At 57.8% G+C, this 57,259-nt stretch carries 57 protein-coding genes (2 of these 57 only partly in view); 27 read left to right on the forward strand and 30 right to left on the reverse strand.

What is annotated here, in order from left to right:
* The 7 genes from RA28_RS01775 to RA28_RS01805 form a co-directional block, all read left to right on the forward strand.
* Positions 1 to 997, forward strand: partial view of a MaoC family dehydratase gene (locus RA28_RS01775; RefSeq protein WP_039523096.1) — the 3' portion only. 32 nt of this gene lie to the left of the window's left edge; 997 of the gene's 1,029 nt are visible here — the last part of the coding sequence; its start codon lies off the left edge, out of view; the stop codon is at positions 995 to 997.
* 65 nt (positions 998 to 1,062) lie between these two features.
* Complete coding sequence (locus RA28_RS01780) at positions 1,063 to 1,725, forward strand: DUF1194 domain-containing protein (RefSeq protein WP_039523098.1); 663 nt, start codon at positions 1,063 to 1,065, stop codon at positions 1,723 to 1,725.
* A 216-nt stretch (positions 1,726 to 1,941) separates the two neighbouring features.
* Entirely contained in the window at positions 1,942 to 2,325 is a 384-nt protein-coding gene (gene sdhC, locus RA28_RS01785) for a succinate dehydrogenase, cytochrome b556 subunit (RefSeq protein WP_039525516.1), read from the forward strand.
* Positions 2,326 to 2,336: 11 nt separating this feature from the next.
* Complete coding sequence (sdhD, locus tag RA28_RS01790; protein ID WP_039525518.1) at positions 2,337 to 2,711, forward strand: succinate dehydrogenase, hydrophobic membrane anchor protein; 375 nt, start codon at positions 2,337 to 2,339, stop codon at positions 2,709 to 2,711.
* Positions 2,712 to 2,735: 24 nt separating this feature from the next.
* Entirely contained in the window at positions 2,736 to 4,541 is a 1,806-nt protein-coding gene (gene sdhA, locus RA28_RS01795) for a succinate dehydrogenase flavoprotein subunit (RefSeq protein ID WP_039523100.1), read from the forward strand.
* Between the two features lie 12 nt (positions 4,542 to 4,553).
* Positions 4,554 to 5,333, forward strand: a complete 780-nt coding sequence (locus tag RA28_RS01800) for a succinate dehydrogenase iron-sulfur subunit (RefSeq protein WP_039523103.1) — start codon at positions 4,554 to 4,556, stop codon at positions 5,331 to 5,333.
* A gap of 87 nt (positions 5,334 to 5,420) precedes the next feature.
* The gene (locus RA28_RS01805) at positions 5,421 to 5,669 is read left to right on the forward strand and encodes a hypothetical protein (protein WP_039523104.1); all 249 of its coding nucleotides are present in this window, start codon (positions 5,421 to 5,423) and stop codon (positions 5,667 to 5,669) included.
* Positions 5,670 to 5,990: 321 nt separating this feature from the next.
* On the opposite strand, the gene deoD is transcribed toward RA28_RS01805, so the two are convergent.
* The 3 genes from deoD to RA28_RS01820 form a co-directional block, all read right to left on the reverse strand.
* Positions 5,991 to 6,704 (reverse strand): purine-nucleoside phosphorylase, encoded by a 714-nt coding sequence (gene deoD / locus RA28_RS01810; protein ID WP_039523106.1) that lies wholly within the window; start codon positions 6,702 to 6,704, stop codon positions 5,991 to 5,993.
* Positions 6,705 to 6,720: 16 nt separating this feature from the next.
* Positions 6,721 to 7,038 carry an H-NS histone family protein gene (locus tag RA28_RS01815; protein ID WP_039525521.1) on the reverse strand — a complete coding sequence of 106 codons (318 nt, stop codon included), beginning with the start codon at positions 7,036 to 7,038 and terminating at the stop codon, positions 6,721 to 6,723.
* A 124-nt stretch (positions 7,039 to 7,162) separates the two neighbouring features.
* A complete protein-coding gene (locus RA28_RS01820) occupies positions 7,163 to 9,130 on the reverse strand; it encodes a protein meaA (RefSeq protein ID WP_039523107.1) in 1,968 nt (655 codons plus the stop codon).
* 146 nt (positions 9,131 to 9,276) lie between these two features.
* On the opposite strand from RA28_RS01820, the gene RA28_RS01825 reads away from it, so the two are divergent.
* The 7 genes from RA28_RS01825 to RA28_RS01855 all read left to right on the forward strand — a co-directional run bounded on the left by RA28_RS01825 (position 9,277) and on the right by RA28_RS01855 (position 16,157).
* Positions 9,277 to 10,659, forward strand: a complete 1,383-nt coding sequence (locus RA28_RS01825) for a 1-acyl-sn-glycerol-3-phosphate acyltransferase (RefSeq protein WP_039523108.1) — start codon at positions 9,277 to 9,279, stop codon at positions 10,657 to 10,659.
* Positions 10,660 to 10,769: 110 nt separating this feature from the next.
* The gene (gene ccrA / locus RA28_RS01830; RefSeq protein ID WP_039525524.1) at positions 10,770 to 12,056 is read left to right on the forward strand and encodes a crotonyl-CoA carboxylase/reductase; all 1,287 of its coding nucleotides are present in this window, start codon (positions 10,770 to 10,772) and stop codon (positions 12,054 to 12,056) included.
* A gap of 184 nt (positions 12,057 to 12,240) precedes the next feature.
* Positions 12,241 to 12,459 (forward strand): hypothetical protein, encoded by a 219-nt coding sequence (locus RA28_RS22610; RefSeq protein ID WP_039523109.1) that lies wholly within the window; start codon positions 12,241 to 12,243, stop codon positions 12,457 to 12,459.
* On the forward strand, positions 12,398 to 13,117 hold the full coding sequence (locus tag RA28_RS01840; protein WP_039523110.1) for a helix-turn-helix transcriptional regulator: 720 nt from the start codon (positions 12,398 to 12,400) through the stop codon (positions 13,115 to 13,117). The genes RA28_RS22610 and RA28_RS01840 overlap by 62 nt, the downstream gene beginning before the upstream one ends.
* 83 nt (positions 13,118 to 13,200) lie before the next feature.
* Positions 13,201 to 13,839, forward strand: coding sequence for an acyl-homoserine-lactone synthase (locus RA28_RS01845; RefSeq protein ID WP_039523111.1), 639 nt, complete (start codon positions 13,201 to 13,203; stop codon positions 13,837 to 13,839).
* 60 nt (positions 13,840 to 13,899) lie between these two features.
* Entirely contained in the window at positions 13,900 to 15,432 is a 1,533-nt protein-coding gene (locus RA28_RS01850; protein WP_039523113.1) for an ATP-dependent DNA helicase, read from the forward strand.
* Positions 15,429 to 16,157: an SDR family oxidoreductase gene (locus RA28_RS01855; RefSeq protein ID WP_039523115.1), complete on the forward strand. Its 729-nt coding sequence runs from the start codon at positions 15,429 to 15,431 to the stop codon at positions 16,155 to 16,157. The genes RA28_RS01850 and RA28_RS01855 overlap by 4 nt, the downstream gene beginning before the upstream one ends.
* A gap of 2 nt (positions 16,158 to 16,159) precedes the next feature.
* On the opposite strand, the gene RA28_RS01860 is transcribed toward RA28_RS01855, so the two are convergent.
* From RA28_RS01860 to trpS, 13 genes are all read right to left on the reverse strand, one after another.
* Complete coding sequence (locus RA28_RS01860) at positions 16,160 to 16,924, reverse strand: TIGR02186 family protein (RefSeq protein WP_039523116.1); 765 nt, start codon at positions 16,922 to 16,924, stop codon at positions 16,160 to 16,162.
* Positions 16,925 to 16,926: 2 nt separating this feature from the next.
* Positions 16,927 to 17,844 carry a sulfite exporter TauE/SafE family protein gene (locus RA28_RS01865; protein WP_039523118.1) on the reverse strand — a complete coding sequence of 306 codons (918 nt, stop codon included), beginning with the start codon at positions 17,842 to 17,844 and terminating at the stop codon, positions 16,927 to 16,929.
* Positions 17,845 to 18,105: 261 nt separating this feature from the next.
* Entirely contained in the window at positions 18,106 to 19,116 is a 1,011-nt protein-coding gene (locus RA28_RS01870) for an ABC transporter permease (protein ID WP_039523120.1), read from the reverse strand.
* Positions 19,116 to 20,210, reverse strand: coding sequence for an ABC transporter permease (locus tag RA28_RS01875; RefSeq protein WP_039523122.1), 1,095 nt, complete (start codon positions 20,208 to 20,210; stop codon positions 19,116 to 19,118). The genes RA28_RS01870 and RA28_RS01875 overlap by 1 nt, the downstream gene beginning before the upstream one ends.
* 1 nt (position 20,211) lies before the next feature.
* Positions 20,212 to 21,741: an ABC transporter ATP-binding protein gene (locus RA28_RS01880; RefSeq protein WP_039523124.1), complete on the reverse strand. Its 1,530-nt coding sequence runs from the start codon at positions 21,739 to 21,741 to the stop codon at positions 20,212 to 20,214.
* 89 nt (positions 21,742 to 21,830) lie between these two features.
* Positions 21,831 to 22,829 carry a BMP family lipoprotein gene (locus RA28_RS01885; RefSeq protein ID WP_039523125.1) on the reverse strand — a complete coding sequence of 333 codons (999 nt, stop codon included), beginning with the start codon at positions 22,827 to 22,829 and terminating at the stop codon, positions 21,831 to 21,833.
* A gap of 156 nt (positions 22,830 to 22,985) precedes the next feature.
* Positions 22,986 to 23,384 (reverse strand): GNAT family N-acetyltransferase, encoded by a 399-nt coding sequence (locus RA28_RS01890; protein WP_052261335.1) that lies wholly within the window; start codon positions 23,382 to 23,384, stop codon positions 22,986 to 22,988.
* Positions 23,385 to 23,395: 11 nt separating this feature from the next.
* Positions 23,396 to 23,983 carry a tRNA (adenosine(37)-N6)-threonylcarbamoyltransferase complex dimerization subunit type 1 TsaB gene (gene tsaB / locus RA28_RS01895; RefSeq protein WP_039523127.1) on the reverse strand — a complete coding sequence of 196 codons (588 nt, stop codon included), beginning with the start codon at positions 23,981 to 23,983 and terminating at the stop codon, positions 23,396 to 23,398.
* A complete protein-coding gene (locus RA28_RS01900; RefSeq protein ID WP_039523129.1) occupies positions 23,973 to 24,536 on the reverse strand; it encodes a NifU family protein in 564 nt (187 codons plus the stop codon). The genes tsaB and RA28_RS01900 overlap by 11 nt, the downstream gene beginning before the upstream one ends.
* A 68-nt stretch (positions 24,537 to 24,604) precedes the next feature.
* Positions 24,605 to 25,198, reverse strand: a complete 594-nt coding sequence (locus RA28_RS01905) for a 2-hydroxychromene-2-carboxylate isomerase (protein WP_039523130.1) — start codon at positions 25,196 to 25,198, stop codon at positions 24,605 to 24,607.
* A gap of 10 nt (positions 25,199 to 25,208) precedes the next feature.
* Entirely contained in the window at positions 25,209 to 25,664 is a 456-nt protein-coding gene (locus tag RA28_RS01910; protein WP_039523132.1) for a universal stress protein, read from the reverse strand.
* A 72-nt stretch (positions 25,665 to 25,736) separates the two neighbouring features.
* The gene (locus RA28_RS01915) at positions 25,737 to 26,600 is read right to left on the reverse strand and encodes a branched-chain amino acid aminotransferase (protein ID WP_039523133.1); all 864 of its coding nucleotides are present in this window, start codon (positions 26,598 to 26,600) and stop codon (positions 25,737 to 25,739) included.
* Between the two features lie 69 nt (positions 26,601 to 26,669).
* Positions 26,670 to 27,698, reverse strand: coding sequence for a tryptophan--tRNA ligase (gene trpS / locus RA28_RS01920; protein ID WP_039523134.1), 1,029 nt, complete (start codon positions 27,696 to 27,698; stop codon positions 26,670 to 26,672).
* 85 nt (positions 27,699 to 27,783) lie between these two features.
* Between trpS and RA28_RS01925 the strand changes: the two genes are divergently transcribed.
* Positions 27,784 to 28,470: a rhomboid family intramembrane serine protease gene (locus tag RA28_RS01925; protein ID WP_039523136.1), complete on the forward strand. Its 687-nt coding sequence runs from the start codon at positions 27,784 to 27,786 to the stop codon at positions 28,468 to 28,470.
* Here RA28_RS01925 and murJ read toward each other — a convergent pair whose 3' ends face one another.
* Genes murJ through RA28_RS01940 form a run of 3 tightly spaced genes read right to left on the reverse strand, consistent with a single transcriptional unit; the run spans position 28,471 to position 33,960 of the window.
* Positions 28,471 to 30,012, reverse strand: a complete 1,542-nt coding sequence (gene murJ, locus RA28_RS01930; protein WP_039523138.1) for a murein biosynthesis integral membrane protein MurJ — start codon at positions 30,010 to 30,012, stop codon at positions 28,471 to 28,473.
* Complete coding sequence (locus tag RA28_RS01935) at positions 30,009 to 32,828, reverse strand: [protein-PII] uridylyltransferase (RefSeq protein WP_039523139.1); 2,820 nt, start codon at positions 32,826 to 32,828, stop codon at positions 30,009 to 30,011. Before RA28_RS01935 ends, murJ begins: the two co-directional genes overlap by 4 nt.
* Positions 32,788 to 33,960, reverse strand: coding sequence for a penicillin-binding protein activator (locus tag RA28_RS01940; protein ID WP_039523140.1), 1,173 nt, complete (start codon positions 33,958 to 33,960; stop codon positions 32,788 to 32,790). The genes RA28_RS01935 and RA28_RS01940 overlap by 41 nt, the downstream gene beginning before the upstream one ends.
* Positions 33,961 to 34,047: 87 nt before the next feature.
* On the opposite strand from RA28_RS01940, the gene rsmI reads away from it, so the two are divergent.
* From rsmI to gshB, 3 genes are all read left to right on the forward strand, one after another.
* A complete protein-coding gene (rsmI, locus tag RA28_RS01945) occupies positions 34,048 to 34,905 on the forward strand; it encodes a 16S rRNA (cytidine(1402)-2'-O)-methyltransferase (RefSeq protein WP_039523144.1) in 858 nt (285 codons plus the stop codon).
* 1 nt (position 34,906) lies between these two features.
* Positions 34,907 to 35,278, forward strand: coding sequence for a YraN family protein (locus tag RA28_RS01950; RefSeq protein WP_039523146.1), 372 nt, complete (start codon positions 34,907 to 34,909; stop codon positions 35,276 to 35,278).
* Between the two features lie 61 nt (positions 35,279 to 35,339).
* On the forward strand, positions 35,340 to 36,272 hold the full coding sequence (gene gshB / locus RA28_RS01955; protein ID WP_039523149.1) for a glutathione synthase: 933 nt from the start codon (positions 35,340 to 35,342) through the stop codon (positions 36,270 to 36,272).
* On the opposite strand, the gene RA28_RS01960 is transcribed toward gshB, so the two are convergent.
* The 4 genes from RA28_RS01960 to cobU are packed head-to-tail and all read right to left on the reverse strand — an operon-like array spanning position 36,269 to position 39,871.
* Entirely contained in the window at positions 36,269 to 37,783 is a 1,515-nt protein-coding gene (locus tag RA28_RS01960) for a YifB family Mg chelatase-like AAA ATPase (protein WP_039523157.1), read from the reverse strand. The genes gshB and RA28_RS01960 overlap by 4 nt on opposite strands.
* Positions 37,784 to 37,830: 47 nt before the next feature.
* Complete coding sequence (locus tag RA28_RS01965) at positions 37,831 to 38,715, reverse strand: glutathione S-transferase N-terminal domain-containing protein (protein WP_039523161.1); 885 nt, start codon at positions 38,713 to 38,715, stop codon at positions 37,831 to 37,833.
* Positions 38,716 to 38,774: 59 nt separating this feature from the next.
* The gene (locus RA28_RS01970) at positions 38,775 to 39,353 is read right to left on the reverse strand and encodes a histidine phosphatase family protein (protein WP_039523164.1); all 579 of its coding nucleotides are present in this window, start codon (positions 39,351 to 39,353) and stop codon (positions 38,775 to 38,777) included.
* Positions 39,350 to 39,871 carry a bifunctional adenosylcobinamide kinase/adenosylcobinamide-phosphate guanylyltransferase gene (gene cobU, locus RA28_RS01975; RefSeq protein WP_039525526.1) on the reverse strand — a complete coding sequence of 174 codons (522 nt, stop codon included), beginning with the start codon at positions 39,869 to 39,871 and terminating at the stop codon, positions 39,350 to 39,352. Before cobU ends, RA28_RS01970 begins: the two co-directional genes overlap by 4 nt.
* Positions 39,872 to 39,971: 100 nt before the next feature.
* Between cobU and RA28_RS01980 the strand changes: the two genes are divergently transcribed.
* From RA28_RS01980 to RA28_RS02005, 6 genes are all read left to right on the forward strand, one after another.
* Complete coding sequence (locus tag RA28_RS01980; protein WP_039523166.1) at positions 39,972 to 40,850, forward strand: RNA polymerase factor sigma-32; 879 nt, start codon at positions 39,972 to 39,974, stop codon at positions 40,848 to 40,850.
* Entirely contained in the window at positions 40,847 to 41,662 is an 816-nt protein-coding gene (locus RA28_RS01985; protein ID WP_039523169.1) for a ChaN family lipoprotein, read from the forward strand. The genes RA28_RS01980 and RA28_RS01985 overlap by 4 nt, the downstream gene beginning before the upstream one ends.
* A gap of 72 nt (positions 41,663 to 41,734) precedes the next feature.
* Positions 41,735 to 42,931: a bifunctional phosphopantothenoylcysteine decarboxylase/phosphopantothenate--cysteine ligase CoaBC gene (gene coaBC, locus RA28_RS01990; RefSeq protein WP_039523172.1), complete on the forward strand. Its 1,197-nt coding sequence runs from the start codon at positions 41,735 to 41,737 to the stop codon at positions 42,929 to 42,931.
* A 27-nt stretch (positions 42,932 to 42,958) separates the two neighbouring features.
* Positions 42,959 to 43,414, forward strand: coding sequence for a dUTP diphosphatase (gene dut, locus RA28_RS01995; RefSeq protein WP_039523175.1), 456 nt, complete (start codon positions 42,959 to 42,961; stop codon positions 43,412 to 43,414).
* Positions 43,414 to 44,460: a HesA/MoeB/ThiF family protein gene (locus RA28_RS02000; protein ID WP_039523178.1), complete on the forward strand. Its 1,047-nt coding sequence runs from the start codon at positions 43,414 to 43,416 to the stop codon at positions 44,458 to 44,460. The genes dut and RA28_RS02000 overlap by 1 nt, the downstream gene beginning before the upstream one ends.
* Positions 44,461 to 44,517: 57 nt before the next feature.
* Positions 44,518 to 46,533, forward strand: a complete 2,016-nt coding sequence (locus tag RA28_RS02005) for a M3 family metallopeptidase (RefSeq protein WP_039523181.1) — start codon at positions 44,518 to 44,520, stop codon at positions 46,531 to 46,533.
* Here the strand turns inward: RA28_RS02005 and RA28_RS02010 are convergent, their stop codons facing one another.
* The 6 genes from RA28_RS02010 to RA28_RS02035 all read right to left on the reverse strand — a co-directional run bounded on the left by RA28_RS02010 (position 46,534) and on the right by RA28_RS02035 (position 53,103).
* A complete protein-coding gene (locus tag RA28_RS02010; protein WP_039523183.1) occupies positions 46,534 to 47,466 on the reverse strand; it encodes a 2-hydroxyacid dehydrogenase in 933 nt (310 codons plus the stop codon). It abuts the gene before it with no gap.
* A gap of 15 nt (positions 47,467 to 47,481) precedes the next feature.
* On the reverse strand, positions 47,482 to 48,621 hold the full coding sequence (rodA, locus tag RA28_RS02015; protein ID WP_039523185.1) for a rod shape-determining protein RodA: 1,140 nt from the start codon (positions 48,619 to 48,621) through the stop codon (positions 47,482 to 47,484).
* The gene (gene mrdA / locus RA28_RS02020) at positions 48,618 to 50,567 is read right to left on the reverse strand and encodes a penicillin-binding protein 2 (RefSeq protein ID WP_039523187.1); all 1,950 of its coding nucleotides are present in this window, start codon (positions 50,565 to 50,567) and stop codon (positions 48,618 to 48,620) included. Before mrdA ends, rodA begins: the two co-directional genes overlap by 4 nt.
* Positions 50,564 to 51,100 (reverse strand): hypothetical protein, encoded by a 537-nt coding sequence (locus RA28_RS02025; RefSeq protein ID WP_039523189.1) that lies wholly within the window; start codon positions 51,098 to 51,100, stop codon positions 50,564 to 50,566. The genes mrdA and RA28_RS02025 overlap by 4 nt, the downstream gene beginning before the upstream one ends.
* Positions 51,093 to 51,995, reverse strand: coding sequence for a rod shape-determining protein MreC (gene mreC, locus RA28_RS02030; RefSeq protein WP_039523192.1), 903 nt, complete (start codon positions 51,993 to 51,995; stop codon positions 51,093 to 51,095). Before mreC ends, RA28_RS02025 begins: the two co-directional genes overlap by 8 nt.
* A gap of 61 nt (positions 51,996 to 52,056) precedes the next feature.
* On the reverse strand, positions 52,057 to 53,103 hold the full coding sequence (locus tag RA28_RS02035) for a rod shape-determining protein (protein WP_039523195.1): 1,047 nt from the start codon (positions 53,101 to 53,103) through the stop codon (positions 52,057 to 52,059).
* A 155-nt stretch (positions 53,104 to 53,258) separates the two neighbouring features.
* On the opposite strand from RA28_RS02035, the gene RA28_RS02040 reads away from it, so the two are divergent.
* The 3 genes from RA28_RS02040 (at position 53,259) to RA28_RS02050 (ending at position 55,642) form a co-directional block, all read left to right on the forward strand.
* A complete protein-coding gene (locus RA28_RS02040; RefSeq protein WP_039523197.1) occupies positions 53,259 to 54,050 on the forward strand; it encodes a 23S rRNA (adenine(2030)-N(6))-methyltransferase RlmJ in 792 nt (263 codons plus the stop codon).
* 179 nt (positions 54,051 to 54,229) lie between these two features.
* Positions 54,230 to 55,129 (forward strand): sterol desaturase family protein, encoded by a 900-nt coding sequence (locus tag RA28_RS02045; RefSeq protein ID WP_039523199.1) that lies wholly within the window; start codon positions 54,230 to 54,232, stop codon positions 55,127 to 55,129.
* A 15-nt stretch (positions 55,130 to 55,144) separates the two neighbouring features.
* A complete protein-coding gene (locus RA28_RS02050; protein WP_039523202.1) occupies positions 55,145 to 55,642 on the forward strand; it encodes a DUF2141 domain-containing protein in 498 nt (165 codons plus the stop codon).
* A 43-nt stretch (positions 55,643 to 55,685) separates the two neighbouring features.
* Here RA28_RS02050 and RA28_RS02055 read toward each other — a convergent pair whose 3' ends face one another.
* Positions 55,686 to 57,259: the 3' portion of a 2-isopropylmalate synthase gene (locus RA28_RS02055; protein ID WP_039523204.1), read on the reverse strand. 1 nt of this gene lie beyond the right edge of the window; 1,574 of the gene's 1,575 nt are visible here — the last part of the coding sequence; the start codon is cut by the window's right edge — 2 of its three bases fall inside, at positions 57,258 to 57,259; the stop codon is at positions 55,686 to 55,688.

Below are 57,259 nucleotides of genomic sequence, written 5' to 3' on the forward strand. Positions count from 1 at the left end.
AGACTATTCAATCGGGCAGGTCCTGCACCACGCCGTCCCGCGTACCGTCACGGAAGGCGAACGCGCGCTGTACCACGCGCTCTACCCAGCACGACATGCGCTCTATTCCTCGGATGAATTCGCCCGGAACTGCGGATTGCCGCAAAGTCCGATTGATGATCTGGCTGCGTTCCACGTCGTCTTTGGCAAAACGGTCCCGGATATTTCGCTGAATGCGGTTGCCAATCTGGGCTATGCCGAAGGACGATGGCTGAGACCGGTTTATCCCGGCGATACGCTGCGCGCGGAATCCGAGGTCATCGGCCTCAAGCAGAACTCGAATGGCAAAACCGGGGTCGTCTGGGTCCGCACGCGCGGACTGAATCAGCGCGACGAAGTGGTGATCGAATATGTGCGCTGGGTGATGGTGCGCAAATCGAACCTTGATGCCCCCGCGCCCGAGACGGTTGTGCCCGAACTGAAGCAGGCGCTCGATGCTAGCGATCTCGTGGTGCCCGAGGGTCTCGATTTCACCAAATATGATTTTGTACAATCCGGCGAAAATCACCGCTGGGATGCGTACAACACGAAAGAAACGATTGATCACGTCGACGGCGTGACCGTGGAAGAGGCCGAGCACATGCTGGCCACCCGTCTGTGGCAGAACACCGCCAAAGTGCATTTCGACCTGACCTTCCGCCCCGAGGGTCGGCTGATCTATGGCGGCCATGTGATCTCGATGGCGCGGGCCTTGTCGTTCAACGGTCTGGCAAACGCGCAGATGATCGTTGGCCTGAACGGCGGCGCACACGCCAACCCCTGTTTCGCAGGTGATACGATCAAGGCTTGGTCCGAGGTTCAGGACAAGGCCGAAACCGGAACTCCCGGCGTCGGCGCCCTTCGCCTGAGGCTGGTGGCCACAAAGGGCGGTGAGCCCTTTGCCCTGCGCGACGACGATGGCAAGTACGTGCCCAACGTTCTGTTGGACCTTGATTACTGGGCCCTGATGCCGATGTAGCGGCGGCGTGTCTTCACTGACATTGAAGTGATCGCGGTCGCAAAAATCCGTGTTACCTTTGGGCCATGATGATGTTGCGCGCGTTCATTGCCAGCTTGTGTCTGGCCGCGCAGGCTCATGCCTGCGATCTGGCCCTAGCCTTGGCCGTGGACGTCTCGGGTTCCGTCGATTCCGACGAATATCGCATACAGATGGACGGCCTCGCGGCCGGGCTGCGCGACCCGGTGGTGTCCGAGGCTTTGGTGCGAGGGCAGGCCCAGCTGATGCTGTTGCAGTGGACCGGCAGCTCGCGCCAGCGGGTCACGATTCCATGGACCCGGATCGACAGCTTCATCGCGTTGGAAAACTTCGCTGAACAGGTCGCAGCCGACCAACGCGTCTGGCGCAACTTTTCAACGGCGATTGGCGAGGCGCTGGAGATGACGATTGCCCATTTTGACAGTGTGACCGACTGCAAACGCCACCTGATCGACCTTTCAGGTGATGGGATTTCCAATGAAGGGGTGGAACCCGCCGCGCTCCATCCCCGACTGCGCGACAGCGGTGTCACCGTGAATGCCATCGCCATAGAGGAAAGCGAGCCGGACCTGACCGCCTACTTTTTCGAGAACGTCATCGTCGGCGAAGGCGCATTTGTAGTCTCGGCCGCCGGATTCGAAGACTACCCCGAGCGAATTAGAAAAAAGCTGTTGCGCGAAGTGACGCAGCAAACAGCCGTGATGGAATAACGCTTGTTCCAGATTCGTGATCACAATGCTTTGCCATTGAAAACGCTAACATTGCAGCGAGTGTATATGATTTGTGATCACGGTAACATTTTGTGTGATCACATATCAAAATTATCAGGTCTTTTCCGCAAAAATGGGTGTTTTTTGCACCCGCAGCACGTGACAGACTTGCAAAAAACGGTAAAACCATCGGTAGCCAACCGAAAAGGAGCCAACATGGCCGATGTAAATCGGGGCAATCGCCCTCTTTCACCTCACCTCACGATTTATCGTCCGCAGATGACGTCGATTTCTTCGATCATGGTGCGGATTACCGGAATTGCCGCGCTGGCTGTCTCTTTCTTCGTCGTTTGGTGGCTGCTGGCTGCGGCTACGTCCGAGAATGCATTCAACTTCATCGACGGGCTTATGAGAAGCTGGCTGGGTGATCTGGTCATGTTCCTGGCGGCGTGGGCGATCTTTTATCACATGCTGGGTCGGTTGCGGCATGTGATCTGGGATCTGGGCTACTGCGTGGATGTCGGGATTTCTGAAAAGCTGGGTATCGGCATGTTCGTTCTGGCAACCATCCTCGCCTTCGTGACAGCTCTTGCGGTTTAAGGAGAATGGCCATGCAAAACTACCTGACAGACCGTAAGCGTGCGCAGGGAACAGGCGCCGGGGGGCAAGGCACGCATCATCACTGGCAGATGATGGCAAGTTCGACCGCCTTGGTGTTTTTGGTTCCGCTTTTCGTCTTCACCTTTGCTGCGGGACTTGGCGGGACTTACGAGGAAGTTCTGGCTTACTACAGCAGGCCGTTCCCGGCGATCATCACCGGACTAACGCTGGTTGTCGTCATCATTCACCTTGTGCGCGAGACGCAGGTGGCCATTGAGGACTATGTTCACGGTGTCGCAGAAAAGCTGAGCCTGATGGCTGTGGCCGCCTTTGGCTATACATTGATAGCCGCGGGTTTGTTTGCCCTCGTCAAGCTCGCCCTGTGAATCGCGCGGTAAGGATTTTTCACGATGACTGCATATGAATACGAAACCCACGAATACGATGTGGTGGTGGTTGGCGCCGGTGGCGCAGGTCTGCGCGCGACTTTGGGTATGGCCGAACAGGGGTTACGCACCGCCTGTGTGACCAAGGTTTTTCCAACGCGTTCGCACACGGTCGCCGCGCAAGGCGGGATTGCCGCATCGCTGTCGAACATGGGCCCCGATCATTGGCAGTGGCATATGTATGACACTGTCAAGGGCTCGGACTGGTTGGGCGACACGGATGCGATGGAATACCTCGCGCGCGAAGCCCCGAAAGCGGTTTACGAGCTTGAGCACTATGGCGTGCCGTTCAGCCGCACGGAAGAAGGCAAGATTTATCAGCGCCCCTTTGGTGGCCATACAACTGAGTTTGGTGAAGGCCCCGCGGTACAACGGACCTGTGCCGCCGCCGACCGGACCGGCCACGCGATCCTGCACACACTCTACGGTCAGTCGCTGAAGAACAACGCCGAATTCTACATCGAATATTTCGCGATTGATCTGATCATGTCCGAGGACGGGCAGTGCCAGGGTGTCGTCTGCTGGAAGCTGGACGACGGCACCATGCATGTGTTCAACGCCAAGATGGTGGTGCTGGCAACCGGTGGCTATGGTCGTGCTTATTTCAGCGCAACCTCGGCGCATACCTGCACCGGAGATGGCGGTGGCATGGTGGCACGTGCGGGACTTGCCCTGCAGGATATGGAGTTCGTGCAATTCCACCCGACCGGCATCTATGGCTCGGGCTGCCTGATCACCGAAGGTGCGCGCGGCGAGGGGGGGTATCTGACCAACGCGGAAGGCGAACGGTTCATGGAGCGTTACGCGCCCCAGTACAAGGACCTTGCGCCACGCGACTATGTCTCGCGCTCGATGACCATGGAAATCCGCGAAGGGCGCGGGCATGGGGATGACGGGGATCATATTCACCTGAACCTCAGCCATTTGCCCGCTGACGCGCTGGCCGAACGCCTTCCGGGAATTTCCGAATCCGCCCGCGTGTTTGCCGGTGTGGATGTGACGAAAGAACCGATCCCGGTTCTGCCAACGGTTCACTACAATATGGGCGGTATCCCGACGAACTATTGGGGAGAGGTCCTCAACCCCACGGCAGAGAACCCGACCGCGGTTGTGCCCGGCCTGATGGCCGTGGGTGAGGCGGGTTGCGCTTCGGTTCATGGGGCCAACCGTTTGGGCTCAAACTCCCTGATTGACCTTGTGGTCTTTGGCCGTGCGGCTGCAATCCGTGCCGGTAAGGTGGTGGACGCGGACGCGCCGAACCCGGTGCTGAACCAAGCCTCGGTCGACAAGGCGTTTGACCGCTTTGACGCTGTGCGCAACGCCAGTGGGGCCATCCCGACCGCCGATCTGCGGCTTGAGATGCAGCGCACCATGCAAGAAGACGCGGCCGTGTTCCGGACGGCTAAGACGATGGCGGAAGGCGTCGAAAAGATGACGGCAATTGCCGCCAAGATGGACGACCTCAAAGTTTCGGATCGCAGCCTTGTGTGGAACAGCGATCTGATGGAGTCGCTGGAACTGACCAACCTTATGCCAAGTGCGCTGGCCACGATTGTCGGTGCCGAAGCGCGCAAGGAATCCCGTGGTGCGCACGCGCATGAAGACTTCACCGAGCGCGACGATGAAAACTGGCGCGTTCACACCGTTTCAAGGGTTGATGGCAACACTGTGGAACTCAGCTATCGTCCGGTTATCGTCGATCCGCTGACGACCGAAGACGAAGGCGGCATCAGCCTGAAGAGAATCGCGCCCAAGGCGCGGACGTTCTAAGGAGAGGAACTTATGGTACAACTGACCCTCCCCAAGAATTCCCGGATTACCACCGGAAAAACGTGGCCAAAGCCCGAAGGCGCGACGAATGTGCGCAAGTTCCAGATCTACCGTTGGAACCCGGATGATGGCCAGAACCCGCGCGTCGACACGTATTTCGTCGATATGGATACTTGCGGCCCGATGGTTTTGGACGCTCTGATCAAGATCAAGAACGAGATTGATCCGACCTTGACGTTCCGTCGATCGTGCCGCGAAGGTATCTGTGGGTCCTGTGCAATGAATATCGACGGGATCAACACGCTGGCCTGCATCTATGGCATGGATGAGATCAAAGGTGATGTGAAGATCTATCCGCTGCCCCATATGCCGGTGGTCAAGGACCTGATCCCGGACCTGACTCATTTCTATGCGCAGCACGCTTCGATCATGCCGTGGCTGGAAACCAAGACCAACCGCCCGGCGAAAGAGTGGAAGCAGTCGATCGAAGACCGCAAGAAACTGGACGGTCTTTATGAATGCGTGATGTGCGCCAGTTGCTCGACCTCGTGCCCGTCTTACTGGTGGAACGGCGATCGTTACCTTGGCCCCGCAGCGCTACTGCACGCCTATCGCTGGATCATCGACAGCCGGGATGAGGCTACGGGTGAACGTCTGGATGAGCTTGAAGACCCGTTCAAACTGTATCGCTGCCATACAATCATGAACTGCGCCAAGACCTGTCCAAAGGGTCTGAACCCGGCCAAGGCGATCGCCGAAATCAAAAAGATGATGGTTGATCGCGCGGTTTGATCACAGTTGCAAAAAGTTTGAAACCCGGGATGGAAATGTCCCGGGTTTTTTCGTGTGCTGCGGGCATAGAGAATTCGGAGAAGACCAATGACTCAGACAACAATCAAAGTTCTGTCCATCGCCGCGCTTGCGTGTCTTTCGGCCTGCGGCGGTTCGAGCAGCAATCGGGCAGATCTTGTCTTTAAGCAGGTTGAGTGCGCCCAACAAGCTGGGATCAATGGCTCCTTTACCACGCAGTATGAACTGAAAAACGGCAAGCAAACCGAGGTTTTTGTGCCCGGAGACAACATCACCGAAGCACAGGCTGCCAGAGCAAACGCCTGCATGGCCGCGTAATCGGTTTTCAGACGTCCTGCTTGGCAACGCATTGCCAGCCCGTTGCCAAAGTCGGGCGTCGCCTGATGCTTGAACTCGGACGGAGAATGGGCAATTCATAAGGATGCCCATTCTTCTTTTGATTTTGGCTGCAGGCGTTTTCGCCTATTTTCTTTGGCGATCGCGAACCTCGTCTTTGACGAGGGATTGCCGATGGCGGCAGCACCGCAGCGAAGACGCATGGATTTGTGCGTATTGCGGAGCCCGACAAGAAGGCGCAGAGGCCCCGACAACCTGTTTGCGAAACCAGCCTTAGGTCAGCGGGGCCATGTGGCGCCTGTTTTATGCGTCGCCTGGAAAGGCCGCTTGCAGCGCGATTTCCACCATATCGCCAAAGCTGCGTTCACGCTCGGACGCTGGAAGGGCGTCACCGGTCAGAAGGTGATCCGACACAGTCAAAACAGCCAAGGCGCGGCATTTATGGCGCGCAGCAAGGATATAGAGCTCGGCAGCTTCCATCTCGACGCCCAGAATACCGTGGCGCGTCATTTGCTCGTTCAGGTCGGGACGTTCGTCATAAAAGACATCCGAAGAGTATATTCCGCCCACATGCGCTGGTGTCCCCTTGGCTTTCGCGGCCCTCACCGCAGCCTCCAATAGGTCCCAATCGGCGCAGGGTGCAAAATTCAACTCTTTCATGATGCCGCGCGACGGCGTGCTGAGCGTTGTCGACGTCATCGCCAAAATCACATCCCGAACCTTGACGTTTTCCTGCATTGCTCCGCACGAACCAATACGGATCAGCGTTTTGGTACCGTAATCGCGAATTAATTCATTGGCGTAGATGGACAGGGATGGCATACCCATTCCACTGCCTTGAATAGTTACCGGATTGCCATTCCAGGTTCCGGTAAATCCAAGCATGCCGCGCACATCGTTAATTTGCCGCACGTCATCAAGAAACGTTTCCGCTGCCCATTTCGCGCGATAGGGATCACCCGGCAATAAAACAGTTTCTGCTATTTCGCCTTTTTCAGCGCCTATGTGAATTGTCATTGTTAACCCGGGCCAGTCAGACTTCGAGGTCCGAGATATCAGCACCGGCTTTCAAAGCGTCATGTATCCATTGCGGTTTTCGACCACGACCCGTCCATGTTTGCGAATGATCCGCCGGATTGCGATACTTTGCTTTTGCCTTTGTCCCTTTCGTCGACTGGGACGAAACCGTCGATAGTTCTGCCAACGAAAAACCAAATTCCGCCGCGGCTTTTTCGGCGGCTTTCAAGGCCTCTTTTCTCTCACGGGTTTCGGCGTTCTTGATTGCTTTTTCGACTTGTGCGCCAAGCTCTATTAATTCTTTGCGCGACATTTTTTCCAGATTGATCCCCATCATTCCCCTCCGCTATGTGGGTTGCCCCAAAGCTGTTATGTTTAGACAAAAGCTAATTCGCCTGAGTTCTCTATCCCTTTCAAGGGGGAATTAGAATTGAAAAAGCTCAGCGGCGGTTTTTTGACTATTGCGCTGCCAGCGTCTGGGGATCAACCAGCGTCACGATATCGCCCATGATTGCGTTCAGTTCAAAGTTCTTTGGCGTATAAACTTTCGCCACGCCCATCAAAATCAACTGTTCGGCGTCCTCGTCCGGGATGATGCCGCCCACGACGACCGGGATATGGCCCAAACCAGCCTGTTTCAGACGTGCCATCACGTCCTTGACCAAAGGCAGATGGCTGCCAGACAAAATGGATAGACCGATAACATGGGCATCGTCTTCTGCGGCTGCGGTGACAATTTCTTCGGGCGTCAGGCGAATGCCCTCATAGCTGATGTCCATTCCGCAGTCGCGCGCGCGGAACGCGATCTGTTCTGCCCCATTCGAATGGCCGTCCAATCCGGGTTTGCCGACCAGGAATTTCAGGCGGCGGCCCAGCTTGTCACTGACCGCGTCCACCGCGGCGCGCAGGTCTTCCAAACCCTCGGTTTTGTTGGAAACGGAGCCGGACACACCGGTCGGACCACGATATGTCCCGAACGCTTTGCGCATTTCTTCGGCCCATTCTCCGGTGGTTACACCAGCCTTTGCTGCTGCGATCGACGGCTCCATCACGTTGGCCCCTGTTTGGGCCGCATTCCGCAGGGCTGCCAATGCGCGGGCGACGGCACTTGCGTCGCGTTCAGACCGCCATTCGTTCAGCCGCGAAATTTGTTCCTGCTCGACCGCAGGGTCGACAACCATGATGCCGCCATCTTCGGTCTGCAAGGGTGATGGTTCGCCCTGTGTCCACTTGTTGACCCCAACCACAACGGTTTCGTTGCGTTCGATCCGGTTCAGCCGCTCGGCATTTGAATCCACCAGCCGAGATTTCATGTACTCGATCGATGCAACCGCGCCACCCATTGAGTCCAGATTCGCCAGTTCTGCGCGTGCACCAGCCTTGAGTTCTTCGACTTTTTTGTCGACGGCGGGGTTTCCGTCAAACAGGTCCTCAAATTCAAGCAAATCGGTCTCGTATGCCAGAATCTGCTGCATCCGCATCGACCACTGTTGGTCCCACGGACGCGGCAAGCCCAAAGCCTCGTTCCATGCAGGAAGTTGTACCGCGCGCGCGCGGGCCTTCTTCGACAACGTCACGGCCAGCATTTCAATCAGGATGCGGTAGACGTTGTTTTCAGGCTGCTGCTCGGTCAATCCCAAAGAGTTGACCTGCACACCATACCGGAACCGGCGGAACTTCGGATCCTCGACGCCATAGCGGTCCTGCAGAATCTCGTCCCACAAATCGACGAAGGCCCGCATTTTGCACATTTCCGTAACAAAACGGATACCGGCGTTCACAAAGAACGAAATTCGCCCGCAGAGCGCCGGGAAATCTTCGGCTGGAACCCTCGGGCGCAACTCGTCCAGCACGGCGATCGCGGTGGCCAAAGCATAGGCCAGTTCTTGCTCGGGTGTCGCACCTGCCTCTTGCAGGTGATAGGAACACACGTTCATGGGGTTCCATTTGGGCACATTGGTATAGCAGTACTCAGCCACATCCGCGATCATCTTAAGCGATGGTTTGGGAGGGCAGACATAGGTGCCGCGGCTGAGATATTCCTTGATCAGATCGTTCTGAACCGTGCCCTGCAATTTCGACACATCCGCGCCCTGTTCTTCGGCCACCGCGATATAAAGCGCCAACAGCCAGGGCGCCGTGGCGTTGATGGTCATCGAGGTGTTCATTTGTTCCAGCGGGATTTGATCGAACAAGACCCGCATATCACCCAGATGACAGACCGGGACGCCGACCTTGCCAACCTCGCCACGCGCCAGCGTGTGGTCGCTGTCGTATCCAGTCTGCGTTGGCAGGTCGAATGCGACAGAAAGCCCCGTCTGACCTTTTGCCAGATTGCTGCGGTAAAGCGCGTTTGACGCCTGCGCGGTCGAGTGACCGGCATAGGTGCGAATAAGCCAGGGGCGATCTTTCTGCGTCTGCGTCATGGTGCACTTCCCGCAAGTCAATGAGCAACAAAATTACGTACCAAGGTTCTAAAGCGCAATTTTTGGGATATGTCAATTCGCTGCGTCGCGGCATCGTGCGGTTTCTTCAGATTGTGACGGACGCGGATTAGTGGCACTGTGCGCGCATGACGCAGAGTGTGGAAATTCCGCTGTGGCTTTTTGTGCTGATCGTGGTGTTCGCCGCGATCACTTTCGCCTCGCATTTCTTGTTTCCTTCGGTGCGCTGGTTCTTTCGTCGTCGCCTCGAACGCGCTGTTGCGCGGCTGAACAAGCGTCTGCAGCGTCCGATACAGCCGTTCAAACTGGCCGGGCGACACGACATGATTCAGCGCCTGACATATGATCCTCAGGTCAGTAAGGCCGCGCAACAGTTCGCCAAAGAGGAACACATTCCCGAAGCCGTCGCATCGGAAACTGCGCGACGCTATGCGCGTGAGATCGTGCCTTCGTTCTCCGCGTTCGCTTATTTCAGCTTTGCCATTCGCATGGCCCGGTTGCTGAGCAACTCTTTCTACACGGTCCGGCTCGGATACGAGGACGAAGCGGCAATCAACGAAATTGATCCGGATGCGACGGTTGTGTTCGTCATGAACCACCGCAGCAATATGGACTATGTCTTGGTGACTTACCTAGCCGCAAGCCGATCAGCCTTGTCTTACGCAGTGGGTGAGTGGGCCCGGGTCTGGCCACTAAGCCGGTTGATCCGTGCGATGGGCGCCTATTTCATTCGTCGTAAATCCGGCAACGATCTGTATCGCCAGGTATTGGCAAGCTACGTGCGGCACGCCACGGAAGCAGGCGTAACGCAAGCCATGTTCCCCGAAGGCGGGTTGAGCCTGACGGGCAAGCTTGGGCGCCCGAAGTTGGGTTTGCTCAAATACATTATCGACGGAGCCGAAGCGGGCGATCGGGACGTCGTGTTTGTACCGGTCGCTTTGAATTATGACCGGGTTCTGGAAGACACAATTCTGACAGCGGCTGCGCAGGACACCGACAGGCGCTTTCGGGCGCGGATTGGTGTGGTGACGCGCTGGACGCTTAGGCAAATCTGGCTCCGTTTGATTGGTCGGTACAAGCGGTTTGGCCTTGCCTCGGTTCGATATGCCTCACCCATTTCCTTGCGTGCATTCCGCCAGGATCACAGCCGGGACCTGACAACCGATTTGGCGCGCGAACTGATGCAACGCATTGCTGGCGCGATTCCCTTTGCCCCGTTGCCCGAGGCGTGCCGCATCATCCAGCAGGACGGGTCGATTTCTGAAGCGGATTTGAGGGCGCGATTATTGGACCGGGCACGGCCTGAACTGGGCGAGGATGCCGAACCCGCAATTCGGGATGCAATCGATCAACTTGTCGACCGCCGTCTGCTAAAACGTGACAATGGCACCCTTGCACCGACGGGTGAGCGCTCGGACCTTCTGACGTACTATGCCGCATCTTGCTCGGCGCAAAATGTGCCACAGGATGCTGCGCACGCAAAAGATGTTTCTGCACCTGCGGGGTCATAAAGTTACAAATTTGATCCGAAAATGGTTGCATTATTGCTTGGCCAACAATATTCCATCCTTGAGGCCGCGATTCTGCATCGCGGCAAGACTGTCAGCAAATGGAGGCCAGCATGGCTTTGGACACCGAAAGTGGTATCGCGTCATACGAGGCGCCGGAGAAAGACCTCTACGAGATGGGTGAAATCCCTCCGATGGGATATGTCCCGAAACAAATGTATGCGTGGGCGATCCGCAAGGAACGTCACGGCGAGCCGAATACGGCCATGCAGTTGGAAGTCGTGGATGTTCCGAAACTGGACAGCCACGAAGTGCTGGTTCTGGTTATGGCGGCTGGCGTCAATTACAACGGCGTATGGGCCTCTTTGGGCAAGCCCATCAGCCCGTTTGACGGTCATGGACAACCCTTTCATATCGCGGGTTCCGATGCGTCGGGCATCGTCTGGGCGGTTGGCGACAAAGTGCGCCGCTGGAAAGTGGGCGACGAGGTCGTGATACACTGCAACCAGGATGACGGAGATGACGAAGCCTGCAACGGCGGTGATCCGATGTATTCGGACAGCCAACGCATCTGGGGTTATGAAACACCCGATGGATCCTTTGCGCAGTTCACCAACGTTCAGGCCCAGCAGCTGATGCCGCGCCCCCGGCACCTGACCTGGGAAGAAAGTGCATGCTACACTTTGACCCTGGCCACGGCCTACCGCATGTTGTTCGGGCACGAGCCGCACGACTTGAAACCGGGTCAGAACGTTCTGGTTTGGGGTGCTTCGGGCGGCTTGGGCTCATATGCCATCCAGTTGATCAATACCGCAGGCGCAAACGCAATTGGCGTGATCTCGGATGAAAGCAAGCGCGACTTTGTCATGAATCTGGGTGCCAAGGGCGTTATCAACCGCAAAGACTTCAATTGCTGGGGTCAACTTCCGACAGTTAACACACCGGAATATGCCGAATGGTTCAAAGAGGCCCGCAAGTTCGGCAAGGCGATCTGGGACATCACCGGCAAAGGCGTAAATGTTGACATGGTGTTTGAGCATCCCGGCGAAAGCACCTTTCCCGTGTCGACTTTTGTCGTAAAAAAAGGCGGTATGGTTGTGATTTGCGCCGGGACCACTGGATACAATCTGACGTTCGATGTCCGCTACATGTGGATGCACCAGAAGCGCCTGCAGGGATCGCACTTTGCGCACCTGAAACAAGCATCGGCTGCCAACCAACTGATGATCGAACGTCGTCTGGATCCCTGCATGTCCGAAGTGTTCGCATGGGACGACTTGCCAGAGGCGCATATGAAAATGATGCGCAACGAACACAAGCCCGGTAACATGTCGGTTCTGGTTCAGGCGCCTAACACGGGAATGCGCACACTTGAAGAGGTGCTGGCCGCGCGCGGCTGACCTTGCCTACGGCAGATTTTTGCACCCGCAAAGCGTAGCTCGCTTTGCGGGTGTGTTGTTTTCAAGGGTTTATTTTTTCCGATCCCGCTATTTTGGGGGAGTAGAAAGCAGTGAGTATGCCGGAATATCCCGCACATGCTATGGTTGTGTTAACCCTTCGTTAACTATTTCGGGGACACCATCAATGGCGAAAAATGAGTGGATACTGGACGTTCTGTCGGACCTCAACGCCTTTGCGGTGGCGAACGGGATGAACGCGCTGGCCGAGCAGTTGGATGATACCCGCCTGATCGCAGCGGCCGAGATTGCGTCCATGCAGGATGAGGCACGAGCGCCCGCGCATGGGAACAAAGTTCGATTTAAGCCAGGTCCCGGAGGATTTGGAAAACACCAGCACGCTTGACGAGCTTGCCGATGTTGCGGTCCGGATGCGCGACGATCTGGGACTGGATCACATAACCTATCATTGGGTGGATGGTGCCGGCGACCAGTATGGTTTTACGACATACTCGGATGCGTGGGACGAACAATATCGCGAAAGAAACTACCATAGAATTGATCCGGTGATCCTGGGCTGTTTTCAACGGTTTCATCCGGTTGATTGGAAACAGCTGGATTGGTCGGGCAAGTCCGTTCGTGCCTTTCTGCGCGATGCCCGCGAACACGGTGTCGGAAATCAGGGGTATTCCATCCCATTGCGTGGACCCATCGGTCAATTCGCGTTGTTGACCATTAACCACACTTGCGAAGATGACCACTGGCAGCGCTTTATTGCGACCTACAGCCGCGATCTTATCGTGATTGCCCATTACTTGAACAGAAAGGCATTGGAATTTGCCCGTGAACGGCAACCCGAAATCCAGCGGGCGCTGTCCCCGCGCGAAATCGATGCCATGACTTTGCTGGCTCTGGGGCACAGTCGTGCCCAAGTGGCGCATACCCTTTCAATTTCAGAGCACACGTTGCGCGCCTACATTGAAAGTGCTCGGGCAAAACTGGGCGCGCAAAACACGACTCATGCAATTGCGACCGCGCTCAGCAGAGGTTTAATAGTCGTTTAACCACCGCGCGTTGCACATACCCAACGTTAACCACGTGTACGTACTCCCTTTGTTCCAGTCATGGACGACAAGGGGAATACGTCATGTTGCGTTATCTGTATGCCGATGAGTTACATCGGTTTCCGGCTTTGGCCGAAGGCATGTTTCGGGACCGCGCGGATCAATTCAAAACCCGGTTGGGATGGGATGTTGCGGTTGATGTGAACGGCGAGGAGCGGGATCAGTACGACACGATGAACCCGCTCTATGTCATCTGGGAAGAGCAAGATGGCAGTCACGGCGGATCAATGCGGGTTATGCCGACGACGGGACCGGTTATGGTGAACGAAGTCTTTGGGCATCTGAACAGCGGCCTGCCAATCTGCAGCCCGTTGATCTGGGAAGTCACCCGCTTTTGCCTGTCACGCACTGCAAGCCCACACACCGCAGGGGCCATCATGTTGAGCGGCGGCGAGATGATGGAGGGGTTCGGCCTATCGCATATCGCAGGTGTGTTCGACGCACGGATGATCAGGATCTATCGACTGATCGGGTCTTCCCCGATCGTTCTTGGATCGCAAGGCAAGGGCCGGGACCAGATTTCAGTGGGATTGTGGCCCTATTCTCCGGACGATTGCGACCGCGTTGCCAAACGTGCCGGTATCCCGCGTGACCTGTCACGCCTGTGGTTCAAAACCGCATTTGGAAACGTGGCACAGCACCGGTTTGCGCTGTCCGCATAGCAGCTCGAAAATCGCATTCCGTATCTGGTCGATACTGGCGCGTGCCTGTAGGGTCGCGCCATGTCCTTGCCCCAAGTCACCTATTCCGAAGATCAGGCCGCCGCGTTCGACAGTATTGCCGAGATGTTGCGCTCGGCCGGGGTGGACCTTGAAGACGACGCGTTACTAAAGCTTCCGGGCAACGGAAAGTCTGGCGTCATGGCGGTCATTGGTAAGGCCGGGTCGGGCAAGACGCTTCTCTTGGCGGAACTCTACAAGGCTTTGGCTGAAGCGGGTGTCAACCTGATTTCAGGCGATTTTGAAAGTCGCAAATCAAGGGACAAACGCAGCCTTGCAATCCTGGCTCCGACGAACAAAGCCGCCAGCGTATTGCGCCTGCGAGGCGTGCCCGCAACGACAATTCACCGCATCCTCTACACCCCGGTCTATGACCCCGAATATGAGCGCATCGCAGAGTGGTTGGCGGGAAACGACGAACGCCCGGAGATCGAAGGCTTGACCGACGAGGCGCTGGATCGCGCCTTTGCGTTCTACACCAACAACAAATCAATTCCCGGTGCTCTGGCTGCGGCGGGTCTACGCGGATCGGACTTTATCACCGGTTGGAAAAGACGGGACGAGCCTTTGGATATCGGTTTTGTCGACGAGGCGTCGATGCTGGACGACCGACAATTCGGGGATCTGCAGGAGATTTTTCCAACGTTGCTGCTTTTCGGCGACCCTGCGCAGTTGGCACCGGTCAACCAGTCCGGCTCGATGGTGTTTGATGGCCTGCCGGAACCGCGCAAGCTGACGTTGCACAGGGTACATCGGCAAACTGCCGATAACCCGATTTTGGACCTTGCGCATGCGTTGGCGGACCCTGACATGGGGTTCGAAGATTTCGAGCGGCTGGTCGAAAACACGGCGCGACAGGATGACCGGGTTGTCTGGGGGCAACGGGTTGAGGTTGACCTCATGGCCCGCAGCCCGGTTCTGGTTTGGCGCAACGCGACGCGCATTCGTTTGATTCAGGCGTTTCGTAACGTACACGGTGCGCCCGAGACCGAGTTGCTGGAAGGCGAGCCGCTGATCTGCGACGGTATCGAACTGCCACTGAAGCACCGCAAAAAGCGTCTGGACCTTGAAGCACGCGGTTTGATCAAGGGCGCGCAGGTGATCTATCTCGGCCCCGGTCGCAAGCCCGGGTTTTCGCGTCTGCATGTGATGGGCGCCGAAGATCCGCAGGTCAGCGCCGCCTCGATTGTGCAAATCGAAAAGCCCGATGAGGAAGAGCCATTCATCCCGTACGCCGCCAGAATGGGTGCAACCTTTTTGCACGGCGCGGCGGTTACCATTCACAAGGCTCAGGGCTCGCAATGGGAAACGGTTCAGGTCTTCGCGCCCGACATCTACGCCGCAGCCCGGATGGGAAGAACCGAAGCCGGGCAGCCCCTGTGGAAACGGCTGGCGTATGTGGCCATCACCCGCGCGCAGGAGCGGTTGATTTGGGTCGTTCGCAACCGCTTGTCCAAGCCGTCACACCCGCTGCGTGTTGATGATCTGCGGGCAATTCCAGCCGCATCTTTGACATTGGAGGCAGAAGAGTCATGAAAACCATAATCGTTACCGGTGCCAGTTCGGGTATTGGCCGATCGACAGCCGAGCTGTTTTTGGCAGAAGGGTGGACAGTTGGTTTGCTGGCCCGCAGCGCAGAGACGCTCAAGGAAATGGCCGCGCAGCACCAGAATGCAATACCGATGGTCGCGGATGTCACCGACCCGATCGCCGTAGCGCGTGCATTTCGATCTTTTTTGAACGAGGTCGACCGGCTGGATGTCCTGTTCAACAATGCCGGTATCTTTGCGCCGGGCGGCACGATTGATGAGATTGCGTTGGAGTCCTGGTTTCAGACAGTAAACGTCAATCTGAACGGCATGTTCCTGTGCGCGCGGGAAGCGTTCAGAATAATGCGCAACCAAACGCCGCAAGGTGGGCGCATCATCAACAACGGCTCGATCGCGGCCTACGTGCCGCGTCCGAACTCGGTGCACTATACGGCGACCAAACATGCCATCACCGGGCTGACACGCAGCTTGTCGCTGGACGGTCGAGAGTTGGGGATCGCATGCGGACAGATCGACATCGGAAATGCCCGAACACCGATGGTACAAGAGCTGGTCAAAGCCGCCGAGGCTGAAGGCCGCACGCCAGATGCCACCATGCCGGTCGAAGATGCAGCAAGATCCGTTTTGCACATGGCGTCACTTCCGCCGGAATCCAACGTACAGTTCATGACCGTGATGGCGACCACGATGGCTTACATCGGACGGGGTTGAGATTACTTCTCGCGCAACAGGCGGAAAGCGGTCGACGCGCCCCACCCGGCAGCAATCGCAATGACCAAGGACATCAGCCCGTACCATACGGGTTGCTGGCGGGACATGTTGTAAAGGAACCGTTCCAACCCGACTTTGCGGACGTCGATTGCCGTTTCGAACTTGGAAACGACACGGCCTCCGCGCGTCAGGAAAATACGCGCTTGATAGTCGCCTTCGGTCAGGTCGGCAGGCATTTCGATTGAAGTGCGGAACAAAGTTTGCTCGTCCACGGCGACGGTGTTTTCGCGGATGGAATACAATCCTTCATGCTCGCGAATTCGGATCACGGCCGCTGCGAATTCCTGAGCGCCCTGAACGTCCATATCCGCCCCCACAGACCGAATGGCACGTTCGATTGAGACACGGTGCCTCAGGTCTTCGGTTCTGGAAAGAACGTCGTCGAACGGCGCACTGGTTGCGACGGCGTAAAAGCTTGGGGCCAGATCAACCTCGATACTGTCGGAGTTTACCCAGATGCCGAACTTTCGCTCTTTGCGCCGCACGATCACGGGCTCGGACGGGCCGACAACGGACACGATAACTTCCAGTGGCGGGCCTTCGGGGATCGGGGCCTCGCGTTTCACCGCCCCGAATATCAGGATTTCCGAGCCGTCGAAATTGGCGGTGATCGAGACCCTGTCCTGACTTAAGCCCAACACGACCTGTTCCTGGGCCGCTTGGGCGGGCAGGCACAACAGACATAGGGCAAAGATCAGGCGAACCATGGTCAGTGCCCCCCTGCCGCGCCAAGAGAATAGAGCTCGGACGGTTCAAGTAACAGGTCCAACGCAAGCTTGCCGCAGACCACCAGTACCAGTGCCGCTAATAGAACGCGCAGTTGCTCGGCTGGCATGCGCGCACCAATTACGGTGCCGATCTGGGCACCAACAACGCCGCCGACCAACAGAAGAACTGCCAGAACGACATCCACCGTATAGTTCGTGGTCGCGTGCAGCATTGTGGTGAAGGCGGTTACAAAAATGATTTGAAACAACGACGTTCCGACAACCACCTTGGTCGGCATACCGAGCAGGTAGATCATCGCGGGAACCATGATGAACCCGCCGCCAACACCCATGATGGCAGAGAGAATACCAACGAACACACCAACGATCAGCGGCGGAATGACCGAAATATACAGCCCCGACGTGCGAAATCGCATTTTGAACGGCATGGCATGTATCCATCCGCGCTGACGTCGTTTTGCAGAGGTCGTGCCCTTTCTGGATTTCCTCAGCGCGTTAACGCTTTCGATGAACATCAGGCTGCCGATGATCCCCAGAAACACGACATAGCAAAGCTTGACCAGAAGATCGACCTGCCCAAGGCTTTTGAGATAGTTGAAGACAACGACACCCAATGCCGCGCCTGTCAGACCGCCGACAAGCAGGACCGTGCCCATTTTCAAATCAACAGTTCGTCGTCGAAAGTGGGCAAGCACACCTGAGAATGACGAGGCAACAATCTGGTTGGCCTCGGTCGCCACCGCCACTGCCGGCGGGATACCTATGAAGAACAACAGGGGCGTCATCAGGAAGCCGCCGCCGACACCAAACATCCCGGACAGAATTCCAACCATCCCCCCGAGGCCAAACAGTAAAAAGGCATTCACAGAAACTTCGGCGATCGGTAGGTAAATCTGCATAGCGTCTTCTGAACGGGGTGGGCTGCGCCGGGCAGCGCAGTGTTGCCTTCGTGGGTTTGTTCTTCTACGGGCGGAACGCGGGGCGAAAGCAGCAAGACCTTGCCCGTCCTGGTTTTGATCCTGACGATCGGAAAACCCTGCTCATGTCAGTACAAAATCAGACGATTCCATACCCCTTTAGAACGGTTGCCGCATGCAAAATCAACCGTTCATGCCGCTCTGCAGCAATCAGGACCGAAAGGCTGTGTCAATCTGGACCTATCAGCGCTCTTTTACATAGGGTTCACCGCCTGCGCGCGGGGGTATGGCTTTGCCAACGAACCCGGCCAGAATGACCACCGTAAGGATGTATGGCAATGCATCCATTACTTGTACGGGGATTACAACGCCGCCCAAGTCGATGTTCTGGAACCGCAACGCGATGGCTTGCAACAGGCCGAACAACAGACATGCCCACATGGCATGCCACGGCCGCCATTTGGCGAAGATCAACGCGGCCAATGCGATGAATCCACGGCCGGCAGTCATCTCTTTCACAAATCCGGCCTGCAGCGCCGTGGCCAGATAAGCCCCGGCTATCCCGCACAAAACCCCGCAAATCGCAACGGCGGCGAACCGCAGGCCAACGACCGACACCCCGGCGGTGTCCACGGCAGCGGGGTTTTCGCCAACGGCGCGCAGACGCAACCCAAATCGGGTGCGGAACAATATCCACCATGTCGCGGGCACCATCAGGAAGGCCACGTAGACCAGCACCGAATGTCCCGACAGCAGTTCGGAATAGATCATTTGAACGACGTTGGCTTCAGACATCAGTTCGGACACGGACCGCCCGGTTTCTTCGGCATCGTTTGGTCCGATCGCCAAGGGGAATTCAGCGGATTCGAAACGCCCGCCGCCGAACAATGATGGCGTTCGCCCGCCCTGCTGGAACCAACTCTGGGCAACCAGAACGGTCATGCCGGACGCAAGGAAGTTGATGGCGACACCGGAAATCAACTGATTGCCGCGGAAGGTGATCGACGCGACCCCGTGCAGGGCGGACAGTACAAGTGACGATGCAACACCAGCCAGAAGGCCAAGCCAAACCGAGCCTGTCACGGCTGCAACAGCGGCCGAGAAAAAGGCCGACATCAGCATCTTGCCTTCCAGACCGATGTCAAAAATACCAGCGCGTTCAGAGTAGAGACCGGCCAGACACGCCAGAAGCAGCGGCGTGGCCAGACGAATGGTCGAATCGAGAACCTGAATGAGTGTGACCAGAACCTCCATCAGTCAGCCCTCGTCCGCAGCGTCAGGAACAGCTTTTCAAGCGGGATGCGCACCATGTTGTCCAACGCCCCTGTAAACAGAATGACAAGGGCCTGAATGACCACGATCAATTCGCGCGGAATGGATGTCCAAAGCGCAAGTTCCGCGCCGCCCTGATAGAGGAAGCCGAACAGCAAAGCCGCGAGGAAAACACCAAACGGGTGCGACCGCCCCATCAGCGCCACAGCGATGCCGATAAATCCAGCCCCCTCGGTCGAGTTGAGAACCAGACGCTCCGCCTCGCCCATCACATTGTTGATCGCCATCATTCCCGCCAATGCGCCCGAGATCAGCATGGCGATAATGGTGATGCGTACAGGAGAGATGCCAGCATAGACCGCGCCGGTTTCGGAATGCCCGTAAGCCCGGATTTCGTATCCCAGACGTGTCCGCCAGATCAGCGCCCAAACAACGATACAGGCCAGAATCGCAACAAAGAACGAGATATTTGCAGGCGCGCCACGAAAGACAATGTTCTCGGCAGATGAAAACATAGATTGGAATGTCGGCAGATGCACAGCTTCTGGGAAGCGCGCTGTTGCGGGGTCTTGCGAACCCTGCGGCCGCATGACGTTGACCAGCATGTAGTTCAGAAATGCCGCGGCGATAAAGTTGAACATGATCGTGGTGATCACGATATGACTGCCGCGTTTGGCTTGCAGATAAGCGGGAATCGCGGCCCAGGCCGCACCGAACAGGGCAGAGGCAACGCATGCTCCAAGAAGGGCAATGCTCCAATGCGGCCAGGGAATGTAAAGGCAGACAATCGCAACACCCAAGCCACCCAACATCGCCTGACCTTCGCCACCGATGTTGAACAGACGTGCGTGAAAGGCGACGGCAACGGCAAGCCCGGTGAACATGAAATTGGTCGCGTAGTACAGCGTATAGCCCCAGCCATAGGTCGACCCCAGCGATCCGGTCACCATCAGGTTAACGGCTTCGATGGGGTTTTCCCCGATTGCCAGAATGACCAGAGCCGACAGGATCGCCGCCAAGAGCAGGCTGATCAAAGGGATCAGGACAACATCGGCCCATTTGGGCATTTTTTCCATGTTACGCGGCCTCCCCCGCAACACCGGCCATCAACAGGCCCAGTTCTTTTTCATCTGTTTCGTGCGGCAAGCGCTCGCCCATGATGTGACCGTCGAACATCACTGCAATCCTGTCGGACAGCGAGAAGATTTCTTCCAACTCCACCGACACCAGCAGGATCGCCTTACCCTGATCGCGCAGCGCGACTATTTGCTTGTGAATGAACTCAATCGCGCCGATATCGACACCCCGCGTCGGTTGGCCGACCAACAGCAGGTCCGGGTTGCGCTCAATCTCTCGGGCGACGACGATTTTCTGCTGGTTGCCGCCCGAAAAGCTTTTGGCCGTCAACCACGGGTTCGGGGGTCGGACGTCAAACTTCTCGATCTTGGCTTCGGTATCCGCGCGCAACGCGGCGTTGTCCATGAAAAGGCCGCGTTTGTAAGCCGGATCGCGGTGATAGCCGAAGGCGACGTTTTCCCAGGCATGGAAATCCATGATCAAACCTTCGCGCTGGCGGTCCTCTGGTACGTGAGCGATGTGTTGCGCCCGCCGGGCCTGACCGTCCGATCCGTGGCCACTCAGCGGCAAAGGTGCGCCATCCAGCTTTATCGAGCCCTGGCCGGGCCGCATCCCACCCAGAACTTCCAGCAGTTCAGACTGTCCATTCCCCGCGACACCGGCGATGCCAACGATTTCGCCGGCGCGGACCGTCAGGTCGATGCCTTTGACACGTTCGACGCCGGATGTGTCGAAGACGCGCAGATTTTCAACTTCGAGGATCGGCTTTCCCGGTTGGGCGGGAACTTTGTCCACCTGCAAAAGCACTTTGCGACCAACCATGAGCTCGGCCAGCTCTTCGGGGTTGGTTTCGGATGTTTTCACTGTGGCAGTCATTTGACCGCGCCGCATGACCGACACGGTGTCCGTGTTCTCCATGATCTCGCGCAGCTTGTGAGTGATCACGATGATCGTCTTGCCCTCGGCGCGCAGCCGATCGAGGATTCGGAACAGCTGATCCGCCTCGGCAGGGGTCAGCACACCGGTGGGTTCGTCCAAGATCAAGATTTCGGCGCGGCGGTACAGTGCCTTCAGAATTTCGACACGTTGCTGCATCCCGACACCGATCTCGTCGATGCGTTTGTCCGGATCGACAAACAGTTCGTATTCTTCTTCAAGCTCTTTCAGTTCCTTGCGGGCTTTCGCCAGCGAAGGGGCAAGTAAACCGCCATCTTCCGCGCCGAGTACGATGTTTTCCAGAACGGTAAAGTTCTCGACCAGTTTGAAATGCTGAAACACCATCCCGATGCCGGAGGCGATCGCCGCCTGGCTGTCGGGAATGTCGGTCTTGGTCCCGTTGATCCAGATCTCGCCTTTGTCGGCCTTGTAAAACCCATAGAGAATACTCATCAGCGTGGATTTGCCCGCGCCGTTTTCGCCGATGATCCCATGGATGGTCCCGGGGGCGACGCTGATGGAAATGTCCTTGTTGGCCTGAACGGGCCCAAAGGCTTTGGATATCCCTTTGAGCTCAATGGCGGGGACGGTCATGTCTTGTCCTCAATTGCCGAAGGGCCGCGTTTGCACGAAGCGGCAGAATGGGAATGGGGCGGAGGAGCAACCCACCGCCCCAAGCGATATCAGAACTGCAGTGCCGGGCAGCTGTCGTTTTCGTAGTAGCTGACGACGGTGATGTCACCGTTGATGATGCCTTTACGTGCATCGGTTACAGCATCGCTCATGCGCACGGATACAAGCTCTTTGTTGTTGTCGTCCATTGCGACGCCAACACCGTCTTCTGCCAGTCCCATGGTGAATACACCGGTTTCAACGTCATCACCGGCCTTCATCGCGTCATAGACGGCGACGTCCACGCGTTTCAGCATCGATGTCAGAACCTTGCCCGGATGCAGGTGGTTCTGGTTGCTGTCCACGCCAATTGACAGGATGCCTTCGTCGGCAGCGGTTTGCAAAACACCAACACCGGTGCCGCCTGCCGCAGCATAAATCACGTCGGCACCCTGGCTGATCTGTGCCTTGGTCAGTTCCGAACCCTTCACCGGGTCGTTCCATGCAGCTGGTGTTGTGCCGGTCATATTCGCGACCACATTGATATCGGGGTTAACCGCCTTGGCACCTTGTGCGTAGCCGCAACCAAAATGGCGGATCAGTGGGATGTCCATCCCGCCGATGAAACCGACGGTGCCGGATTCCGACGCCATGGCGGCCATCATACCAACAAGGTACGAACCTTCATGCTCGGCAAAGCTGACCTGACGAATGTTCGGAGCATCCAACCAGTTCACGTCAACGGCGACAAACTTGGTGTCGGGATAGTCACTGGCGACGGCGGCCAAGGGGTCCGCCATGGCAAATCCCATGGTGATGATCGGGTTCGCGCCCGCTTCGGCGAAACGGCGCAGCGCCTGCTCGCGCTGGGCTTCCGACTGAAGCTCGATCTCGCGGTATTTGCCGCCGGTTTCGTTGGCCCAACGCTGTGCGCCGTTGTGGGCTGCTTCGTTGAACGACTTGTCAAACTTGCCGCCCAAGTCAAAGATCAGGGCCGGTTCGGCCAAGGCTGCTCCAGCAGTCATTGCAACTGCAGCGGCTGCGCCCATCAAAGATTTCATCAGGGTCATTTGTTACTCCCGTTGGTTTTATCGGTCCAAGGCCAAGATAGCCCTGTTTACCCACTCAGAGCGAGCATAACCGTTGTGATGGCGGGAATTAAGAGCGTTTGCAACACCGGGGGTCAACTGAAATTTGACCATATGGTCCAAAAATACCGCTTCGCCCTAGGGTAAACCGCGTTCCATTACGATGGCGTCCATGTTGGGGGCGTTTTCGCGTAGATAATATGCAGGCCTGAAACCGCACCGCGCATACCCGCAGCTTTGATAAAGCGACAGGGCGGGCATGTTATCGGCAGCGACGTCCAAAATCGCATGCGTCGCACCCAAACGGGTTGCTTCGGCCTGCCACAACGCCATGGTCTCACGCGCCAGGCCTTGTTTCTGACGATCCGGGTGGGTCGCGATCGTCAGCAATTCGGCCGAGTCCGCGATCACCTGAAAGACTGCAAAACAGTGTTTGTTCCCAAGGGCATGGGTAAACCGGTTCGAAAGAAGGTCGGCAAATTCTTCCGCCGTCCACGGGCGGGATTGCGTGAACGCCGCGGCGTGGGTTGTTGCCATTTCTTGCGGAGTCATCCGTCCAACAATGCCGGCGGTATGTCGCTGGACGGCGCCGCATCAGCCGGTCGCACATAGCAAGGTGCGGGAGGTGCAGGGGCATCCATCCAGCGATTCGCCGCGATCCGGGCAATGGCCCGCACCAGCAACGCCGGGTCGTCACAGCTGTACAACGGTCCCATGGCAATTGCTTGGTCTCGGTTCGTCAAATTCGGCTCAGTGTCCGGCATTTGAACATAGACTTGCTCTCGGGGTGCAGGAATCGCAGGAATCCGCGTTGGATTGAGGAATTTTAGAGCATCAAATCCCGTCACACCAACTGCCGGAACTGCAAGGCCCAGGGCCAACCCGCGCGCCGCGGACACTGAGATTCGGATACCTGTGAAGTTACCCGGCCCAACTCCGACACCAATTGCATCCAGATCGCGCCAACCGCACCCGGCTTCGGCCAAGACATCTTCCAGCAATGGCATTAACCGTTCGGCCTGACCGCGCCTCATCCTTTCGGATTGCAAAGCGACAATTTCAGTCCCGCGCAACAAAGCGGCCGCGCAATGCGCGGCCGATGTGTCAAATGCCAGTATAGTTGGATCAGACGGCAACCGGGCGCACCTCGACCACTTCCGGGATGTAGTGGCGCAGCAGGTTCTCGATGCCCATTTTCAAGGTGATGGTCGATGAGGGGCAACCAGCACAAGCACCCTGCATATGCAGATAGACAATGCCCCGGTCGAAACCGTGGAACGTTATGTCACCACCATCCTGTGCCACCGCTGGACGCACACGGCTGTCCAGCAAGTCCTTGATCTGATGCACAATTTCAGCGTCCTCGCCGGTATGTTCGGCGTGACCCGCCGCAGCGTCTGCGTCCGCGCCCATCACCGGTTGACCAGATTGGTAATGTTCCATGACTGCGCCAAGAATGGCGGGCTTAATGTGGTCCCAGTCCATGTCATCCGACTTGGTCACGGTCACAAAGTCGTTGCCAAAGAATACGCCTGTCACGCCATTCACTGCAAAGATCCGCGTTGCCAGCGGCGATTTCTCGGCCGCTTCAACCGAAGGGAAGTCTGCAGTGCCAGCGTCGAGCACCGTCTGACCGGGAAGAAACTTCAAAGTTGCCGGGTTCGGGGTGGATTCGGTCTGGATGAACATGGGCGTCTCCGTATTTGATGCCCCAGATATGCGCCCGGCGCTTGAGGAAGTCAAGAATTGGAACAATTCTAAATTGAAGCGGCGTAAGAAATCGCGGACTCCAGACGGTCGTCGCCCCAAAACAACTCGTCGCCGACCAAAAAACTGGGGGCGCCGAACATGTCGGCCGATTTGGCACGCGCGACCTGTCCGAACAGGTCGGCCTTGATGTCTGCATCGTTTGCGCGAGCGAGTGTTTCAGGCGAAGCACCCGCCTCTATTAAGCAGTCAACCAGAACGGAGTCTTCGGATATGTCGAGGCCAGATCCGAATTCGGCCGAGAAGACGGAGCGTACAAACCGCGCACGCTGCTCGGTTTCATTGATCGCCAAAGCCAGCCTAGCCGCTTTCAGGCTGTTGGCAGGAAAGCTCTCGGGGACACTCAATGGAAGCCCGCGTTCGGCACAGAGCCGTTCCATATCGCGCCACATGTAGCGCCCTTTGGCAGGGTAGATATTGAACGGCGAATTGTTCCAACCCTGTTCGGCAAAGATCGGGCCCAGCAGGAAAGGTTGCCAGGACACCGGAACTCCTTCGGCAGTCGCCGCCTGTTCGATACGCATCGCGCTGAGGTACGAATAACTGGACGCAAAGTCGAACCAGAACTCGATTTGACCGGCCATATGATCGCCCTCAGGTGATTTCTTCCAGTTTTTCTTTGCTCAGATCGCCGGGAACGATGGTGATCGGTATTGGCAGACTGCCCGAGTTCTTGGTCAATTGCGTCACCAGCGGGCCTGGGCCTTTTTTGTCGGTGCCTGCGCCAAGAACCAATACGCCAATTTCCGTGTCAGACTGAACATGTTCGATGATCTGAGGCACCGGGTCCCCTTCGCGGATGGCCAGTTCCGGGTCGATGTTCTGCTTGTCCCGCATCCATTTTGCGAACACCTCGTAATGCGCGTGGATACGTTCGCGCGCTTCCTCGCGCATCACCTCGGCCACACCGATCCAATGGTTGAATTCATCCGGCGGGATCACTGACAAGATCGTCACGCCGCCACCGGTATGGGCCGCGCGCATGGCGGCAAACCGCATGGCGTTCAGGCATTCGCGGCTGTCATCCAGAACCACCAGGAATTTACGCATGACTGTCCTCATCCATTTCAGGGATCATGCCCCACCGATTGCCTACTGGCAACCGGGGCGGGCAGGGCCGGGCTAGCGCTCGCTTGCGGCCCAATCCCAATACATCGCGCGGGCGCGACGGGCAATGGGTCCAATCTGATATTGCGTGTCATCCAAAGCAGTTATGGGTGTGACCTTGCTCATGTTGCCGGTCATGAACACCTCGTCCGCCGCGTGGAAGTCGTCAAAACTCAGCACGCTTTCGTGGACGGTGACACCATCGGCGCGCAGGTTCTTGATGTGCCGGGCGCGGGTGATCCCGGCCAGAAACGTACCGTTTGGAATTGGGGTGAACACCTCGCCGTCGCGCACCATAAAGATATTGGCTGTCGCTGTTTCGGCAACATGCCCCATCGCATCCGCCACCAACGCGTTGGAAAACCCCTTGGCGTTGGCTTCCCGCAGCATTCGGGCATTGTTTGGGTAAAGGCATCCGGCTTTTGCGTTGACGACGGCAGATTCCAGAACCGGGCGACGAAAACGCGTGGTCGTCAGCGTGGCCGAGGCGGTTTCGGGTGCCATGGGAATTTCTTCGAGGCAAATGGCAAAGCCAGTGCTGTTTTCCTGCGGGATGATCGCCGTGCGATCGCCATCAATGCCCCAATACATCGGTCTGATGTAAACGGCGCTGTCGGCGGAGTAAGCCTGTAACCCCTCGCGGACAATTTCGACTATCTGCTCGGCGGTTACTGTCGGCGTCAACATAAGCGCCTCGGCGGACCGGTTCACCCGCGCGCAATGTGCGTCCAGATCGGGGCTGACGCCGTCGAAATAGCGGGCACCATCAAAGACCGAAGATCCCAGCCATGCGCCGTGGTCTGCTGCGCGCATGATCGGTGCATCTCCGTCATGCCACTGTCCCTCGAAATAGGTGCGAATGTTCTTGCCGACTGCCATGTTGCCCTCCCAAACTTGCGCCAAACCTATGAGGGGCGGCGCGGGTCGTCCAGCAGATTTGCGACAGGATCAGTTTTGCCCGGCACCCACCATGCCGACGATTTCATAGGTATCGCGCAGAATCGGCGCAGTGATCTCACGCGCCCGTTCTGACCCGCGGGCGAGGATGCGATCGATTTCCGCCTGATCCCCCATCAGACGTGCCATCTCCGACGAAATCGGGGACAGTTTTGCAACCGCCAACTCCGCCAGCATGGGTTTGAATTCGCCAAATTGTTTGCCGCCAACTTCCGCCAACACCTGTTGCGGTGTCTGATCGCTCATGGCGGCGTAGATGTTCACGAGGTTTCGCGCTTCGGGGCGATGTTCCAGTCCTGCGACCTCTGACGGAAGCGCGTCGGGGTCGGTTTTGGCCTTGCGAATCTTCTTTGCGATCGTGTCAGCATCATCCGTCATGTTGATGCGGCTCATATCCGACGGGTCGGATTTGGACATTTTCTTGGACCCGTCGCGCAAGCTCATGACACGTGTGGCCGCGCCTTCGATCACCGGTTCGGTAATCGGAAAGAAATCGACGCCGAAATCGTTGTTGAACTTGATCGCGATGTCGCGGGTCAACTCAAGATGCTGTTTCTGGTCGTCGCCCACCGGAACGTGGGTGGCGTGATAGACCAGTATATCTGCAGCCATCAGCGATGGGTACGCAAACAGACCAAGCGAGGCGTTTTGCTGGTTTTTACCGGCTTTGTCTTTCCACTGCGTCATCCGCTGCATCCAACCCATCCGGGCGACGCAGTTAAAGATCCAGGCCAGTTGCGCATGCTCGGGCACCTGGCTTTGGTTGAACAGTATCGAGTGTTCCGGGTCTATCCCGGCGGCAATGAAACCCGCGCAAAGTTCGCGTGTTGAATGCATAAGGTCCGCCGGATCTTGCCATGTCGTGATCGCGTGCAGGTCGACCATGCAATAGACGGTCTCCATCTCGGGGCCTTGCATATCCACAAAGCGTTTCAACGCACCAAGGTAATTCCCAAGGTGCAGGTTTCCCGTCGGCTGGATGCCAGAGAACACGCGCGGCGTGAATTTGGTCTCGGTCATCAAAGGGAACTCCCGTCTGGAAAAATCAGTCTCCGTCGCTTACCCATGAGGTCAAGGGACGTCAACAGCCGCAAAGGTGACCCCAATGAGCAGCGAACACCACATACCCCCCGTGAACCCATTGCCGGCCGTCGTAGTGGCGTTGGTTCTGTTCATCATGGGCGTCGAAATTGCGTTTTCATTTGGCGCTCGTGGCCTGATCGGCGGTCCTACTGCCGTGGGATGGCGGTTGGATGCCATTCAGAATTACTCTTTTTCGCCGGATACCTTTCACTGGATGATCCAGAACGGTCGCTGGCCCATTGAGCATCTGATCCGGTTCGTCACCTATCCGTTTGTGTCGGGATCCTTCACTCAGGCCATTTTTGTTTGTGTCTTCGTATTGGCCATGGGCAAAATGGTCGGCGAAGTGTTCGGCGGCGTTGCGATGCTGATCATCTTTGTTCTGTCCGGTGTCGGCGGTGCGCTGGTCTATGCTTTGGTTCTGAACCCGCAATATCCGCTGATCGGAGGGTTCCCGCCGGTTTATGGTCTGATTGGCGCGTTCACGTGGCTTTTGTGGCGCAAGCTGTCCTTGGTCGGTGAAAACCAGACCCGCGCCTTTCAGTTGATCGCGGTCCTGATGGGCATCCAGCTTGTGTTTGGGCTGCTCTTTGGTGGGACCTCAGATTGGGTCGCCGATTTGGGAGGGTTCGCCACCGGGTTTGGGTTGTCCTTCTTTCTTGCCCCGGGCGGATGGGCGCGAATTGTGGGGCGTATCCGCCGCGACTGATCAGGACCGGCGCAGGGCTTTGCGGAACTCGGATACTTCGAATGCGCCGAACAGATGGCCCAGAAAGAAATACGTGGCTGCGGCAATTTTGATCAACACAAGAAGCGCAAGATAACGCCATCCTGACATCTCGAGCGTCCAGCCAAACAGGTGGATGGCGGCGTAGAGAACTGCGCCCATTCCAAGTGAAGCCGCAACGATACGCCATGCACGATGCTTGAACCGCGCGTCAAAGCGGGCTTCTTCCCCCATTTGCCGCGCGCCGACGGCCAAAAGCAAAACCATCGCCCATCCGGCGACGGATGCCGCGATGGCTGGCGCAATCCAGCCGACCAGCGGATAAAGCCCAAATGCCAAAACCGCATTCACGATCATTGCCACGACTGCATAGTGAAAAGGCGAACGCGTGTTTTCCCGCGCAAAAAACAAGGGCTGCAGCAGCTTTTGCAGCATGAAGGCGGGCAGACCAAGCCCGTAGATCGTAACGGCCAAGGCGGTTGCTGCAGTGTCCGCTGCCGTAAAGTGCCCCCGTTCAAACAGGACCGACACCAAGGGGTTCGGGATGATCACAAAAGCCACCGTCGATGGGATCGTCAGCAATAACGTAAACTCACCGGCACGTGAAAGCGCGTTTCGGGCGCCATCTTTGTCATTTGCGCGCAGGCGCCGCGACAGGTCGGGCAGCAGGACAATGCCGACGGCGATCCCAACAACACCCAAAGGCAGTTGATAAAGGCGATCCGCGGCGAAAAGCCAGCTGACGGCTTTTTCGGTTTTTGAGGCGACCAGCTGCCCTACGACAAGATTGACTTGTGTCACGCCCATTGCCAACGCGGCGGGAATGGCGATGCGAACCAGAGTCTGCATTTCGGGGTTGAGGCTTGGTAAACCGAAGCGAATGCGCACTCCAGCCTTTTCTGTCGCAACCCAGACCAGCGCCAATTGTGCGACACCTGCAAGTGGTATGACAGTGACAAGCCAGCGGATGACCTCGCCCCCGGATATCGAACCCAAGATCAGCGCTGTACATGCAAAGATGTTCAAAAGTACTGGCGCTGCTGCGGCGGCGGCAAAGCGACCAGTTGCATTCAGAACACCTGAAAACAGCGCGGCGAGCGACATGAACAGGATGTACGGGAAGACGACATACCCATAGTCGACGGCAAGGTCGAAACGCGCGTCACCGTAAAACCCTTCGGCTGTCAGCCAAACCAGCGCCGGCATGAACACCATTGCCAGACCAACCAGCGCAAGGACGGCCACCGCCAGCAGATTAAAGGCGTCCTGTGCAAATTTCTGTGCGTTTTCGCCAGCCTCCAGACGTTTTGAGAACATTGGGACAAAGGCGGCGTTAAAGGCGCCCTCAGCGAAAAACCGGCGGAACATGTTGGGCAGACGGAACGCAGCGACAAAGGCATCCATCACGGGGCCAGGGCCGATATAGGCGGCCAGCAGGATTTCCCGCAAGAAACCAAGTATGCGGCTGGCCAGCGTCCAGAACCCGACCGTGAAAAGGCCCGAGAACAGGCGGATTTGCTTCATGACGCTGCCCGCTCGGCACCCTCGGTAATGGCCTTGCGCAGCTTGGATTCAAGGCTGCGCTGTTTGGTCTCCGAATGGTATTTCAAGCCGAACATGTCTTTGACGTAGAATGTGTCGACCACCTGCTCGCCGTAGGTGGCGATCACCGCGTTTGCGATATAGACATTGGCCCCCGCCAAAGTCCGGGTCAGATCGAACAGCAGGCCGGGCCGGTCGCGGGTGTCGACCTCGATGATGGTGTAAATCTCGGACCCTTCATTGTCGAAGGTGACATGTGTCGGAACGTTGAATGCGCGCTCACGTTTCTTGATCTTGTCGCGCGATTTCAGGGCATCACCAGCGACAACCTCACCTTTGAGTGTCTTATGGATCATTTGCGTCAGGCGCGGTAGACGGCTGGCCTCGAACGGATGCCCCTCAGCGTCCTGAATCCAGAACGCATCGGTGACGTAGCCATCCTTGGTCGTATAGCTGCGCGCGTCGACCACGTTTGCGCCCACCAATGCCAATGCACCTGCGATCCGGGCAAAGATGCCGGGATGATCCGCCATCGTGAAACAGGCCCGCGTGGCGTCCCGGTCGATATCGGGATGCAATCGGATTTCCATGTCGCCCGGGTCGCCGCTTTGTTCCAGTGCGCGCAGCATTTCCGCGAACTCGACATGCGTTGCCGCATTGAGACCTTGCCAATAGGGCTCATAATGACGCCCTGTTTCGGTCTTGAGATCCCCCTTGGACCAATCAGCCAAGGCAGCCCGCAGCGCCTTTTTCGCGCCAGCCCCGCGATTGGCACGGTTGAGGTCTTCCATACCCGTCTCAAGCGCGCGCTTCGTCTCTGCATGCAGCGCGCGCAGTAGGGTGGCTTTCCAGTTGTTCCACGTGTTCGGACCCACGCCGCGGATATCGCACACCGTCAGGACGGTCAGCAGATCAAGCCGTTTGACGGTTTCCACCGCTTTGGCAAAGTCCCGGACGGTTCGCGGGTCTGAAATGTCGCGCTTTTGCGCCATATCCGACATCAGAAGGTGATAGCGCACCAACCATTCCACGGTTTCGGAATCCGCCTTGCTCAGCCCCAATCGCGGAGCCACTTTTCGAGCGATCTGAGCGCCTAGGATCGAATGATCCTCGGGTCGTCCCTTGCCGATGTCATGCAGCAGAAGGGCGACGTACAAAACCTTGCGGTTAACCCCGCCTTTCAGAATCGACGATGCCAATGGCAGCGACTCGACCAACTCTCCGCGTTCGATCTGCGCCAGATTCACGATGCACTGTATGATATGCTCGTCCACTGTGTAGCTGTGGTACATATTGTACTGCATCATCGCGACGATGGGCTCGAACTCGGGGATGAACGCCGACAGCACGCCCAGTTCATTCATCCGGCGCAATGCCCGCTCGGGATTGCCGTGTTTCAGCATCAGGTCCATGAAGATCCGCTGCGCCTCTTTGTCGTTGCGCAGGTCTTCGTCGATCAGGTCCAGATTGGCGGCCACCAATCGCATTGCGTCGGGGTGAATCAACATACCCGTGCGCAAGCCTTCCTCGAACAAACGCAGCATGTTCAGCTTGTCCGACAGGAACGCGGCAGGGTCCCCGATGTCCAGTCGGCCATGCACAACCGCGTAGCCAGGTTTGACACGGGGACGTCTGCGAAAAATACGTTCCAGCAGCGGCGCGCTTTTTATGTGGGTGGCCTCAAGTTTCGTCAGGAAAATCCGCGTGAGTTCGCCGACCCGGGTCGCCTCGCGAAAATAGCGTTGCATGAACACTTCGACCCCACGCCGCCCGGCGCGGTCTTGATAGCCCATGCGTTCGGCAACCTCGACTTGCAGGTCAAAGGTCAACTGTTCCGTCGCGCGTCCGGTCACTAGATGCAGATGCGAGCGAACGGCCCAAAGGAAATCCTCGGCCTCGACAAAACCGTTGAATTCCTCGGGCGTGAAAAGCCCCAGCGGCACCAATTCAGCGACATCATGCACGCCATATATGTACTTTGCGATCCAATACAGAGATTGCAGGTCCCGCAGGCCGCCCTTGCCTTCCTTGACGTTGGGCTCGACCATGTAGCGCTGGCCTTGCTTCTTGTGTCGCGTGTCGCGTTCGTTCAGCTTTGCCTCGATGAATTCCCGTTCGCTTCCCTTGAACAGCTCATCTTTCAGGCGTTGCTCCAACTCGTCCGCCAATGGTCTGTCGCCAGCCAGATAGCGCTGTTCCAGCATCGCAGTTCGAATGGTGAAATCATCGGCCCCCAACCGCAGGCAATCCTTGGTTGTCCGTGAGGAATGCCCGACCTTCAGGCGCAGGTCCCAAAGGATGTAAAGCATTGATTCAATCACGCTTTCGGCCCAGGCGGTGATTTTGTAGGGCGTCAGAAAAAGCAGGTCCACATCCGACGCCGGAGCCATTTCTCCGCGGCCATACCCGCCAACCGCAAGAACGGCGATCTTCTCGCCCCTTGTCGGTGTCGCCAGCGGGTGCAGATGCTTACTGGCGACCTCCAACGCTGTGCAAACCAGTTGGTCCGTCAGATAGGTGTAGGACCGCGTCAGCGGTCGGGCGTCAAAAGGACGTTCTGCGAATGCGGATGCGATCGCGTCACGCCCTTTTTTCTGGGCAACACGCAGAATGCGCACGGTGGCCGCGCGCATCTGAGAGTTGTCTTTGCTGTCCTTGAAGGCGTTCGAAAGCTGGGCATTCACCTCGGCGCTGTCGAAAATCTCATGATCCGGGCAGATCAGAGCGTCCGAAGACGTCAGGCTCGGCCCGGTTCGATCAGAAGCCGGCGCCCGAGAAACTTTGTGGGGCAGGGTCAATCACAACCACCTGTTTGTTCTGGATCGTGGCAACCGCCAGACCGCGTTCGTTCGTACCGTTTGAACGCAGGCGGAAGATACCGCCGACGCCCTGGAAACCGGCGTTTTGAGTCAGAGCGGCGCCCGTGAGCGCATTTGATTTGCCCTGACTGACAAGCGCACCAATAGCGGCGATGCCGTCATAAGCCAACCCGCTGATCGGGTGCGGTGCCTCGCCATATGTTGCGTTGTATCGCTGGCGATAGGCGGCTGCCTTGGCCGGGTCAGGCAGCGCGAACCAACCGCCTTGAACACCGGGCAGCTCCAGCGTTTGTGGCGGAATGTCCCAGCGGGTCAGGCCAATGTACTGCGTGGTTGAAGGGGACACACCCGCTTCGGGCAACAATTGGCTGAAAAGGGGCAAAGCACCCGCCGTGGTCGCCGTCAGAAAAATCGAATCCGCACCCGAAGAATCAATGGCCGATTTGATCGTCGGGACCGAGTTGATCACACCCTGTTGCGAACGTTCGAACCCGACCGAGCCTGCGTTGTTGACGCGGCTGCTGCTCAGGGCACCGGCGATGGCCGATTGACCAAGTTGCCCGGATGCGTCGTTGCTGTGTACGATCACCATGCCGTTCTTGCCCTGGCGTCCCGCAAAATTGACAAGGCGGTTGGCCGTGTTGCTGAAGGTCGGGCCCAGAACATAGACGTTTCCGCCGGCGATCGTGGTGTTGTTCGAAAACGACAGGACGTTGACGCCGTTGTTCAAAACAGCAAGCCCTGCTGCGTTAGCCGCCTGCGCGTAAACCGGACCCAATATGATTTTGGCCCCGTCCGAGACGGCCTGTTGCGCCGCTGCTGACGCCGCCGTCGCGCTGCCCGCGGTGTCATACACGCGCAGATCAATGTTGACATTGGGCAGGTCATTCATTGCCAGCCGTGCCGCATTCTCGAGGCTCTGAGCCAGCGCCGCATCACCAGCTTGACCAGACCCGCGCGGCACCAGAAGGGCGACCGGAACCGGCTCGGCGGTGTTGATCGATGGACCGCCGGTGTTCAGACCGGGTTCACATGCGGCGACAAAAGCGGCTGCCGTCAGGGCGAAAACCAACTTGGTCAGTTTGCGGGCGGGCTTGCAAACGCTAAACATCTAAATGAAAACTCCCTGATCCGGCGGTCTAGGACCCTGCTGTTCTATGCGCCGCGATAATAAACGTCATGCAGTGAGGGTCCAGCTTTGAATTTCCAAAAGATAAGATTGGGGCCGGGCCTGTATTTTGTCGCCACTCCGATCGGCGCAGCCCGCGACATCACCCTCAGGGCGCTGGACGTGTTGGCCTCGGCGGATGTCATCGCTGCGGAAGACACCCGAAGCCTGCGCAGGTTGATGGAGATTCACGGCATCCCGTTGGACGGGCGTCGCATTCTTGCATATCACGACCATTCAGGAGCAGGTGCGCGCGGGAAGATACTGGATGCGTTGCACGGGGGTAAGTCCGTTGCCTACGCGTCCGAGGCCGGAATGCCGTTGATCGCCGACCCCGGCTATGACCTTGGCAAAGATGCGGCAGAGGCCGGACATCAGGTTACATGCGCGCCGGGCCCCTCGGCGGCCCTGATGGCGTTGACCTTGGCGGGATTGCCGACGGATGCCTTCTTTTTCGCTGGCTTTTTGCCGAACGCCAAAGGGGCGCGGCGCGCGCGGATTGAAGCGTTGCGGGACATTCCCGGCACTTTGGTGTTCTACGAGTCGCCGAAACGCGTGGCTGCCTGCCTATCCGATCTGGCCGATGTGCTTGGAGACACCCGTCAGGCCGCAATGTGCCGCGAGCTGACAAAGAAATTCGAAGAAGTTCGGCGCGGATCGCTTGCTGATCTGGCGGTGGCATTGAACGACAAACCGGTAAAAGGCGAAATCGTTCTGCTGGTGGACCGGGCGCATTCGGAAACTGTTAACGAATCCGACATAGAAGAAGCATTGAAACAGGCGCTTCGGACCCATTCGGTTCGCGATGCCGCAGACCTTGTTTCAGAGATGTTCAAGCTGCCGCGCCGACCGATTTATCAACGGGCGCTGAAGATGGGAAAGGAATGATGTGTCCGCACGATCGGCAAGAAGCAGTGTGTCTTACCATGCTGGCCAATCGGCCGAACTTTGTGTGGCAGCCGACTATGAAAGGCGCGGTTACGCTATAGTTCGGCATCGGTGGCGCGGTGCTGGTGGCGAAATTGACCTCATTGCCCGAAATGACGAGGGGCTTGTATTTGTCGAGGTCAAGAAAAGCGTCAGTTTTGAGCGAGCAGCGGCCCGGATCAACCGTCGTCAAATGAACCGAATTTACGCCTCGGCGGCTCAGTTTCTGGAAAACGAACCGGACGGACAGCTATCACATGCGCGCTTTGATGCAGCTTTAGTTGATGCCACGGGCGCCGTTCAAATCATTGAAAACGCGTTTGGACAAGACTGAACCCCATTGAACCCAAGGCTGTGCTGGGCCATGTAACTGGCGTGAAATCGAAGGACACGCCATGAAAATCGCCTTTCAGATGGACCCGATCGGGGCCGTGGACATCAATGCCGACAGCTCATTCCGGCTTGCCGAAGAAGCCCAGGCGCGCGGTCATACCTTGTTTTTCTACGGTCCGGATCAATTGGCCTATCAGGAAGGACGTGTAACAGCGCGGGGTCAGGATATGACGGTGCAGCGTATCCCCGGCGATCCCGCCATTCTCGGACCTGAGAGAGAGGTTGATCTGGCCGATTTTGATGTGATCTGGCTTCGTCAGGATCCTCCGTTTGACATGCACTACATCACATCGACGCACTTGCTGGACCGGCTGAAAGAACAGGTGCTGGTCGTCAATGATCCGTTTTGGGTGCGAAACTACCCCGAAAAACTGCTGGTGCTGGATTTCCCCGACCTGACCCCGCCGACAACGATTGCGCGGGATCTTCAAACCATCAAGGCGTTCAAGGAAAAGCACGGCGATGTCATCCTCAAGCCGCTCTATGGCAATGGCGGTGCGGGCGTGTTCCGGCTGGACAACAATGACCGGAACCTGACCTCGTTGCACGAGTTGTTCACCGGTTTTTCGCGCGAACCGCTGATCGTTCAGAAGTTCTTGCCGGACGTCAGCAACGGCGACAAAAGGGTGATTTTGGTGGACGGAACGCCCGTCGGCGCGATCAACCGCGTGCCCGCCGCAGGAGAGACCCGGTCGAACATGCATGTTGGCGGGCGACCTGAGAAGATTGGCCTGACAGAGCGCGATCTGGAAATCTGCGCCAAAATCGGTCCTCTGCTGCAAGAGAAGGGTCAGATCTTTGTCGGCATAGATGTAATCGGGGACTACCTGACGGAGATAAATGTGACGTCCCCCACGGGCATTCAGGAACTGGAACGTTTTGACGGCGTCAACATAGCTGCAAAAATCTGGGACGCGATCGAGGCCAAACTCTAGGACGCGGCCTTGGCGCTGATGCGAAAACTTAGCGCCTCTGCCACATGCGGACGGCGAATGTCAGCGGCGCCTTCCAAATCTGCTATCGTCCGGGCAACCCTCAGGATGCGATGAAAGGCGCGCGCGGACAGGCCAAACCGGTTTGCGGCTTTGAGGAGCAGGTCTTTGCCTTCGGCATCCGGGGCGGCGACTTCCTCCAGCAACTTGCCTTCGACATCTGCGTTCTGTCGGGTTGTCGGCATGTCCCGGAATCGATCCGCCTGAACAAGACGTGCTTGTTCAACCCGTTCCGCGACCGCCGCGGAACTATCCCCGGACGGCGGCAGGTCCAGATCGCTGAACTCGACCGGCGGAACCTCGAGCCGCAGATCAAAACGATCCATCAAAGGGCCGGAAATACGCCCAAGGTAATCCTCGCCGCAAATCGGAGCCCGTGAACAGGCCCGTGCCGGGTCGCTGAGATAACCGCATTTGCAGGGATTCGCAGCGGCAACCAACATGAAACGACAGGGGTATTTCACATGGGCGTTGGCGCGGGCGACCATCACCTCACCGGTTTCAATCGGTTGTCGCAGGGTCTCAAGCACGGCACGCGGGAATTCAGGAAACTCGTCCATGAACAACACGCCATTATGCGCCAGCGAAATCTCGCCCGGTTTGGCACCTTTCCCGCCGCCGACAATCGCCGCCATTGAGGCCGTGTGATGCGGTTCGCGAAAGGGGCGCGCGCGGCTAATTCCGCCCTCGTCCAACAGCCCGCACAGCGATTGGATCATGGATGTTTCAAGCGCTTCCGCGGGTGTCAATGGCGGCAATATGCCCGGCAGTCGGGCGGCGAGCATGGATTTGCCGGACCCCGGGGTTCCGATCATAATCAGATGGTGCCGACCGGCCGCGGCAATCTCCAACGCACGCTTGGCCCTTTCCTGACCTTTGACATCACGAAAATCACGTTCGGTTGGCGGCAATCTGACTTCACCGGGCAAAGCCGCCGCCAATGGGGATTGCCCTGAAAAGTGGCGCACGACATCGCCCAAGGACTCTGCTCCGATGACCCGAGTTGCATCGACCCAGGCCGCTTCGGCGCTGGAGGCGCGCGGGCACAACAGGCTGCGATCTCCGGTTGCGGCTGTCATCGCGGCGGGAAGGGCGCCGACAACGGGCACCAAAGATCCGTCCAGAGACAATTCCCCCAGCGCGACAGCGCTTTCCGCCGCGTCAGATGGGATGATTTCCAGGGCTGACAGTAAGGCCATTGCTATCGGAAGGTCAAAGTGACTTCCTTCCTTTGGCAGATCGGCTGGAGACAGATTGATGGTGATCCGTTTCGACGGCAGTGCAATTGCCATCGCGCTGAGCGCACTGCGAACACGGTCGCGGGCCTCGGACACCGCTTTGTCCGGAAGGCCCACAATCGAAAACGCGGGCAGACCCGGTGAGACAGCGCATTGTACTTCGACCGGTCGGGCATCAACCCCCTGAAACGCAACGGTATGAGCGCGGGCAACCATGAATGTCCTGTCTTTGGTTAACAGGACGTTGCTGCCACAATTGCGGTTTAGGAATCGTTAACGGTGTCCACCATTGTCTGGAACTGTGGCCAGGCTTCGGGGTCTGAAACGGTTTTGTCGCGACAGGTTGCATTGCAAAATCCCCAGACCTGTCCGTCGAGTTCCAGATAATGAGTCACAGGTTCACCGGAGTAGGGACAAAGCGCATTGACGGAGGGTCCCGTTTCGGTAGCTTTGGCGCGGGACGGGCTGCCAATAGGCCAGGGCGAGGCGGGTAGGTCCTGCGGATAGGGGAGCGGATCATAGGCCACAGTAAGGCCCATCGCGCGCCATTGGCGAACGGACGTGTCGGACAGCAACATGTTGCAATAGGCAAGGCTGGCGTTCGACACGGGCAACTTGTATCCGACGATCCGCGCGGCCACGGGTGTGTAGAACACGTCCGCAAGACTGTACGACCCGAACAAAGGACCACTCTCTGACCCCGAGACCGAGCGCGCGTGCGCCCAAAGAGCCTCGATGCGTTGCAAATCAGAAAGGGTTTCAGCTGATGGCGTGAAACGATCCCAACAATGCTTTAACTGCATCGCGCATTCACCGCGCAGGGATGCAAAACCAGCCACCATTTCCGCGCACAGCCACCGGGCGGTTGCACGCTCGGCGGGGTCGGCAGGCCACAATTCGGCCTGCGGGTGGCGCTCGGCCAGAGTTTCAGCCATTGCCAGGCTTTCGCCGACAACCATTCCATCCGGCAGGCGAAGTGCGGGCACAAGACGAGCCGGAGCCAGTGCCGCCATATCCTGTGCCATGGTGCCGGAATACAAGCCCACCATGTGAGAGCGGTAAGGCAGGCCGAACTTCTCCAGCATCAGCCAACCACGCAAGGACCAGCTGGAAAACAGACGGTCGCCGATAAACAGATCATAGGTCATGGGGGTGACGATGGCGGACCCGCACGCGTCCGTAAATCAGTGATTTGTGCAATCCGCTATCACGGACGGTGATTGATCCGACCAACAGACCAGCCATCCGTATGCCGTGTGATTTCGGTAACCGATAGATTGTCGATCCGATGCGAAAAGGCTTGTTGTGCATCGACACCCAACGCTCTCTGGACCTGAGTCAGAATAACGCCGAAATGCGCAACTATGATCAACTCATGGCCGTTAAACTGCTGGATCAGATTGTCCAATGCGTGATCGACGCGGGCACGCACATCGTTCCAGCTTTCGCCATTGGGTGGACGAACGTCGCCGGGATTATCCCAATAAGCATAGGCCAATTGGGGATCTTCGGCTTCGATCTCAGAAAACGGGCGCATTTCCCAGTTGCCAAAGTTGATTTCACGAAGATCACGAGAATGCGGCAGGCGTCGGCGAGCGTCTTGAATAGCCGAGGCTGTCTGTGCCGCGCGCAACAAGTCCGAAGACACGACGATACCGTCTTGCGGCAGGTGCGCGTTCAATCGTTCGATTGCGGCGCGATCGCTCAGATCGGCGGGCAGATCGGACCACCCGACCATCGTTTTTGCATGTGTCGGCCCATGCCGGACAAGGTGCAGTCGGGTCACGGCAATTGCCCCTTCAGGACCAGCGGCAATCCGGCAGTGACCTGCACAACGACATCTGCCTGTGCCGCCATCGCGATGTTGAGCCTGCCCTGCGCCTCGCGAAAGCGGCGGGACAGGGCGTTGTCTGGAACGATGCCTTGACCGACCTCATTGGACACGACAACGACCTCTGCCGGGCAGTTCTGCAGCAAGTCCAGAAACGCGGTTTGCTCGCGCTTGAGATCATGTTCGGCCAGCAAGTGATTTGTCAGCCACATTGTCGCGCAATCCAGCAGACAAATCTGGTTGCGGGTCATGCCGTTCAGTGCCGGGCTCAGATCGAATGGAGCCTCAATTGTCGTCCACCCGGTGCCACGCTGTGCAATATGTTGCTCAACTTTTAGGCGCATCTCATCATCAAACACTTGTGATGTGGCGACATATGTTCTGTTTTTTCCAGACGAAACAACAAGTTGCTCGGAAAATGAGGACTTTCCGGATGCTGCGCCGCCCAGAATAAGGGTTAAATTAGGTCGCACTATTCTTACCTTTTCGGTGATCCACCCGGTGTCGTCCTGCGTAAAGTTCACAGGTCGGCAAATCAAGTCCGGCCAGCGCCGATAAATATGGGAGAATTGCATGGCACTGGACAATGCGAGTGATTTTTCGATGTCCCGGCAGGCGATGAAGGCAGAACTGCTGGACGCAGAGACGGAATTACGCCTTGCATACGCTTGGCGCGACAACAGGGATGAACAAGCCCTGCACCGGCTCATTACGGCCTACATGCGATTGGCGATATCAATGGCCGCAAAGTTCAAGCGTTATGGCGCACCGATGAACGACTTGATCCAAGAGGCCGGTCTGGGTCTGATGAAAGCGGCAGACAAGTTTGATCCCGATCGCGGTGTTCGTTTTTCGACCTATGCGGTCTGGTGGATCAAAGCGAGCATCCAGGATTACGTGATGCGCAACTGGTCGATGGTGCGCACCGGGTCGACCTCCTCCCAGAAATCGTTGTTCTTCAACATGCGTCGGGTTCAGGCCAGATTGGAGCGCGAAGCCGCGACCGAGGGCCAGGATTTGGATCGGCATCAACTGCACCAGTTGATCGCTGCGGAAATTGGCGTGCCGTTGCGCGATGTGGAAATGATGGAAGGCCGCTTGTCCGGATCGGATTTTTCGTTGAATGCCGTTCAGTCCGCCGACGAAGACGGGCGCGAATGGATCGACGCGTTGGAAGACGAGCGCGAACAAGCCGCCGAAGTGGTTGAAAACAGCCATGACACGCAGCAGTTGCGTGATTGGCTGGTGGCGGCAATGCAAGCGCTGAATGATCGGGAGCGCTTTATCATTCGCGAGCGAAAGTTGCGTGAGCCTGCGCGCACTCTGGAAAGTCTTGGACAGGAACTGGGTCTTTCGAAAGAACGCATTCGCCAGCTCGAGGCGGCGGCCTTTGTGAAAATGCGCAAGAACCTTGAAGCTCAATCGCGTGAGGTGCAACACTTCTTCGCATGAAACAATTTGCGATTCTGGCGTGCGCCTGCGCCATTTTGATCGGCTCGATCCGCCCTGGATCGGCGGGCGATCTGATCCCGGAAGATGTCGCCGATGCAATGCAATCGGCCGACATCGTCATTCTCGGCGAAATCCATGACAACCCGCAGCACCATCTGGTGCAGACCGAGGCGATCGAGGCGATCTCACCATCGGCAGTTGTGTGGGAGATGGTGACCGAAGAAGGCGCACAGCGCCTTGCACAAAAGGCGGCGACCAACCCCGAAGAGTTGTCTCGCATTTTACGGTGGGCCGAGTCGGGCTGGCCGCCCCTCAGTATGTATTACCCGGTTTTTCAGGCGACAAATGCGCCTGTTTACGGGGCTATGGTACCGCGTGCCGCGGCCCAGGCGGCCATGAAACGTGGGGCTGCGACAGCCTTGGGCGCAGATGCCGCCCGCTACGGTCTGACCGTTCCGCTTGCGCCGGATGACCAGGCCGCCCGCGAGGCGGATCAGCTATTGGCACATTGCAATGCGATTCCCGAAGAGTCCCTGCCCCAAATGGTAGCAATCCAGCGCCTGCGGGATGCGGTTTTGACTCGGTCGATCCTGACGGCAGTGGAAGAAACTGGCGGACCCGTGGCGGTGATCACCGGAAATGGTCATGCGCGAAAAGACCGTGGTATCCCGACCTTCCTGTCGCGATTGCGTCCCGGGTTGAAGGTCTTTGTGCTGGGCCAGTCTGAGGACGGTGTGATCAATGGCGAGTTTGACGCGGTCATCGACAGTCCCACGATAGACAGGGAAGACCCCTGCAAGGCCTTCGAGTAACAGAATTAACCGCTGGAACTCGGGCCGTGCGTTGCCTAAGGTCAGCGCCGACCGTGATGGGAAGGGCTGAACATGCTGGCATCGAAACGAATCCTGCTGATCATCGGCGGCGGTATCGCGGCGTACAAGTCACTCGACCTGATCCGCCGGTTGACCGAGCGCGGCGCCGCTGTGACGCCGGTGCTAACCCGGGCAGCAGAAGAATTCGTGACGCCCCTTTCTGTGTCAGCCCTTGCCGGAGAAAAGACCTACCGCGATCTTTTTGATCTGACGGATGAGGCAGAAATGGGTCATATTCAACTGTCACGCTCGGCCGACCTTATCGTTGTGGCGCCAACTACGGCCGATTTGATGGGCAAGATGGCGGCAGGTTTGGCAAATGATCTTGCATCGACCCTTTTGATGGCGACCGATACGCCGGTCTTGTGCGCGCCGGCGATGAATGTGCGCATGTGGGACCACCCGGCGACTCAGCGCAATCTGGCGCAACTCACGGCGGACGGTGTCCGGTTTGTCGGCCCGAACGAGGGCGATATGGCTTGCGGCGAATATGGGCCAGGTCGTATGTCGGAACCGCTGGAGATCGTCGCGGCGATAGAGGCACCGCTGTCTGATGGCCCGTTGTCCGGAAAACGCATCCTCGTGACATCTGGCCCAACGCACGAACCAATTGATCCGGTTCGGTATATCGCCAACCGATCTTCGGGCGCGCAAGGAACGGCCATTGCGCGCGCATTGTCTGCGTTGGGGGCCGAGGTTGTTTTCGTCACCGGCCCGGCGGAGGTTCCCCCACCGGACGGCGTCGAGGTCGTCCGGGTGGAAACTGCACTACAGATGTCGGATGCGGTAGAAGCGGCGCTGCCTGTGGACGCTGGCGTTTTTGCGGCGGCGGTCGCGGATTGGCGGATGGCATCGGCCTCGGACCGCAAACTGAAGAAAAGCCGGGATGGGCTGCCGGAACTGGAATTTGCCGAAAACCCGGACATCCTGAAACGCGTATCCGGAATGACGCGCGGCAGACCGGGCCTTGTTGTCGGATTTGCCGCCGAAACGGATAACGTTGTCGAACATGCCAGTGCCAAGCGCGCGCGAAAGGGCTGTGACTGGATATTGGCCAACGATGTCAGCCCGTCGACCGGAATTATGGGTGGATCCGAAAACGCAGTTGTCCTGATCTCGGAAGACGGTGTCGAAAAATGGCCTCGCATGGACAAGGGTCTGGTCGCAAACCGGTTGGCGCAAAAGATTGCCGAGACGCTGGCGCGCTGAGCAAATCTGGAAAGGAAAGGTTCAATAATGGTCGCAATTCGTGTCATTCGTGAGGACTGGGCCGACCAATCGGTTGCGTTGCCTGCTTACGAAACGGCAGGAGCCGCTGGTGCGGACGTGCGGGCGAACCTGCCGGACGGTGCGCCGATCATTTTGCAACCCGGTCAGCGGTCGCTGGTTCCAACCGGACTGCGGATAGAGATTCCGCCGGGATATGAGGTGCAAGTTCGTCCGCGTTCGGGGCTCGCACTGAAACATGGGATTACTTTGCCCAATACACCCGGAACTATTGACAGTGATTACCGTGGGCCGCTGGGCGTGATCGTCCTGAACGCGGGGCACGAAGCTTTTGAGATCGCACATGGAGAACGTATCGCGCAGCTTGTTGTCGCACCGGTGGTTCAGGCCGCATTCGAGACGGTAGAGATGTTAGGCGAAACCCAACGCGGGGCGGGTGGCTTCGGCTCGACAGGTCGCGGCTGATGCTTCTGGTTCTGCTGTTGGCGGCTGGCCTTTGGGGTCTGGGATACATCGCCGGTGTGTCCAAGACCGCGCGCGTGACATCCGTTTCGGTTCTGCTTTTGGGTGTGATGCTGGCTCAGTTGGTTTTGCCAGACGGGCACCCCTTGCGCCAGGCTACCGGCGGTTCTGCGGCGATGTGGTTGATCCTTGCCGGATTTGCGGCCTTGGTTTTGGTTTACGGTCGCGTCTTGAAGGCGCTGCGCAACCGCGCGACACCGACCGCTGCCGAAGGACCATCCACGTCATCGGACAAGTTCAGCGAAACCGAGTTGGAGCGCTACGCACGACATATCGTTTTGCGCGAATTGGGTGGTCCGGGGCAGAAGCGCTTGAAAATGGCGCGTGTTCTGGTCATTGGCGCCGGCGGTCTGGGCGCGCCAGCGTTGCAGTATTTGGCTGCAGCCGGTGTCGGGACAATCGGTGTCATTGACGATGACGAGGTTGAAAACGCCAATCTTCAGCGGCAGGTTATTCACCGCGACGCGGATATCGGCATGCCCAAGGTATTTTCGGCGCAACAGGCTATGGAGGCTCAGAATCCGAACGTGGTAGTTCTGCCCTACAATCGCCGATTGACCGAGGAGATTGCGAGCGACTTGTTCGGGGATTTCGATTTGATCCTTGACGGTACGGATAACTTCGAAACCCGTTATCTTGCCAATCGAACTGCGGTTGCATTGAAGAAACCGCTGATCTCGGGAGCATTGTCGCAGTGGGAAGGGCAACTGAGCGTCTTTGATCCGGCAACGTCTGGGCCCTGCTATCAGTGCATCTTCCCCGAAGCGCCAGCGCCGGAACTTGCCCCATCCTGCGCCCAGGCCGGGGTTATTGGTCCGCTGCCCGGTGTCATCGGGTCGATGATGGCGGCAGAGGCGATCAAAGTGATCACAGGTGCCGGGCAGGCACTGCGGGGCGAGATGGTTATTTATGACGCGCTTTACGGTGAAAGCCGAAAGATATCGCTGTCGAAACGAGCGGACTGCCCAGTTTGCGGCAGTTCTGCCTAGGCCCCCTCTGGACCATCGGTCACCGCGATCTTAGCTGTATGGTCAAAGGAGACCTGAATGACCAATCCGATCCTGTCCGACTGGACCACCCGGTTCGAAATTGCGCCCTTTGCCAAGATTGATGACGAGGATTTTGCACCTGCTTTAGAGCAGGCGATGCAAGCGCATAACGCTGAAATCGAAGCAATCGCATCTGCCGCAGACGCGCCGAGTTTTGCCAACACGATCGAGGCGCTCGAGGCCGCTGGCGAACTGATGGACAAAGTGCTGTCTGTCTTTTTCACCGTCGCAGGAGCGGACAGCAATCCCAAGCGCGAAGAATTGCAGCGAGCGTTTTCGCCGAAACTCGCAGCGCATTATTCCGCCATCTCGTCAAACAAGAACTTGTTTCAGCGTGTGGCTGACCTGTGGGAACGCCGCGAAGAACTGGGTCTGACCGAAGAACAGTTGCGCGTCTTGATGTTGACACATCGCGGATTTGTCCGAGCAGGTGCCGCGCTGCAAGGCGAAGCTGACGCCCGCATGCAAGAAATCAAAGCGCGTCTGGCGACACTGGGCACGTCATTCACGCAGAACTTGCTGGCGGATGAACGGGACTGGTTCATGGACTTGCGTGAAGACGACCTGCAGGGTTTGCCGGAATTCGTTGTGAATGCGGCCCGTGCGGCGGGGGAGGAAAAGGATGCCGGTGGCCCTGTTGTGACCCTGTCACGATCCCTGATCGTTCCATTCCTTCAGTTCTCACCTCGGCGCGATCTGAGGGAGAAAGCCTATCGTGCATGGGCAGCGCGTGGGGCGAATGGTGGAGAAACCGACAACCGCGGGATTGCAGGCGAAATCCTCGCTCTTCGGGAAGAGCGGGCAAAGCTGTTGGGATACGAGAGTTTTGCAGACTTCAAACTCGAGACCGAAATGGCGCGAACACCGGATCGGGTGCGCGACTTGCTGATGCAGGTCTGGGGTCCCGCGAAGGCGCGCGCGGATGCTGATGCCGACACGCTGACCGCGCGGATGCTGGAGGACGGTATCAACGGACCGCTGGAGGCGTGGGATTGGCGGTACTACGCAGAAAAGCGACGCAAGGCCGAACACGATCTGGATGAGGCCGAGCTGAAACCTTACCTGCAGTTGGACCGGATGATCGAAGCCGCATTCTCCTGTGCCGAACGTCTGTTCGGGCTGGAGTTTTCGCCGCTAGACGTTCCGCTGTATCATCCTGACTGCCGCGCTTGGGAGGTGACGCGCAACGGCCAGCACATCGCAGTCTTTATCGGAGACTATTTTGCGCGCGGTTCAAAAAGATCCGGTGCGTGGTGCAGTGCGATGCGCAGTCAAGCCAAATTCCCTCGGCAACAGGCGCCCATCGTCATCAACGTTTGCAATTTTGCCAAGGGCGATCCAGCTCTGCTGTCCTATGACGATGCGCGGACACTGTTTCACGAGTTCGGCCATGCCCTGCACCAGATGTTGTCGGACGTGACATATGAAAGTATCTCTGGCACGTCCGTTGCGCGGGACTTTGTTGAACTGCCCAGCCAGCTTTACGAACACTGGCTGGAAGTGCCCGAGGTACTGGCCGAATTCGCAACACACGCTGAAACCGGCGAACCCATGCCGCAAGACATGCTTGAGAAAGTGTTGCAAGCGGCCAATTTCGATCAGGGGTTTCAGACGGTGGAATATGTTGCCTCGGCCCTCGTTGATCTGGCATTCCATGATGGGGATGCGCCCGATGACCCGATGGAGAAGCAAGCGCAGGTGCTGCGTGAAATCGGAATGCCGGCGGCCATTGGTATGCGCCACGCAACCCCGCATTTCGCACATGTTTTCGCGGGCGACGGGTACAGCTCGGGCTATTACAGCTACATGTGGTCCGAAGTTATGGATGCGGATGCGTTCGCAGCCTTTGAAGAGGCCGGAGGTGCCTTTGATCCTGAACGCGCGAAAGCGCTTGAGGACAACATCCTGTCAACCGGCGGGTCTCGTGAGGCGGAGGAGCTGTACCTGGCGTTCCGCGGCCGTCTGCCGGGCGTCGAGGCGCTGTTGAAAGGCCGCGGTCTGATCGCGGCCTGATCAGTATCCGAGTTCTCGGTCAACCAGATGCAGGAACGGTTCGTCAGCTTCCCCGCGTCTGATGTTGTCACAAATGACCTGCGCTGCTGTTGCAGGGCGGGTTTCGGACGCAATATGGGGCGTGACTGTGACCTTGGGATGGGCCCAATACGGATGATGCACCGGCAAGGGCTCGACCCGGAACACGTCCAAAGTTGCGTGCCCGATCCGGCCAGAGTTCAAAGCGTCCAACAAGGCGTCGTCGTCGATCAGAGGTCCACGACCGGGGTTTACGATGCGCGCGCCCTCGGGCAGCAAGGCAAGCGTGTCGGCGTTCAATATGTTCGTGGTCGCGGCTGTATCGGGCAGCAGCAGCACAAGGATCTCAGCCTGCGCGAGCGCCTGTTGCAGACCATCGGCACCGCTCAGACATGTGACACCGGCAATGTCCTTTCGCGTCCGGCTCCAACCTGTGACGTTGAAGCCCAGCGTTACCAAGGCGCGTGCGGCTGCCTCGCCCAATGCGCCCAACCCAAGGATGCAAACGTTGCGCTCTGACGCCAGCGGGGGCGCGATTTGTGCCCATGTCCCATCCTGCTTGGTGATATGGGTGTCCATACCCAGGTGATAGCGCAGCACGTGTCCCACCACCCACTCGGTCATGCCCTGCGCAAGCCCGTCATCCACCATGCGCGCCAGCGGTACTTTCAAAGTCGGGTTGCCTGCAATCGTCTCGACACCGGCCCACATGCTGAGCACGGCTTTCAGGCGCGAGTACGGTGTGAAATCAGTCAGTCCGCCGGTCGGAGCATAGACGATATAATCGACGTCTTCTGGCGTGATATCTGTGGCAAGATGAAACTCCAGCCCCGCATCCTGCAAGCCCCGCGAGAGCAGTGGTTCATAGACCGGCCACAATTTGGGCCGTGCTGAAAACAGGATGTTCACGGGCATGCAGTACCTTTCGGATCAACGGGGGCGGTGGATATGTGCGCTTTGGACAATTCCGAAGGCGGCCATAAGAACCAACATTGCGGACCCGCCATAGCTGACCATCGGTAGTGGAACACCCACGACCGGCGCCAGCCCCATCACCATCGACATGTTGACGGCAAAGAACAGGAAAAAGTTGAGCGCGATGCCCAGCGTCACCAGAGACGAGAAACGGTCCTTGGTGGAAAGTGCCGTCACCATGCAGAACACAAGGATCAGACCATAAAGGATCAATAGAGTGATCCCGCCAACAAACCCGAACTCTTCGGCGAGAGTGGTGAAGATGAAATCGGTATGCTTTTCCGGAAGGAAGTTGAGACGCGACTGCGTTCCCTCCATGAACCCGCGCCCGTTCCATCCGCCCGAGCCAAGTGCGATCTTGGATTGGGTGATGTGATAGCCAGCGCCCAAAGGATCTGTCGAAGGATCCAGAAAGGTGTCGATCCGGCGGAACTGATAGTCTTTCAGCAACTGCCAATCCGTGCCGCGGCTTTGGAACACTGTGGTGACCAACCCAATACCCGCCGCAATAACGGCGGCAAAATAGGCCCAGTGAACACCGGCCAGAAACATCAGGCCACCCCCGGCCGCGAGTAGCAGGATCGACGTTCCAAGGTCGGGTTGGCGCAGGACCATGAATGTCGGGATAAGGATCAGCACGACCGGAACGATCACCCAAAGCGGGCGCGAGGTCTTATGGGCCGGCAACCAATCGTAATAGGCCGCCAAAAGCATTACCAACGTGACTTTCATCAGTTCCGAGGGTTGCAGCCGCATGAAACCCAGATCAATCCAGCGCTGCGCGCCCATGCCTACGGTTCCGACCAACTCCACCAGGATCAGCAAGCCGATTGAGGCGAGGTAAGCCAGAACTGACATATTGCGCCAGAACCAGATGGGAACCACCGCGATAATGAACATGGCTGCCAATCCCAGGCCGAACCGTTCCATCTGCGGCTCAGCCCACGGGGTCCATGATCCGCCCGCCACCGAATAGAGCATCAGGAAACCGGCGCTGGCCACGCTGATCAGCAGCAGGGTCAACGGCCAGTTCATATACAGAACCTTGCGGAATCCCGACGGCGTGGATTTTACGGCATATTCAAGATAGCTCATGCGCGGTCCTTTTCGCTCGGACGCGCTTTGGGGCGACGGTCGCCTTCAAGTCTTTTCTGTTGTTCCTTGATGCGGTCGCGGTCGCCTGTCGGATACGCCTCGAGCGGGGGTGTGCCGTTGTACAGCGCCTGAAGCATGATGTCGCGCGCGACGGGGGCCGCGGCTTTCGAGCCACCGCCGCCGTGTTCCACCACCACGGCCACGGCGTATTTGGGATTGTCGTATGGCGCGAAGCTGACGAACAGCGCATGGTCGCGGCGCTCCCAGGGAAGGTCTTCGTTGCGGATCACGCCCGCCGCGCGCTCGGCCTTGGTGATGTTGCGAACCTGGCTGGTGCCGGTCTTTCCGGCCATGCGAAACTCATCCGCAATTATGCGGCTGCGATAGGCTGTGCCGCGCCGGTCGTTCGACACTGAGAACATGGCCTTGCGGACCTGTTCAAGGTTGTAGGGATTGACGTCCAGAGCTTCGCCAGCTCTGGACGGTTGTTCGACCCCATTCACCGACCGGACCAGCCGCGGCGATACTGCGCGCCCGGTTGCAAGGCGGGCGGTCATAACGGCCAGCTGAAGCGGCGAGGCCAACATGAACCCTTGCCCGATCGACGCGTTTGCGGTGTCGCCGACCAACCAGTCCTGACCATGTACGCGTTGTTTCCATTCCTGATTTGGGGCCAAACCAGCAGCAACAGCCGACATCGGGATGTCATGTTTGATCCCGAGGCCAAACTTGCGGGCCATCTCGGAAATCTTGTCGATACCGACGCGCAGCGCTACATCGTAGTAGTAGACGTCGCAGCTGCGTTTCAGGGAAAGTCCAAGATCGACCGTCCCGTGCCCGCCCCGTTTCCAGCAATGGAAACGCCGGCTTCCAACCTTTAAGTGACCGGGGCAATAAACCGTGGTTCCGGGGCCGATAACGCCCGCTTCCAGCGCGGCCATCGCGGTGATCATCTTGAACGTTGATCCGGGCGGATAGGTGCCTTGCACCGTCTTATTGGCCAGAGGCCGGTAGTTGTCTTCCGTCAGCAAGCGGTAATCGGCGACCGAGATACCGCGCACGAACAGGTTCGGGTCAAAGCTTGGGGCTGAACTGATCGCGCGGATATCACCCGTCTCGCAATCGATCACGACGGCTGCGGCGCTTTCGCCAGCCAGCCGGGCCTGCGCGTATTGCTGCAGGTCTGCGTCGACCGACAGTTGCAGATCCGCGCCAGCGGTGCCTTCCTGACGATCGAGTTCGCGCATCACGCGCCCCGTGGCGTTGACCTCGACCCGTTTTGCACCGGCTCTGCCACGCAAGTCGATCTCTTGTTTGGCCTCCAGTCCCACTTTGCCGATCTGGAACCTCGGGATGCGCAATACAGGTTCTGGGTCTTCGATCTGACTGAGGTCGTAGTCACTGACCGGTCCGACATAGCCAACGACGTGGGCGAAATCCTCGTATCGAGGGTATTGCCGCGTCATTCCGACTTCGGGCGTGACACCGGGCAAGGCGGGTGCGTTGACGGCGACCTTGGAGATATCTTCCCAAGTCACCTGATCCGCCAGTGTGACAGGCAGGAACGGAGCGGATCGACGCATCTCGGTCTTTGCGCGTTCGATTTCGTCTTTGGTCAATGGGATGATTTCGGACAGTTTGGCGATAACCTTGTCGATATCGCCTGCATCCTCGCGCACGATCACGATGCGGTATGAGGGTGAATTTTGCCCGATGATCTGCCCGCTGCGGTCGTAGATGCGCCCTCTGGTTGGCGGGATCAAACGGATGTTGATGCGGTTTTCTTCGGCCAACAGGCGGTATTCATCGGCTTGGTCAACCTGCATGAAACGCATTCGCGCGGCGAGTCCGCCCACAAAAGCTGCCTGCAGCCCGCCGAGGATCAATGCGCGGCGCGGCAGGCGCTTATAGGCAAGACCCTGAGTTTTGGGCTGGCGAGGCTTCATGTCCGGGCTCCGGCAGTTGTGGTTTCAGTAACCGAGACACGCCTGACCCCGAATGCAGCTTGGCTGAGCAGGACAATCGCGGGATAGATCGCAATCGTGACGACAACCTGTATCGCTGTCCGGGACATCACGGCCTGTTGTACGGACAGAATACCCAGAATCAGGCCATTCAGAACAAAAATTGCGGTGATAACTGCGGCGACAGATGTCCATTCGGCCACGAACCCTGCATCACGCATACCCGGCGCAGCCGAACGCAGGTAAGCGGCCCCCAACACCACGAGCGCGGCCAACAGACCGGGGGGGCGTTGAAGCAAAAGATCGGCCATCAACATAACGGCTGCGATGCTGAGGATCGGGACATACTCGGGCCGACGCAGGACCCAAGCGAAGGTCACCGCGACAAGCAGGTCAGGAAAGGGAAAACGATCCGGTTGGGTGTCCAGCGGCAAAAGGTGCAGGAACAACACAAAGACGGCCAAGAAAACGTACAACCCACGCTTGATCCACAGGTTCGAAGGCGACCTATCCATCGCTGGCCTCCGGCGTCGTCAGGGCCGCCTCGGGGCGTTTTGGACCTACGATGCCGCCTGGGTCGCGGATTGTCGGTGCAGACTGGAACCGCAAAACGCGCAGGAATTCCAACCGTTCGAAATCGGCGGAAAGCCGGACCCGAAGCCTGCCGCCCGGATCAGCGGCAATCTGGCCAATCAGCAATCCACCGGGAAAGACGCCGCCGTCACCCGATGTGATAACCCGGTCTCCGGGTCGCACAAGCTCGCGGTTTTCCAGAAATTCCACGGCAGGCGTTGGGGTGTTGTCCCCTGTGATCAATGCCGTTTGGCCCGACGGTTGTATTGTGGCCGGAATGGCGCTGGATGCATCGGTCAACAGGATCACCCGAGCGGTATCCGGCCCGACGCCAGAAATGCGGCCCACGACTCCGATCCCGTCCATAGTGGCCCAACCATCAACGATGCCATCCCTTTCGCCCACATTCAGCAGCACCGATTGCCGGAACGGCGACCCGCTGTCGGCCATTACCACGCCGGTGATGTATGTCAGTCGGGCATCCAGACGAACGTTGTTCAAATCCAGTAGCCGGGCGTTTTCCTGTTCGAGTTGCAGGGCCGCTTCTTTCCAGGCGCGCATCAGACGCAATTCGCTGCGCAACTCCTGATTTTGTTCGCTGAGGCGTTGGTAGCTTTGGAAATCGCGCGCCAGGTTGACGGTTGCTGTGACCGGAACCATCGCCCATTCCATCGACGGCACAACGGTGTCCACCACTTGTGCGCGAAAGCGTTCGACCCTCGGGCTGTCGATGCGCCAAACGATGAAAATACCAAGCAGGCACAGCACAACGATCCCCAGCAACAGGCGGCGCAGAGGGGTTGTGTATTCGTCGCGCTGTGATCGGTCTTTTGCCACAGGTAACCTTCCCGTGCTGCTCGCGTCCGATGATCGACCCTCAGCTCAGAGGGTGCGCGCCTTAGCTTTCGTAGTCAATCGCGTGGCGCAGCTGTTTTTCATATTCCAAGGCCTTGCCGGTGCCCAAAGCCACACAATTCAGGCTTTCGTCAGCAATAGACACGGCCAAACCGGTTTGTTCGCGCAATGCAAGGTCCAGGTCGCCCAGCAGCGCACCGCCGCCGGTCAGCATCACGCCGCGGTCCACAATATCCGCGGCCAGATCGGGCGGTGTGGTTTCCAGCGCGGTCATCACCGCCTCGCAAATCTGCTGGACAGGCTCCGACAGAGCCTCGGCCACCTGGGCCTGACTGATCTCGATTTCCTTCGGTACGCCGTTCAACAGGTCACGGCCCCGGATATGCATCGATTGGCCACGTCCATCGTCGGGCATGCGCGCGGTGCCGATGGTTGTCTTGATCCGTTCAGCGGTCGACTCGCCCACCAGCAGGTTCTGCTGACGTCGCAGGTAAGAGATTATGGCTTCGTCCATGCGGTCTCCACCAACGCGGACCGAGCGGGCGTAAACGATGTCGCCCAGCGACAGAACCGCCACTTCGGTGGTGCCGCCGCCAATGTCGACAACCATGTTGCCGGTCGGGTCGGTGATCGGCATGCCCGCACCAATCGCCGCGGCAATCGGTTCGGCAATCAGGCCCGCGCGGCGCGCGCCTGCGGACAGAACCGACTGACGGATCGCACGCTTTTCAACAGGTGTCGCGCCATGGGGGACGCAGACGATGATCTTGGGTTTCGAGAAGGTCGAGCGCTTGTGCACTTTGCGGATGAAGTGTTTGATCATCTCTTCGGCGGTGTCAAAATCGGCAATCACACCTTCGCGCATCGGGCGGATGGCTTCGATCGATCCGGGGGTCCGGCCCAGCATCAGCTTGGCGTCTTCCCCAACGGCCAGAACCTTTTTAACGCCATCCTTGACGTGGTAGGCCACAACCGAGGGTTCAGACAGGATCACACCGCGCCCCTTGACATAAACCAGCGTGTTTGCTGTCCCAAGGTCGATGGCCATGTCCGCTGTGAACAGGCCGCCCAGATTGCCAAAGATCCCCATATTTTTCCCTGATCCTGTATGTCAGTTTTCTACTGCCCGCGACTCGACGGTTCCGGGACGGATGACTTATAGGGTGCCAACTCGCCCGGTAAAAGGGCTGATTCCGCGACAATCAGCACCTTTTCGCCTCATTGGTAGGGACTTTAGAAGGCAAAATGCTCTCATATCAACACATTTACCACGCCGGGAATCTGGCTGATGTACAAAAGCACGCAATATTGGCGGAAACGCTGGCTTACCTGACCCAAAAAGACAAACCGCTGACATATGTTGAGACGCATTCGGGGCGCGGGCTTTACCATCTGGACTCGGACGAGGCCATGCGGACCGGGGAAGCAGCGGCAGGGATAGAGCGCGCTATGGTTGAGGGATGGTTTGATGCTGATCACCCGCTAAATGTGGCCATTTCCAAGGTCAGGGCCAGGTTTGGCGATGCAGCATATCCCGGATCGCCGCTTATCGCCGCAAACCTGTTGCGTCCGCAGGACAAGCTGCATCTGGCCGAATTGCACCCGAAGGAATATCGCGCCCTCAGGGATACCCTGAAAACCGACAGTGCCCGAACCTACAAACAGGATGGGTTCGAGTTGGCTCAATCCTTGCTCCCGCCGACACCCCGCCGTGGCGTTTTGCTGATCGACCCAAGCTATGAAGTAAAGGCAGATTATGACCGTATACCGGGCATCATCGGGTCCTTGCATCGCAAATGGAATGTCGGGGTTGTCGCGCTGTGGTATCCGATCCTGTCAAATGGTCGGCACACGGCTATGCGCGACTCTTTGGTCAAGCGTCAGTTTCCCAAAACCCTTCATCACGAGGTGCATTTTCCTGCTGCGCGAGAGGGGCACGGGATGGTTGGTTCTGGAATGTTCATCATAAACGCTCCATTCGGTCTGAGTGAGACCACGCGTAAACTGGATGACTTGTTTGCAAGACTGACAGGTTAGATTCCCCATATTCAATAAGACGCTTTGGTCAATAATTCTGGCGCCAAAGAAGTTAGGAAAAACAACAGTTTGTTGAGGGTTGCGGCGACTGCGTTCGCAGTGTCCAAAATTTCGCATCTTGAAAGTCTGGCACGGATTTGTAAGTAAATTGTCATAAGTGACAATAAAAGGATCCTTCGATGGATTTCCTAAACCGCCACATCAGTGACTTTCACCTGAGTTACTGGGAAACGCTGATTGATGATTGGTTCTTCCTGTTTGCCCTGGCGTTTCTTGCGTTCGAAATGGCGCGCTATGCCATTGTCAGGAAACTGAATTGGCAGCTGGTCGGCGACACGGTTACCAATTTCATTACGTTGGTGTTTTTCATCGGTATCAGCTTCGCACTGCTGGCCGGGTTCTACATCGGTGCATACGTCTGGGCTTATCAGTTCGCCGTGTTCGATATCCCCACGACCTGGGCGTCGTTCATCATTGTACTGATCCTCGCAGACCTTGCGTATTACTGGGAGCATCGGATTCTGCACCGGATCAATTTCCTCTGGGCGACGCATTCGGTTCACCACAGTTCGCCGTTTTTCAACATTTCGGTCGCGTACCGTCATGGGCCGCTGGACGGTTTCTGGCCGGTGTTCTTTCACTTGCCGCTGGTGCTGCTGGGGTTCAACCCGTTCATGGTACTGGTTGCGGAATTATTCGTACAACTTTACCAGACCGCGCTGCACACCGAGGTCATCAAAAAGCTGTGGCGACCGGTCGAGTATGTGTTCAACACCCCCTCGCACCATCGGGTCCATCACGGGTCGAACCCAAAATACCTCGACAAGAACTATGCCGGAATCCTGATCATCTGGGATCGCATGTTTGGCACGTTCGAAGAGGAAAACGAAGATGTCGTCTATGGGCTGGTCAAACCCATCGACTCGGTCAATCCCATTGTCGCCTTCCTGCATGGGTTTTCGCGCCTGTTTGGGGATGTTTGGACGATGCCGGGATTGCGAAACAAGTTGGGTGTCTTCTTTGGCCCGCCGGGCTGGCGACCAAAAGGTGAACGACATCACAAAGAACCCGCCGAATAGGAAGGAGCCAAAGGAATGCCAAGCAATTCGCAACGCATATTCGCCGTATTCGTCACCGCCGGACTGTTTGTCGGGGGCGCATGGGTCGCATCAGGTTTCGGTGCGGACGGCGATCCGGCCGCGGTTGCGACCGCCGAGGCGGCGCAACATGATGGGTTGGTCGTCAACCTGCACGGAGCACACAATGCAAAAGGAAACCTGATTGTAATGGTCTTTGACCAGCAAGCCGCATTTGACGCGATGGATTACACAAAAGCAGCCGGATACCTCGAAGCGCCCTCGACACAGGCGTCGCAGCGGTTCGATTTCGCGGACTTGAAGGGAAGCTCCTATGCCGTTGTCGCCTTTCACGACGAAAATGGGGACTATGATCTGAACCTGGATGCAACCTACACCCCGACCGAAGGATACGCGGTATCGGGTATGAATGACCTGGAAGGCTATCCCGTCTTCGAATACTCGTTGATCGATACTGAAAAACCAACGGATATGACGCTGTTCTATTGGCCCTGAAATTGGTCTGACGGCGATCGGAGAAGGATCGCCGTCGCTTTGGTCACGACAGGTCTTTGTAAGAAATCTCACGCGTGTCGGCCCCGGGACCGGCCTTGGCCCGGCGTACGATCAGACGGTTCAGCGCATGGATATACGCCTTGGCAGAGGCCACGACTGTGTCGGTATTCGCCGACTGTCCTGTTGCGATCATGCCGTCCTCTTCCAGCCGGACAGAAACCGTGGCCTGCGCGTCTGTTCCTTCGGTGACCGCATGCACCTGATAGAGTTGCAGATGAGCCGTATTCGGATGCACCGCCCGAATGGCGCGGAAGGCGGCATCGACAGGTCCATCACCGGTTTCGGTCGCGATGATCTCTTCACCGTCTACATCCATTTCGATGGTGGCTTCGGCCTTGCCGACCGTGCCGCAAGTGACTTTCATCGACACCAGTTGCAGGTGATCATTACCGTCATCATCGTCCAGGGTCATCAGGGCAATGATGTCGTCGTCGAACACTTCTTTCTTTCGGTCTGCAAGTTCCTTGAACCGCACGAAGATGTCTTTGAGTTGGTTGTCGCCAACTTCATAGCCCAGCGTGTTCAGCTTGTCGCGCAGCGCTGCGCGGCCCGAGTGTTTGCCCAAAGGCAGTGAGGTGCCAGACAGGCCGATATCCTCGGGGCGCATGATTTCGAAGTTTTCGCGGTTCTTGAGCATCCCGTCCTGATGGATGCCGCTTTCGTGGGCAAAAGCGTTCTTGCCGACGATGGCCTTGTTGAACTGCACATTGAAGCCCGAGACAGTCGCGACACGGCGCGAGATATGCATGATCTTGGTCGTGTCGACGCCGGTGTTCCACGGCATGATGTCGTTGCGTGTCCGCAGCGCCATTACGACCTCTTCCAGCGCGGTGTTGCCTGCACGTTCGCCCAGACCGTTGATGGTGCATTCGATCTGACGGGCACCGCCTGCCACCGCGGCCAGCGAGTTGGCCGTCGCCATGCCGAGGTCGTTGTGGCAATGGGTTGCAAAGATAACCTCGTCCGCGCCCGGGACCGTTTCGATCAGACGTTTGATCAGGTCGGCGCTTTCGACCGGCGCAGTATAGCCCACCGTATCGGGAATGTTGATCGTCGTTGCACCGGCCTTGATCGCGATCTCGATCACGCGGCAGAGATAGTCCCACTCGGTCCGGGTTGCATCCATCGGCGACCACTGAACGTTCTCGCACAGATTGCGCGCGTGGCTGACCGTTTCATGGATCTTTTCGGCCATTTCGTCCTGCGTGAGGTTGGGAATGGCACGGTGCAGCGGGGAGGTCCCGATAAAGGTGTGGATACGGTTCTTGCCGGCGTGTTTCACCGCCTCCCAACAACGGTCGATATCTGCGAAATTGGCGCGGGCCAGACCGCAGATGCGGCTGTTCCTGGATCTTTCGGCAATCTCGGAAACTGCCTTGAAGTCTCCTTCGGACGCAATTGGGAACCCGGCTTCAATGATGTCGACGCCCATATCGTCAAGCAGCTCGGCAATCTCGAGTTTTTCGTCGTGCGTCATGGTTGCGCCCGGGCTCTGCTCGCCGTCGCGCAGGGTTGTGTCAAAGATCAAGACGCGGTCTTGGTCGGTCACGTTGGTCA

Source organism: Ruegeria sp. ANG-S4 (genome assembly GCF_000814005.1).
In the GTDB taxonomy this organism is placed as follows: domain Bacteria; phylum Pseudomonadota; class Alphaproteobacteria; order Rhodobacterales; family Rhodobacteraceae; genus Ruegeria.

Coding starts and splice junctions, on each gene's coding strand:
- RA28_RS01780 (WP_039523098.1), top strand. CDS start 1,063: ATGATGATGTTGCGCGCGTTCATTGCCAGCTTGTGTCTGGCCGCGCAG.
- sdhC (WP_039525516.1), top strand. CDS start 1,942: ATGGCCGATGTAAATCGGGGCAATCGCCCTCTTTCACCTCACCTCACG.
- sdhD (WP_039525518.1), top strand. CDS start 2,337: ATGCAAAACTACCTGACAGACCGTAAGCGTGCGCAGGGAACAGGCGCC.
- sdhA (WP_039523100.1), top strand. CDS start 2,736: ATGACTGCATATGAATACGAAACCCACGAATACGATGTGGTGGTGGTT.
- RA28_RS01800 (WP_039523103.1), top strand. CDS start 4,554: ATGGTACAACTGACCCTCCCCAAGAATTCCCGGATTACCACCGGAAAA.
- RA28_RS01805 (WP_039523104.1), top strand. CDS start 5,421: ATGACTCAGACAACAATCAAAGTTCTGTCCATCGCCGCGCTTGCGTGT.
- deoD (WP_039523106.1), bottom strand. CDS start 6,704: ATGACAATTCACATAGGCGCTGAAAAAGGCGAAATAGCAGAAACTGTT.
- RA28_RS01815 (WP_039525521.1), bottom strand. CDS start 7,038: ATGGGGATCAATCTGGAAAAAATGTCGCGCAAAGAATTAATAGAGCTT.
- RA28_RS01820 (WP_039523107.1), bottom strand. CDS start 9,130: ATGACGCAGACGCAGAAAGATCGCCCCTGGCTTATTCGCACCTATGCC.
- RA28_RS01825 (WP_039523108.1), top strand. CDS start 9,277: ATGACGCAGAGTGTGGAAATTCCGCTGTGGCTTTTTGTGCTGATCGTG.
- ccrA (WP_039525524.1), top strand. CDS start 10,770: ATGGCTTTGGACACCGAAAGTGGTATCGCGTCATACGAGGCGCCGGAG.
- RA28_RS22610 (WP_039523109.1), top strand. CDS start 12,241: ATGGCGAAAAATGAGTGGATACTGGACGTTCTGTCGGACCTCAACGCC.
- RA28_RS01840 (WP_039523110.1), top strand. CDS start 12,398: ATGGGAACAAAGTTCGATTTAAGCCAGGTCCCGGAGGATTTGGAAAAC.
- RA28_RS01845 (WP_039523111.1), top strand. CDS start 13,201: ATGTTGCGTTATCTGTATGCCGATGAGTTACATCGGTTTCCGGCTTTG.
- RA28_RS01850 (WP_039523113.1), top strand. CDS start 13,900: ATGTCCTTGCCCCAAGTCACCTATTCCGAAGATCAGGCCGCCGCGTTC.
- RA28_RS01855 (WP_039523115.1), top strand. CDS start 15,429: ATGAAAACCATAATCGTTACCGGTGCCAGTTCGGGTATTGGCCGATCG.
- RA28_RS01860 (WP_039523116.1), bottom strand. CDS start 16,924: ATGGTTCGCCTGATCTTTGCCCTATGTCTGTTGTGCCTGCCCGCCCAA.
- RA28_RS01865 (WP_039523118.1), bottom strand. CDS start 17,844: ATGCAGATTTACCTACCGATCGCCGAAGTTTCTGTGAATGCCTTTTTA.
- RA28_RS01870 (WP_039523120.1), bottom strand. CDS start 19,116: ATGGAGGTTCTGGTCACACTCATTCAGGTTCTCGATTCGACCATTCGT.
- RA28_RS01875 (WP_039523122.1), bottom strand. CDS start 20,210: ATGGAAAAAATGCCCAAATGGGCCGATGTTGTCCTGATCCCTTTGATC.
- RA28_RS01880 (WP_039523124.1), bottom strand. CDS start 21,741: ATGACCGTCCCCGCCATTGAGCTCAAAGGGATATCCAAAGCCTTTGGG.
- RA28_RS01885 (WP_039523125.1), bottom strand. CDS start 22,829: ATGACCCTGATGAAATCTTTGATGGGCGCAGCCGCTGCAGTTGCAATG.
- RA28_RS01890 (WP_052261335.1), bottom strand. CDS start 23,384: ATGGCAACAACCCACGCCGCGGCGTTCACGCAATCCCGCCCGTGGACG.
- RA28_RS01900 (WP_039523129.1), bottom strand. CDS start 24,536: ATGTTCATCCAGACCGAATCCACCCCGAACCCGGCAACTTTGAAGTTT.
- RA28_RS01905 (WP_039523130.1), bottom strand. CDS start 25,198: ATGGCCGGTCAAATCGAGTTCTGGTTCGACTTTGCGTCCAGTTATTCG.
- RA28_RS01910 (WP_039523132.1), bottom strand. CDS start 25,664: ATGCGTAAATTCCTGGTGGTTCTGGATGACAGCCGCGAATGCCTGAAC.
- RA28_RS01915 (WP_039523133.1), bottom strand. CDS start 26,600: ATGGCAGTCGGCAAGAACATTCGCACCTATTTCGAGGGACAGTGGCAT.
- trpS (WP_039523134.1), bottom strand. CDS start 27,698: ATGACCGAGACCAAATTCACGCCGCGCGTGTTCTCTGGCATCCAGCCG.
- RA28_RS01925 (WP_039523136.1), top strand. CDS start 27,784: ATGAGCAGCGAACACCACATACCCCCCGTGAACCCATTGCCGGCCGTC.
- murJ (WP_039523138.1), bottom strand. CDS start 30,012: ATGAAGCAAATCCGCCTGTTCTCGGGCCTTTTCACGGTCGGGTTCTGG.
- RA28_RS01940 (WP_039523140.1), bottom strand. CDS start 33,960: ATGTTTAGCGTTTGCAAGCCCGCCCGCAAACTGACCAAGTTGGTTTTC.
- gshB (WP_039523149.1), top strand. CDS start 35,340: ATGAAAATCGCCTTTCAGATGGACCCGATCGGGGCCGTGGACATCAAT.
- RA28_RS01960 (WP_039523157.1), bottom strand. CDS start 37,783: ATGGTTGCCCGCGCTCATACCGTTGCGTTTCAGGGGGTTGATGCCCGA.
- RA28_RS01965 (WP_039523161.1), bottom strand. CDS start 38,715: ATGACCTATGATCTGTTTATCGGCGACCGTCTGTTTTCCAGCTGGTCC.
- RA28_RS01980 (WP_039523166.1), top strand. CDS start 39,972: ATGGCACTGGACAATGCGAGTGATTTTTCGATGTCCCGGCAGGCGATG.
- RA28_RS01985 (WP_039523169.1), top strand. CDS start 40,847: ATGAAACAATTTGCGATTCTGGCGTGCGCCTGCGCCATTTTGATCGGC.
- coaBC (WP_039523172.1), top strand. CDS start 41,735: ATGCTGGCATCGAAACGAATCCTGCTGATCATCGGCGGCGGTATCGCG.
- dut (WP_039523175.1), top strand. CDS start 42,959: ATGGTCGCAATTCGTGTCATTCGTGAGGACTGGGCCGACCAATCGGTT.
- RA28_RS02000 (WP_039523178.1), top strand. CDS start 43,414: ATGCTTCTGGTTCTGCTGTTGGCGGCTGGCCTTTGGGGTCTGGGATAC.
- RA28_RS02005 (WP_039523181.1), top strand. CDS start 44,518: ATGACCAATCCGATCCTGTCCGACTGGACCACCCGGTTCGAAATTGCG.
- RA28_RS02010 (WP_039523183.1), bottom strand. CDS start 47,466: ATGCCCGTGAACATCCTGTTTTCAGCACGGCCCAAATTGTGGCCGGTC.
- rodA (WP_039523185.1), bottom strand. CDS start 48,621: ATGAGCTATCTTGAATATGCCGTAAAATCCACGCCGTCGGGATTCCGC.
- mrdA (WP_039523187.1), bottom strand. CDS start 50,567: ATGAAGCCTCGCCAGCCCAAAACTCAGGGTCTTGCCTATAAGCGCCTG.
- RA28_RS02025 (WP_039523189.1), bottom strand. CDS start 51,100: ATGGATAGGTCGCCTTCGAACCTGTGGATCAAGCGTGGGTTGTACGTT.
- RA28_RS02035 (WP_039523195.1), bottom strand. CDS start 53,103: ATGGGGATCTTTGGCAATCTGGGCGGCCTGTTCACAGCGGACATGGCC.
- RA28_RS02040 (WP_039523197.1), top strand. CDS start 53,259: ATGCTCTCATATCAACACATTTACCACGCCGGGAATCTGGCTGATGTA.
- RA28_RS02045 (WP_039523199.1), top strand. CDS start 54,230: ATGGATTTCCTAAACCGCCACATCAGTGACTTTCACCTGAGTTACTGG.
- RA28_RS02050 (WP_039523202.1), top strand. CDS start 55,145: ATGCCAAGCAATTCGCAACGCATATTCGCCGTATTCGTCACCGCCGGA.